Raw genomic sequence first — 55,798 nt, forward strand, 5'->3', positions numbered from 1 at the left:
CAACCGGCTGAAGGCGCCGCGTCCGAGCGTGTCGCTGTCCGGCCTCGCGTCGCTGCCATCGGCGCCCGATGGCACGACCAATGTCGCGCAGCCCTGGTCGTACTCCAACGAGCGCGACCTGTTCGGCACGCTGCGCGCCGAATGGGACCTGGGCGACAGCGTCACCGCATGGCTTGCCTACGGCCTGCGCCGCAGCGACGAGTCGAACTCGCTGGCCAACCCGACCGTCAGCGCGCTCGACGGCACGGCCAGCGCCTACCGCTTCGACAACGCCCGCGAAGACCAGGTCGACACCGGCGAACTCGGCCTGCGCGGCAAGCTGCGCACCGGCCCGGTCGGACACGACTGGGTGGCGTCGTATTCGGCGTTCCGCCTCGACAGCAGGAATGCCTACCGCTTCGACGACCTGCACCCGTTCGCGACCAACCTGTACGCCCCGGTCAGCCATCCCGAGCCGGCCTTCAGCGCCGGCGCCGGCTTCGGCGGCACGCTGGCCGCGCCGATCACCACCGGCCTGACGAACCTGCGCAGCATCGCGCTCGGCGACACCTTGTCGCTGCTCGACGACCAGCTGCTGGTCACGGTCGGCGCGCGCCACCAGACGATCGACACCAACAGCTACGACTACAACACCGGTGTCGAGAACGCGTCGTACGTGCGGTCGCGCCTGAGCCCGATGCTGGGTGTCGTGGCGAAGGCCGGACCGGGGCTGTCGTTCTACGGCAACTACGTCGAAGGCCTGTCGAAGGGCGACACCGCGCCGAGCTTCGACCCCGACCCCACGCAGCTGCCGCTGAACGCCGGCCAGTCGCTGGACCCGTACGTGTCCAGGCAGAAGGAGATCGGCGTGAAGTTCGACGGCGGCCGCCTCGGCGGCAGCCTCGCGCTGTTTTCGACCACCAAGCCGCGCTCGTTGAAGAATGCGGCCCGCGTCTTCACGTCCGAAGGCGAAGACCGCCACCGGGGTGCCGAGCTGAACGTGTTCGGCGAGGCCGCGCCCGGCGTCAAGCTGCTGGGTGGCGTGACCTGGCTCGATGCGAAGCAGCGGTCCACCGGCAACGACGCCACCGACGGCAAGCGCACGCTCGGCGTGCCGCGCGTGCAGGCCAACCTCGGCAGCGAATTCAACGTGCCGGGTGTCGACGGCCTGGCGCTGGACGGTCGCGTCGTCTACACCGGATCGAGTTACGCCGATTCGGCCAACACGCTGGAGCTGCCGGCGTGGACGCGCCTCGACGTCGGCGCCCGCTGGATCGTCGACCTGCAGCAGCGGCTCGTCACGCTGCGGCTGCGCGTCGACAACCTGACCGGCAAGGACTATTGGGCCTCGGCCGGCGGCTACCCGAACAGCGGCTACCTGGTCGTCGGTGCGCCGCGCACCGTCTCGTTCAGCGCCAGCGTCGACTTCTGACCATGCTGAGCGCCAGCGCCCTGAAGACCTGGTCGTGGTGGCACAAGTGGAGCAGCCTGGTCTGCACCGCATTCATGCTGCTGCTGTGCCTGACCGGCCTGCCATTGATCTTCCACCACGAGATCGACCACCTGACCGGCGGCGAGATCGAGGCGCCGCCCATGCCGCCCGACACGCCGCGCGCCAGCCTCGACACGGTGCTGGCCTCGGCACGTGCGCTCTACCCCGAGCGCATCGTGCAGTTCGCGTCGCAGCCGGAAGACGACGACCGCCTGTGGCACGTCACGCTGACGCCGACGCCCGCGCCGACGCAGGACTTCAAGTCGATCGCGGTCGACGCACGCACCGGCCGGGTGCTCGGCGAGGTGCCGGTCAACACGGGCTTCATGAGCGTGATGCTGCGCCTGCACGTCGACCTGTTCGCCGGGCTGCCGGGCAAGCTGTTCCTCGGCGCGATGGGCCTGCTGCTGCTGGTGGCCATCGTCTCGGGGCTGGTGCTGTACGCGCCGTTCATGCGCAAGCTGCGCTTTGGCGAGGTGCGGCGCGAGCGTTCGAAGCGCATCAAGTGGCTGGACCTGCACAACCTGCTCGGCATCGCCACGCTGACGTGGGCGCTGGTGGTGGGCGCGACCGGCATGATCAACACCTGGGCCGACCTGCTGATCAAGCTGTGGCAGTTCGACGCGCTGACCACGCTGCTCGCGCCGTACCAGGGCCAGCCGCTGGTCGAGGAGGGCGCCCGCGCGCCGACGCAGCGCATGCTCGAGGCCGCCAGGGCGAGGGCGCCGCACATGCGCGTCGGCTTCATCGCGTTCCCCGGCACCGGCTTCTCGAGCCCGCACCACCACACCTTCTTCATGCGCGGCACCGAGCCGCTGACGGCGCGCCTGCTGCAGCCGGTGATGGTCGATGCGCAGACGGCGCAGGTCACCGCGTCGCCGCCGGTGCCGTGGTACATCGCGACGTTGCTGCTGTCGCAGCCGCTGCACTTCGGCGACTACGGCGGCTGGCCGCTGAAGGTCGTCTGGGCGCTGCTCGACATCATCACGATCTTCGTGCTGGGCAGTGGGCTGTACCTCTGGTTCAAGCGCAGGCAGCCGAGGTCGCTGCTCGACGAAGCCGGCGTGCGGCTCGCGGAGCCGTCGCAGGACTTGCCGCAAACCTGACCGCAGGGCGCCCGGTTGGCGACCGGCGGCGGCGGTGCGCCCGGCTCGATCACCGGATCCGCCGGGTGCGGCGACGGCGGGTCGTCGATCTCCGGCAGCGACGGCGGCACCATCGGCGGCGGCGGTGGCGTGGCCGGCGGTTCCGGCACGGTGTGCAGCAGAAGCGGCCGAATGGAGGTCATGGCGAGGCCCGTGTGCGTTGACGACGCAGGCCCCGGGGCAATCGGCATACCTTGTGCCGATGCCCGCCCCTTCAGCACCTCATCGGGGCGCCCTCAAGGCAGCGTGAACAGGTTCAGGTTCACCGCATTCGCGATGGCCGCATTGCCGGCGGTGTTCGGGTGCAGGTGGTCGCCGGTGTCGTTCGCCGGCAGCATGCGCGCCGGGTTGGCCGGGTCGCGGGTCGCGAGGTCCTGGTCGATCACGCCGTCGCAGCCGCTGGCGCTGCTCTTGACGAAGTCGTTGTAGGCCTGCCGCGTGGTCTCCTGCGACGGCGTCCAGACGCTGTCGCTGTACGGCGTCAGCGTCGAGCACAGGAATTTCACCTGCCGCGCATGGGCCTTCGCGATCATCCGTTGCAGCGGGCCGAGCAGCTGCTCCAGCGTCGGCTGCGGGTTGCCGCGCAGGTCGTTGATCGGGTCGTCCGAATAGATCACCCACTTCACGCCGGCCTGGCCGAGCACGTCGCGGTCGAAGCGGTTCTCGGCGCTCGGGCCCGCGCCGTCGCGCAGGCTGCTGTTGCCGCTGATGCCCTGGTTCAGCACCCCGACGCCGATGCCGGCCGCGTTCAGCCGGTTGGCCAGCACGTTCGGCCAGCGCTGGTTGGCGTCGAAGTTCGTGCCGACGCCGTCGGTGATCGACGCGCCGAGCGTCGCCACGCTGCCGCGCAGGCTGCCGTTCGACACGTCGAGGTTGGTCAGCAGCCGGTAGCTGCCGCTGGTCGCGCTCGGGTTGATCGTCGCGTTGCCGCTGACGTTGCCCGCCGCCACGTAGTTCGTCTGCAGGCCGGTCTGGTGCTCGGTCGTCACCGTGGTCGCGTTCGGCAGGTAGAAGCTGATCGCGACGTCGGACAGCGCGGCGACGTTGAAGTCGACCGAGTCGCTGACCGCCTCGCCGCCGGCCGGGATCACGACCGTCGCCTGCCCGCCGAAGCTGACCGCGCGGTCGCTGGCCGCGACGACGGCCGACCCGCTCGCGCGCTGCGCGATGTGCACGTTGGCCACCGTGACCGGCTGGTTGCCGAACACGTTGGACAGGTGCACGCGCGCGGCCGCGCCGCCGACGCTGGTGTGCACGATCTGCCGCAGCGTCTGCTGGTTGAAGCTGGTGTTGCCACCCTGCGGCGATGCGCCCCAGGTGCCGACCCAGATGCCGGTCGGCGGCGGCGGTGTGTCGCCGGCCGGCAGCGGGGTCCAGCGCTGGTTCGCGGCCCCGAGGCAGTCCCACTGGTGGATGCGCGCGCCGGGCAGCGTGCTGACGCCGCTCACGTCGACGCAGCGGCCGCTGTGGCGGGCCGCGATGCGCAGCGCGCCGGCATCGTCCGACACGACGAAGCGCTGGTTCGCGCCGCCGCCATAGGCCCATTGCTGGATCAGTGCGCCGTTGTCGAGCGAGATGTCGCTGACGTCCAGGCCCTTGCCGCTGTTGACGTTGACGAAGCTGTAGGTGCCTTCGGCGGCCGGCTGCACCTCGAACTGCTGCCGGTCGCCGGCGCTGCAGGCCGCCTGGGCCGTCTTCGCGCCGTTGTCGAGCGCGCCGTTCTCGACGTCGATGCACAGCCCGGAATGCACCGCCTTCAGCGCATAGCGGCCGATCGCCAGCACGCCCCGGCCGCTGGTCGACACCGGGTACAGCAGGAACTGCTGCGCACCGCTGGCGCTGCAGCCGGCCTGGCGCAGGCCGGCGCCGTCGTTCAGCGAGCCGCCGTCGATCGCGACGCACTTGCCGCTGCCCGCGTTCACCAGCGCGAAGCGGTTGCCCTGGCTGCGCTGCAGCACGAAGCGCTGCGCGCTGGTGTCGTTGTTGGTCCACTGGTGGATCAGCGCGCCGTCGGCGGTCGAGCTCGCGGCCAGGTCCATCACGCGGCCGGTGCCCACCGCGACCAGCTTGTGGCTGCCGCCGGCCTGCACCGTCAGGTCGAAGGCCTGCGTGGCGGCGCCGCTGCAGGGGGTCTGCACGAAGGCGCCGCCGTCGCTGCCGGGCGGCACCGCATCGACGCATTTCGCGCTCTGCACGTTCTTCAGCACGTAGCGGCCGGCCGGAACGGCAGGCACCGCCAACGCGGCCGCCTGTTCATGGGACGCGGCGGCTTCGGCGCCCGCGGAAGGCGCTTCGCCGCCGCCGCAGGCGGCCAGCAGCAGCGGCAAGCAGGCGAGCGCGGCCCGGTTCAGCGTGTTCATCTCGTCCCCTCGTGTCGTGGTGTGAGGGCCGAACTCTATGGAAGCGTTTCCACTTCAGGCAAGCACACGACTCGATACAAGCACTGCGGCGAGGGCATTTGCGCGGCGACACCCAGCCATCGGCGCACCCGATGGGGTTGTCACGCGACGTCGGATGGACAGGCGTCAGGGCCGCTCGTCGGCGCCATCGGGGCGCCGCGCGAAGCGTTGCGGCTCGGGGCCGTGCACCGGCGCGTTGTCTTTCCAGGGCCATCCGCCGAAGCCGGTGCGCCGGTAGTCGGTGAAGGCCTGTTGCAACTCTTGCTGAGTGTTCATCACGAACGGGCCGTATTGCGCGACCGGCTCGCCGATCGGCCGGCCCTGCAGCACCAGGAACTCGGCGGTGTCGGCCCCGTTGACGAGCTCGACCGCGGCGCCGGCGCGCAGCTCGATCGCCGCATGGCGGTCGACCGCGACGCCGTCGACCGTCACCGCGCTGCCGACGAAGAAATACAGCTTGCGCCGCGTGCCGTCGCCCTGCGCGGCCGGCAAGGTCCAGCGCGCACGCGGTGCCATCCGCAGCGTCCAGATCGCGAGGTCCGCATCGGCCTGCGACGCCCATGAATCGGGCGGCGGCGCGAGCGGGGCCGCCACGTCGTCCATCCGGCCGGCGATGCAGACGACCTCGGTCTGCCGGCCGCCGTCGTCGGTGTGCACCCGGTGCGGGATCTGCTCCGACCAGAACATCGTGAAGTGGGGCGGCACCATCTTGCTGCGCGCCGGCAGGTTCAGCCAGATCTGGAACAGCTCGAGCCGGTTCGGCGCGTCGCGCTTCAGCAGCGGGAACATCTCGGCATGCACGATGCCGCGGCCGGCGGTCAGCCATTGCACATCGCCGCCGCCGAAGCGGGCGATCGCGCCGAGCGAATCGGAATGGTCGACCAGCCCGTGGCGCACGATCGTCACCGTCTCGAAGCCGCGGTGCGGGTGCGACGGGAAGCCCGGCACCGTCATGCCGTGGTACATGCGCCAGCCGTCGAGGCCGGCGAAGTCCTGGCCCATGTCGCGGCCGGTCAGCAGCGCGTCGGGGCCGAACTGCGCATTGCCGCGCGGGTAGGCGTCGTCGTGGTGGACGCAGAACAGGAACGGGTCGAGGGTTTCCCACGGAAAACCGAGGGCGCCGACATGGAGGATGGCTTCACCGGGCATGGCGCGCAGTGTCCCTCAATCCGTGCCGGCGCGTCGTTCAGGCCGTGCTGGTCGCCTGCCGCGTCAGCCGAACGCCGTTCTGCGCGATCGTCATCGTGCCGTCGGCATCGACAGCCACCGGCCGGCCGTCGGCCAGGCGGTATTCCGATTCGCCGGTCGGCTCCCAGTCGCCGCCGAGGCCGGGGGCCGCATCGAGCCGGGCCAGGTGCTCGAAGCCGTGCACCACGTAGTCGCGTCCGTCGTCGCCGTGCAGGCGCAGGGTTTCCAGTTGGTGAAGCCGCTTTTCCATCGAGGTCTCCTGGAAGGTGGATCGTCGGCCGATTGAACTGCAAGGCGGCGGCACAAGCCACCCGGGGCGGCAAGGCCGTGGGGCGGGAAGGGTTTCGACATGGCGCGCACGCAGCCGCAGTTCGAACCCGTGATCCGGCGATCGGTCGCAGCGGGCTTCGGCAGCCGGCGCGACTCCCTAAGATGCACGCATGTCCGACACCCGCGCCATTCCCCAGCCTGCCGGCGGCACCGCGCGCCGCACCGACTGGACGCCGTGGCTCGTCTATGCGGCCGGCTGCCTGCTGTCGTGGCTGCTGTACGTGCTGGCCGGCACCGAGTTCCAGCGCGGCCTGTGGCAGCTGTGGGAGGCGGTCTACCAGGCAACGTTGCAGCTGTGGCCGGCGATGCTGCTCGGCGCGGTCGTGCTGCCGTGGGTGCGCTGGCTGCAGGACCGCATGCCGCGCCCGGCCGCCGCGATGGCGCTGCATGCCGCCTGCGCACTGCTGTTCGGCGCGCTGTGGCAGGCGCTCGACTTCGCGACCTCGCTGCTGCTGTTCGGTGCCGACCATGCGTTCGCGGTGTTCGCGCAGACGCTGCTGTGGCGCGCGATCTGGGGCGCCGTCGTCTACGCCGCGATCGCGACCGGCTTCACCGCGCTGCTCGAAGCCCGCCGTGCGCGCCGCGCCGCGCTGGCGGCCGCGCAGGCCGAATCGGCGCTCGCGCAGGCCGAGCTGGCGGCGATCACCGGCAAGCTGAACCCGCACTTCCTGTTCAACACCCTGAACACGCTGATCGCGCTGACCCGCAAGGACCCGCAGGCCGCCGAAGCGGCGCTGATGCGCTTTGCCGGCATGCTGCGCTACGTGCTCGACACCAAGCGCAGCGCGGCCGACCGCGTCGCGCTGGCCGACGAGGTGGCCTTCGTGCGCGACTACCTGGCGCTGGAGAGCCTGCGCCTGGGCGGGCGGCTGCAGATCGACTGGCAGCTCGACCCCGCGACCTTGCAGGACGAGATCCCGCCGCTGAGCCTGCAGCCGCTGGTCGAGAACAGCGTGCTGCACGGCGTGGCGCCGCGGCTGCAGGGCGGCTGCATCCGCATCGTCAGCGAGCGCAACGGGCTGAACCGCGGGCTGGACCTGACGGTCGCCGACGACGGCCCGGGCTGCGATCCGGCGCGGGTGGCCGATCCGGCCGAGGGACAGGCGCCGCGCACCGGCATCGGCCTGAACGCGCTGAAGCGCCGCTTCGCGCTCGACTACGACGGACGCGCCCGCCTGCGCGTGCATACCGCGCCCGGCGCCGGCTTCCGGGTGGACTTGTGGATACCGCAATGAACGACATGACGACGACCCGCGTGCTGATCGCCGAAGACGAACCGCTCGCCGCCGAGGCGCTGGCCGACTGGGTCGCGCAGATGCCGCAGCTCACGCTGGTGGCCACCTGCGCCGACGGCGTGTCGGCGCTCGCGCAGATCCGCGCGCTGCGGCCGCAGCTGGTGCTGATGGACATCCACATGCCGGGCCTGAGCGGGCTGCAGGTGATGAAGGCGCTGGCCGGCGACGGGCCCCGGCCGGCCGTCATCTTCACGACGGCGTACGACGAGCATGCGCTGGCCGCCTTCGAGCTGCATGCGGTCGACTACCTGCTGAAGCCGTTCGCGCGCGAGCGGCTGGTCGAGGCGATCGAGCATGCGCTGGCCTCGGGCGCGGCGCAGGCGCAAGAGGTGCAAGAGGCGACCGCGCAGGCGGTGAGCGCGCTGGAGCAGGCGCCGACCGAGCCGCTGACGCGCGTGCTGGTGCGCGACCAGGGCAAGATTTTTCCGCTGCACGTCGACCAGATCGAGTACCTGCGCTCGGACACCAAATACACCGCGCTGGTCAGCCGCGGTCGCAGCTTCCTGGTGCGCCTGCCGATCGCCAGCTTCGAGCCGCGGCTCGATCCGGCGCGTTTCATCCGGCTGCACCGCGGCTGCATCGTCAACCTCGATTTTGTCGACGCGATGGCGCCCGACGAGAACTCACAGCTGGTGGTGCAGATGCGCGACGGCAGCCGCATCACGGCCAACCGCGACGTGTCGCGGCGGCTGCGGGAGCAGTCGCTGTGAGGGCGCTGCGGCGGGTGATGGCGCGCGCGCTGACGGGCGCGCTGTTGGGTGGGGTGCTGGCGCTCGCCGGCATGGGAGCGCAGGCACAGCCGGCCGCCGCGCCGGTCGGCCGCGTGGTCGCGCCGGGCGCCTTCGACCGGATCGAGATCGACGGCAGCGCGCGCATCCGGGTCACGCAGGGCGAACGCGAGCAGGTGTTCATCCCCGGCGACGAGTCGGCGCAGCGCGGCGTCGAGGTGGACCTGGTCGACCGACGGCTGCGCATCCGCGCCGGTGACGGCTGGAAGTTCTGGCGCGAGGACCGGCCGACGATCGACGTGCAGGTGCGGCAACTGACGCACGTGACGATGTCGGGCGCGGGCGAGGTGCAGGCGCCGGGACCGGTCCGCTGCGACCAGCTGGTGATCGGCATCTCGGGCTCGGGCAGCGTGCGCTTCGACGAGCTCGCCGCGCGGCAGTTGCGCTTCGACATCTCGGGTGCGGGCGACGGGCAATTGGCCGGACGCGTCGAGCAGTTCGAGCTGAACGTGTCGGGCCGCGGCAAGCTGATGGCCGACCAGTTGCGTGCGGCGCGCGCGAAGGTGGCGATCAGCGGCGTCGCGACGGCCGAGCTGTGGGTGATCGACGACCTGCAGCTCGCGATCTCGGGCGCCGGAAAGATCGACTTCTGGGGGCACCCGGTGGTGCGGCGCGCGGTGTCGGGGATGGGGAACATCACGGCGCGCGGGGACAAGCCTTGACGCGCCGGCCCTCCAAAGACAAAGCCCGCACGAACTGGTGTTCGTGCGGGCTTGCTGTTTGGTGGCGCTTCAGGGATTCGAACCCCGGACCTGCGGATTATGATTCCGTCGCTCTAACCGACTGAGCTAAAGCGCCTGAGCCTCACATTATAGCCAGGGTTTTGATCACTTCCGGTCGACTCGGCACACGTTGTCGTGGGACCCTTCACACTCTCGCCCTCACCCGACCGACCCGCCCCGAATGTTCAGCTTCTTCAAGAAAAAGCCGGCCCCGTCCGATGCCGCGCCGCCGCCCGCCGTCGTGCCGCCGGTTCCTGCATCGCCGATTGCCGCGCCGCCGGCGGCTGTCGCAACCGCCACGCCCGCCACGCCCGCTACGCCCATCACCCCGGCAGCCGAACCCGAGCGCCGCAGCTGGGTCGACAAGCTGCGCGGCGGCTTGCGCAAGACCGGCTCCAGCATCGCGCAGGTCTTCACCGGCACGCAGATCGACGACACGCTCTACGAAGAGCTCGAGTCGGCGCTGCTGATGGCCGACGCCGGCGTCAAGGCCACCGAGTTCCTGCTCGACGACCTGCGCCGCCGCGTGAAGGAGGCCAAGGCCGGCGATCCCGCGCAGGTCAAGACGCTGCTCGCCGCGGCGGTGGCCGACCTGCTGCGCCCGCTCGAGAAGCCGCTGCGCGTCGGCGAGCACGCACCGACCGTGATGATGGTCGTCGGCGTCAACGGCGCCGGCAAGACCACCAGCATCGGCAAGCTGACGCGCCACCTGGCCGACAGCGGGCAGAAAGTGCTGCTGGCCGCGGCCGACACCTTCCGCGCCGCCGCGCGCGAGCAGCTCGCGGTGTGGGCCGAACGCGCGGACGTGCCGGCGCAGCAGGCCGGCTCGGTCGAGATCGTCTCGCAGGCCGATGGCGATCCGGCCGCGGTCAGCTTCGACGCGGTGGTCGCCGGCAAGGCGCGCGGCTGCGACGTCGTCATCGCCGACACCGCCGGCCGCCTGCCGACGCAGCTGCACCTGATGGAGGAGCTGAAGAAGATCAGGCGCGTGATCGCGAAGGCGCAAGGCGGCGCGCCGCACGAGGTGCTGCTGGTGATCGACGGCAACACTGGCCAGAACGCGCTGGCCCAGGTCAAGTCCTTCGACGATGCGCTCGGCCTCACCGGCCTGATCGTCACCAAGCTCGACGGCACCGCGAAGGGCGGCATGCTGGCGGCGATCGCGCGCGAGCGGCCGATCCCGGTCTACTTCATCGGCGTCGGCGAGAAGCTCGAGGACCTGCAGACCTTCAACGCGCGCGAGTTCGCGCAGGCGCTGCTCACGTAGCCCGGATGCCAATCCGGGGTTGAACGGCGGATTGGCCTCGGGATCGCGTCAACGGATGCGCGGGGAGCTGCCGGAGCGGGGAATGCCCGCAGGCGGCGCGGCCGGCGCCAGCGGTGCCGGCGCCGAATCGATGTCGTCGAACCACGTCGACGGCGGCGGTTCGCGCATCTCGAGGCCGTCGTCTTCGTCGGCCTGGTGGCGGCCGACCGGCTGGTAGCCGGCGGTCGTCGACGGCGCGTGGGTCGACGGCGTGCTCTCGCTCGACTTGTTGCCGATGATCGCGTTGCGTGCGCCGGTGGCGCTCGGCAGCGCATCCTCGCGCCAGACGTGCAGCGGGATGCCGGCGGCCTCGAGCACGCGGTCCATCCGGTTGTGGCGCTGCGAGGTGCGCTCCTTCTCGTGCGCCTCGGGCGCGCGGATGTCGACCACCGCGATCACCTGCGAGCTGCTGTCGCAGACCACCAGGTCGGCGCACAGCAGTCCGACGCGGCGCAGCCACTCCGAATACGAATGCCGCGTCGGCACCTTGACGAAGCGCGCCAGCGGCACCTGCGCCAGGATGATGTGCTCCGGCAATCCGCCTCGCAGCGCGAGGTAGGCCTTGCGTTCGGCGGTGGTCAGGATGCGCGTGGCCTGCGGCTGCCACGACTGCAGCGTGTCCAGTGCCTCCAGCGAGCGCGGCTTGTTGCGCTTGGCGGCGGGCTTGGCGCTGCGCGTGCTCATCTTCCAGATCACCAGGCCGCCCACCAGCACCAGGGCGGCGATCAACAGCAATTCCATCTCGGGGTCCAGGTCCGTGTTGGGGGGCAGCGCGGACCTTATCGGGCCGCGCGCGCGGGGTCAATCATTGTGCCGCCTGCGGGCCGGTTGCAGCGAGTTACCTGCCCACCGGTTCGGGGTGGGATGTGACAAGTCGTCTCAAATGCGCGTCTCAGACGCGCGTTTCAGCGCAGGCCGCCCGGGCCGCCCAGGCCCTTCAGGCCGCCCATGCGCTTCATCATCTTCATCAGGCCGCCGCCCTTCATCTTCTTCATCATGCCCTGCATCTGCTCGAACTGGTTCAGCAGCCGGTTGACCTCCTGCACCTGCACGCCGGCACCGGCGGCGATGCGGCGCTTGCGGGTGGCCTTCAGCAGCTCGGGCTTGCGGCGCTCCAGCGGCGTCATCGAGTTGATGATGCCCTCCATCCGACGCACGTCGCGCTCGGCGCGGTCCATGTCGGCCTGGCCCAGGTTGCCGGCCTTCGCGGTCATCTGGGTCGGCAGCTTGTCCATCAGGCCCGACAGCCCGCCCATCTTCTTCATCTGGCTGATCTGCGACAGGAAGTCGTTCAGGTCGAAGTTGTCGCCGGACTTCAGCTTCTCGGCCAGCTTCTGCGCCGCCGCGACGTCGACGCCCTTCTGCACCTCCTCGACCAGCGCGACGATGTCGCCCATGCCCAGCACCCGGCCGGCATGGCGCTGCGCGTCGAACACCTCCAGCCCGTCGATCTTCTCGCTGACGCCGGCGAACTTGATCGGCGCGCCGGTCACCTGGCGCACCGACAGTGCCGCACCGCCGCGCGAATCGCCGTCGGTCTTGGTCAGCACGATGCCGGTCAGCGGCAGCGCTTCCTTGAAGGCCTTCGCGACGTTGACCGCATCCTGGCCCTGCATCGCATCGACGACGAACAGCGTCTCGACCGGCTTCAGCTCGGCATGCAGCGTGCGGATCTCGTTCATCAGCTGCTCGTCGATCGCCAGGCGCCCGGCGGTGTCGACCAGCAGCACGTCGAAGTAGTGGCGCTTCGCGTGGTCGAGCGCGGCGCGCGCGATGTCCAGCGGCTTGTCGTTCGCGCTCGACGGGAACCATTCGGCGCCGGCCTGCTTCGTCACCAGCTTCAGCTGCTCGATCGCGGCCGGCCGGTAGACGTCGGCCGAGACGGTCAGCACCTTCTTCTTGCGCTTCTCGATCAGGTGCTTGGCCAGCTTGGCGGTGGTGGTGGTCTTGCCGGCGCCCTGCAGGCCGGCCATCAGGATCACCGCCGGCGGCTGGGCCGCGAGGTTGATGTCGGAGACGCCGTCGCCCATCGTCGCCGCCAGCTCGCGGTTGACGATGCCGACCAGTGCCTGCCCGGGCGACAGCGAGCCCACCACCTCGGCGCCGAGCGCCTTCTCCTTCACGCGGGCGATGAAGTCGCGCACCACCGGCAATGCGACGTCGGCCTCGAGCAGCGCCATGCGCACCTCGCGCAGCATGTCCTGCACGTTGCTGTCGGTGATGCGGGCCTGGCCGCGCATCGTCTTGACGAGCCGGCTCAGGCGATCGGTGAGGGTGGAGGCCATGGGGCGAAGCGGGCGCGAAGGACGCGGCCCGCGAAAGTACACTGTGGACCATGAGTTTATCGCCCAGGGTTGCAACGCATTGAGCTCGCCGTCGACATGGATGCTGTGGGTGCCCAGTGCCGCCGCCCTGCTGGCCTACGCCGCGGCGGTGCTGCTGGGCGAGCGTCGCACCGAAGCCGCCGGCCCCGGCGCCGCGCCGCGCCGCGCGCTGATCGCCGGCTGGATCGCGCATGCGCTGGCCATCGTGGTCGACATGGCCGGCATCGGCAGCCCGATCTCCGGCGCGCGCTTCGGCTTCGCGCCGGCGCTGTCGGCCACGCTGTGGCTGGTGATCGCGGTCTATGCCGTCGAGAGCCGCTGGGTGCCGTTGCCCGGCGTGCGCCGCTGGCTCGGCCTGCTGGGCGCCGCCGCGGTGGTGCTGGCGGCGATCTTCCCCGGCGAGTTCCGCCCGAAGGCGGTGTCGGCCTGGGCGCCGTTGCACTGGGCGCTCGGCATCGCGTCGTACGGCCTGTTCGGTGCCGCGGTGCTGCACGCGGTGATGCTCGACACCGCCGAGCGCCGCATGCGTTCCAACCTGCGCGCCGCGTCGCGCACCGGCATGCCGCTGCTGCAGCTCGAGCGCCTGACCTTCCAGTTCGTCACCGCCGGTTTCGCGCTGCTGTCGGCCACGCTGCTGCTCGGCTGGTGGTTCACCAACCCGTGGCGCTGGGACCACAAGGCCACGCTGTCGGTGCTCGGCTGGATCGTGTTCGCCGGGCTGCTGATCGGCCGCCAGCTGCTCGGCTGGCGTGGCCGGCATGCGATCCGCTGGCTGTATGCCGGCGCGTTGCTGCTGCTGCTGGCCTATGTCGGGTCGCGCTTCGTGTTCGAGGTCGTGCTGCACCGCACGGTCGCCTGAGGTCCGCATGGGAAAGTTGATCGTCCTGCTCGTGGTGGTGTTCCTGATCGTCTGGCTGGCGCGCGGCGGACGCCCCGGCCGCTCGGCGCCCCCCTCGCCGACGCCTGCGAAACCCGCTGCGACGCCCGACACCATCGTCGCCTGCGCGCACTGCGGCCTGCACCTGCCGCAGGCCGATGCGCTGCCCGGCCGCGGCGGCGTGTTCTGCGGCGAAGCCCATCGTGCCGCGTTCGAGCGCGCACAGCCGCCGCAATGAGCAGCGCACCGCCGAAGCCCGAGCGCCGTCGCAGCGACCGCCGATCCAACGCGCGCGCGACCACCCGCCCCAGCCAGGAATCGTGGTTCGGCGCGCTCGGCGAGGACACGCAGGCGCGTGAAGGCTGGGCCGAGGACGAGTCGCGCTACGACGGCAACTGGCAGGCCGCGCAGGCGGCGCAGGCCGACAGCAATTTCCTGACGCGCCAGGCGCGGCGCCTGATCGGCTCCGGCCAGACCGCCTTCCAGCGCATCTACGGCGCCTTCATCAGCGCGCGCGCGGCGCTCGGCGTCGCGCTGGTCGCGACGATGGTGGTCGCCGCGTTGTTCGGCGTCAGGCCGCCGTGGCCGGTGGTCGCCGTCAGCATCGCCTACGCGGCGCTCTCGCTGTCGATGTGGGTGCTGCCGCGCTATCGCCGCTCGGCCGCCCCGCGCGAGCTCGCGCGGCTGCGCAGCCCGCAGTGGATCTCGACGATCGGCGTCGACATCGTCTGTTTCGGCGCGCTGCACTGGATGTCGCCGGCCTCCGGGCTGAACTACGTCGCGCTGCTGGTGCTGCCGGTGCTGATGGCCGGCGTGCTGACGCCGCGCCTGATGGCGCTGGCCACCGCGGCAGTCGTCACGCTGGCGCTGCTCGGGGTCGCGTGGCTGTCGGTGCTGGCCGGCGGGGCCGACGTCACCGCGCTGATGACGCAGGCGGGCCTCGCCGGCAGCGGCTTCTTCGTGATCACGCTGCTGGCCGGCGAGCTGGCCGGGCGCCTGGCGCGCGAAGAACTCACCGCGCGCGGCAGCCTCGAACTGGCCCGCCAGCAGGCGCAGCTGAACCGGCTCGTCATCGAGGAGATGCAGGAGGGCGTGCTGGTGGTCGACCGGCGCGGCCGCGTGCGCACCGCCAACCCGGCCGCGCGTGCGCTGCTGGCGCCGAGCGGCGTGTCGCGCGAGGCACCGTTCCAGCTGCAGGGCGTCGAGGCGTGGAACGCGCTCGTCAAATCGGTCGAGCGCGCCTTCGCCGAATCGACCTGGCCCGAAGGCGGGCGCGACGTGCTGCTCGATTTCGATTCCGCGCCACCGCGCACGCTTCGGGTGCGGGTGCGCTTCACCCGGCGCCAGGCGCCCGATCCGAGCGAGGAGCTGTGCGTGCTGTTCGTCGAGGACGTGCGCAGCATGCAGGCGCGCACCCGCCAGGAGAAGCTCGCCGCGATGGGCCGGGTGTCGGCCGGCATCGCGCACGAGATCCGCAACCCGCTGGCCGCGATCTCGCAGGCCAATGCGCTGCTGTCCGAAGACGTCACGACGCCGGGCCAGCGCCAGCTGACGCAGATGGTCACCGAGAACGTCGGCCGCCTGAAGCGCATCGTCGACGACGTGATGGAGGTCGCGCCGGGCGAGGTGCAGGACGGCGGCCCGATCGATGCGACCGCGCTGGTCGCCGCCGTCTGCAGCGAATGGGCGCGCACCGCCGGCATGCCGATCGGCGGCGACAGCCTGCTGCGGGTGCGGCTGCCCGAGGAGCCGCTCGGCGTCGTCTTCGACCCGGAGCACCTGCGCCGCGTGATGGTCAACCTGCTCGACAACGCCAAGCGCCACGCACAGCAGATGCCCGGCGGCGTGCGGCTGACGCTGTCGGCGCGCGACGAGGTGCACGTGGTGCTGAGCGTCACCAGCAACGGCGAGCCGATCCCGCCGGAGGTCGAGCGCTACCTGTTCGAGCCTTTCTTCTCCACACGCAGCCGCGGCACCGGCCTGGGCTTGTATATTTGCCGGGAACTGTGCGAGCGCTACGGCGCGCGCATCGATTACCGGCTGCGCGCCGCCAGCGAGCCGAACCGCAACGAATTCTTTGTCGCGATGCGGCGCAAACCGCTGGCGGGCATCGAAGCGCCCGAGACCCGACTGCACCTCACATCATGAGTTCGCCTTCCCACTTCAGCCTGCTGGTCGTCGACGACGAACCGGACCTGCGCACCTTGTACGAGCTGACGCTGCTGCGCGAGGGCTATGACGTCGAGACGGCAGGCACCGTCGACGACGCGCTGCTGCACCTGAAGGACCGCACGTACAGCGCCGTCATCACCGACATGCGGCTGCCCGACGGCACCGGGCTCGACCTGCTGCGCCGGCTCGAAGAGGGCAACCGGCGCGAGAAGGCGATCGTCATCACCGCCTACGGCTCGGCCGAGAACGCGGTCGAGGCGCTGAAGGCCGGCGCCTACGACTACCTGACCAAGCCGGTCGACCTGAAGCAGTTCCGCGCGGTCGTCGCGTCGGCGCTCGGCCGCAGCGCGGCCACGGTGCCGACGATGGTGCCGTCCAGCCTGCCGTCCGAGAACGGCGGGGCGGGCGCGTCTTCCGGCCCATCCGCCGCCCGGCCGGTCGCGCCGGCGCCGGCCGCGCCGCCGGTGCAGGCCGGCCCGGTCAGCCAGGCGCTGATGCGCATGGCCGGCCAGTCGCAGGCCATGCAGCAGGTGCGCCAGCTGATCGACAAGGTGGCGCGCAGCATGGCGCCGGTGCTGGTGAACGGCGAGTCCGGCACCGGCAAGGAACTGGTCGCGCGCGCCATCCACGAGATCAGCCCGCGCACTGGGCAGCCCTTCGTGCCGGTCAACTGCAGCGCCATTCCCGAGCAGTTGCTCGAGGCCGAGTTCTTCGGCTACCGCAAGGGCGCGTTCACCGGCGCCGCCGAAGACCGCGAAGGCTTCTTCCAGGCGGCCAACGGCGGCACGCTGTTCCTCGACGAGATCGGCGACCTGCCTCTCGCGATGCAGAGCAAGCTGCTGCGCGCGATCCAGGAGCGCTCGGTACGGCCGGTCGGCGCGGTCGTCGAGCAGGCGGTCAACGTGCGGCTGCTCAGCGCGACCCACAAGGACCTCGGCGCCGAAGTGCAGGCCGGCAAGTTCCGCCAGGACTTGTACTACCGCCTGAACGTGATCCAGATCCGCGTGCCGCCGCTGCGCGAGCGCCTCGAAGACCTGCCGTCGATCTGCGACCGCGTGCTCGACCGCATCGCGCGCGATGCCGGCGTGTCGCCCGCGCCGCGGCTCACGCGCGACGCGATGGTGCAGCTCAGTCGCTACAGCTTCCCCGGCAACGTGCGCGAACTCGAGAACCTGCTGCACCGCGCGGTCGCACTGACGGTGGGCGACGTGATCGACGTCGCCGACCTCGGCGTCTCCGAACTGGTGTTCAGCGACAGCGAGGCGTCGGAGTTCGACGCCTCGCCGGTGGTGTCGGCCAAGCCCGTTGCCGCTGCGGCTGTCGCCGAAGCCGCGCGCGCGCCGGCCGCGCCGGTGCAGGCGCCGCTGCCGAGCGATCTCGCGGCCTACCTCGACGACATTGAGCGCGACGTGCTCGAACGCGCGCTCGAGCGCTACCGCTACAACCGCACCGCGGCCGGTGCGAGCCTCGGGCTGTCGCTGCGCCAGATGCGCTACCGGATGGCTCGCCTCGGCGTCAACGTCGGCGGCACCGACGACCCGGTCGATGTCGAGCGCGGCGAACCCGGCTGAAGCGGCCGGCACGCCGGCGCAGGACGACCTGTCCCCGCTCGAGATCGGCGCCGACGGCTGGTGCGCGCAGGCCCGCCGCTGCGAATCGCCGAACTTCGGCCCGCGGCCGGCGGGGTGCGCGGTCGAGCTGGCCCTCATCCATTCGATCAGCCTGCCGCCCGGCGAATACGGCAGCGATGCGATCGAGCGCCTGTTCGCCAACCGGCTCGACTGGGACGCGCACCCCTATTTCCAGCAGATCCGCGGGCTGCAGGTCTCGTCGCACTTCGTCGTGCGGCGCAACGGCGAGCTGCTGCAGTTCGTCTCGTGCAACGAGCGCGCGTGGCATGCCGGCCGCTCGGCCTGGCGCGGGCGCGAGGGCTGCAACGACTTCTCGGTCGGTGTCGAACTCGAAGGACTCGAAGGCGAGCGATTCGAGGACGCGCAGTACGCGCGGCTGCTGCCGCTGCTGCGCGCGATCGCGCGGCGCTACCCGCTGCAGGGCGTGGCCGGGCACGAACATGTCGCGCCAGGCCGCAAGATCGATCCGGGCCCGGGCTTCGACTGGCCGCGCGTGACCGGCGGGCTGCGCTGGCACGGTCGGTATTTTCCCGAGGGACTGCGCGCGCCGCGCTGACCCGTCGCGCCGATGCACGCATCCGTGCGTCGCGACAAGCCAGTTCTCATCGGGCTCCCGGGCGCAAATCGCGCGGAGCGCAAGGCTGCTGGCGGATGCACCGATGCAGGCGCAGCGCTGGTGGGCGCCGAGGCCGGGCGATGCACTTTCGCGATGCGTGGCGGCGCCACGGCGGAGCACCCCCCTTGTTTGGCAGGACGCTACAGCTAGTGCTTGAAGGGTGGCGGACCCCCAGATATAGTGTCCTCGTGGTATCCTCTTGTCTCAGCAGCTTCAGACCCATGCCCGCCCTTGCCACCTGGAATCCAGGGGCCTGCGCAGCAGGCGGCATCGACGAAAACACGTCACGACGGAATCGTCAGGGCGCCACGTCATCAGGCATCCGGGTCGCGCATGTTGGCAAGCCGTTCCACAGCCTCAACCATCGCGCTCGTCCTTCGTTCTTCATCGTTCCTCTCATGCGTCACCGGCGGCTCAGCGCCGGGGGCGCGCCGCAGTCCATGGGCTGCGGGGTGGTCGGCGTGAACATCGGGCATTGAATCCATACCGCGTCGACAGACCACAAGAAGGGGTATCCATGCAAGCAGTCAGCAACGTCACTCCCAACGCCGCCTCCACGTCCACCAGCACGCCGCGCAGCGGCACCGGCCCGGCGGCTTCCGCGTCGGCCTACCAGGGCTACCAGATCATCCGCCGCAACGGCGCGGTCGTGTCCTTCGAACCCAACAAGATCGCCGTCGCGCTGATGAAGGCCTTCCTGGCCGTGCACGGCACGCAGGGCGCGGCCTCGGCCAGCGTGCGCGAGACCGTCGACGGCCTGACCGAATCGGTCATGCGCGCGCTGCTGCGCTCGCGCCCGGGCGGCGGCACCTTCCACATCGAAGACGTGCAGGACCATGTCGAGCTCGGCCTGATGCGCGGCGGCCACCACGAAGTGGCGCGTGCCTACGTGCTGTACCGCGAGCGCCGTTCGCAGGAGCGCTCGAAGCAGGGCACGGTGGCCGAGGCCGCTGCCGAGCCGGTGCTGACGGTGATCGACCGCGGCCAGCGCGTGCCGCTCGACTTCGCCCGCCTGCAGGTGCTGATCGAGTCGGCCTGTGCCGACCTGGGCGCCGACGTGAAGCCCGACCCGATCCTGGCCGAGACGCGCCGCAACCTCTATGACGGCGTGCCGATCGACGAAGTCCACAAGGCCGCGATCCTGGCCGCGCGCACGCTGATCGAGAAGGACCCCGGCTACACCCGCGCCACCGCGCGGCTGCTGCTGCACACGATCCGCAAGGAAATCCTCGGCGAGGAAGTGCTGCAGGGCGAGATGCCGGCGCGCTACGCCGACTACTTCCCGGGCTTCATCAAGAAGGGCGTGCAAGCGGAACGGCTGGACGAGAAGCTGCTGCAGTACGACCTGCCCCGCCTGGGCGCGGCGCTGAAGGCCGAACGCGACCTGCAGTTCGACTACCTCGGCCTGCAGACGCTGTACGACCGCTACTTCCTGCACATCAACGAGGTGCGCATCGAGATGCCGCAGGCCTTCTACATGCGCGTCGCGATGGGCCTGGCGCTCAACGAGATCGACCGCGAAGCGCGTGCGATCGAGTTCTACGAAGTGCTGTCCAGCTTCGACTTCATGAGCTCGACGCCGACGCTGTTCAACGCCGGCACCCAGCGCTCGCAGCTGTCGAGCTGCTACCTGACGACCGTCGCCGACGACCTCGACGGCATCTACGAGGCGCTGAAGGAGAACGCGCTGCTGTCGAAGTTCGCCGGCGGCCTGGGCAACGACTGGACCAACGTGCGCGCGCTCGGCTCGCACATCAAGGGCACCAACGGCAAGAGCCAGGGGGTCGTGCCGTTCCTGAAGGTCGTCAACGACACCGCGGTCGCGGTCAACCAGGGCGGCAAGCGCAAGGGCGCCGTCTGCGCCTACCTCGAGACCTGGCACCTGGACATCGAGGAGTTCCTGGAGCTGCGCAAGAACACCGGCGACGACCGCCGCCGCACGCACGACATGAACACCGCGAACTGGATTCCGGACCTGTTCATGCGCCGCGTGATGGAAGGCGCCGACTGGACGCTGTTCTCGCCGTCGACCTGTCCCGACCTGCACGACAAGTTCGGCAAGGCCTTCGAGGAAGCCTACACGCGCTACGAAGACAAGGCCGCGCGCGGCGAGATCAAGCTGTTCAAGAAGATCCCGGCCAAGGACCTGTGGCGCCGCATGCTCTCGATGCTGTTCGAGACCGGCCACCCGTGGATCACCTTCAAGGACGCCTGCAACGTGCGCTCGCCGCAGCAGCACGTCGGCGTCGTGCACTCGAGCAACCTGTGCACCGAGATCACGCTGAACACCAGCGAGACCGAGATCGCCGTGTGCAACCTGGGTTCGGTGAACCTGGTGCACCACCTGAAGCAGGTCGACGGCGTGGTGCAGATCGACCACGCGAAGCTGAAGAAGACCGTCGCCACCGCGATGCGCATGCTCGACAACGTGATCGACATCAACTACTACGCGGTCAAGAAGGCGCGCGATTCCAACCTGCGCCACCGCCCGGTGGGCCTGGGGATCATGGGCTTCCAGGACGCGCTGTACGAACTGCGCACGCCGTATGCGTCCGACGACGCGGTGTCGTTTGCCGACCGCTCGATGGAAGCCGTCTGCTACTACGCCTACTGGGCCTCGACCGAGCTCGCCGCCGAGCGCGGCCGCTATTCGAGCTACCGCGGTTCGCTGTGGGACAAGGGGATCCTGCCGATCGACTCGCTCGACCTGCTGGCCGAAGCTCGCGGCGGGTACGTCGATGTCGACCGCAGCACGACGCTCGACTGGTCGGCGCTGCGCGGCCGCATCGCCGAGCACGGCATGCGCAACTCCAACTGCGTGGCGATCGCGCCGACCGCGACCATCTCGAACATCATCGGCGTCAGCGCGTCGATCGAGCCGTCGTTCGGCAACCTGTCGGTGAAGTCCAACCTGTCGGGCGAGTTCACGATCGTCAACGAGTACCTGGTGCGCGACCTGAAGAAGCTCGGCCTGTGGGACGACGTGATGGTGATGGACCTGAAGCACTTCGACGGCTCGCTGCGCCGCATCGACCGCGTGCCGGCCGACCTGAAGGCGCTGTACGCGACGGCCTTCGAGGTCGAGACGCAGTGGCTGGTCGAGGCCGCCGCGCGCCGCCAGAAGTGGATCGACCAGGCGCAGTCGCTGAACATCTACATGGCCGGCGCGTCGGGCAAGAAGCTCGACGAGACCTACAAGCTCGCATGGACGCGCGGCCTGAAGACCACCTACTACCTGCGCACCGTCGGTGCCACGCACGCCGAGAAATCGACGGTGAAGTCGGGCCAGCTGAACTCGGTGTCGAGCGGCGATGGCGGGTCGTCGGTGATGGCGGCGCCGGTGGCTGCCACCGTGTCCGCGGCCATGACCGCGGCGGCTGTCGCGCCGGTGATCTCGGCATCGCAAGAGCCTGCGACCGACATCAAGTTCTGCGCGATCGACGACCCGACCTGCGAAGCCTGCCAGTGATGCGTTGAGCATCGAACGCGTGCTCCGATGAGCACGCGTTTTTTTCGATGCAACACAGCAACAGCGAAGTGCTCGCGATGTCAATAAGTGCTTGGTGTTTCAACACAACACTCTCATAATTCAACGCGTCAAGGAAGTCCACCATGTTGGTTTGGGAAGAAGACCTTAAACCCTCGATCTCTCACAAAGCGAGTCCCGCGCAGAGCCTGCCCTCTCAAGCGCGTGCGGTCGCTCCGTCTCCGGACTTCGATGCTGCCATCGCAGCACCTGCCTCCCTCTTGAACGACACCTCCTCCAGCATTTCCAGCACGACAACCCCCGCTGCCGCGCAACGCGTGAAGGCTGCCGACAAGCGCATCATCAACGGCCGCACCGACGTCAACCAGCTGGTGCCGTTCAAGTACAAGTGGGCGTGGGAGAAGTACCTCGCGACCTGCGCGAACCACTGGATGCCGCAGGAAGTGAACATGTCGCGCGACATCGCGACCTGGAAGGATCCGAACGGCCTGAGCGAAGACGAGCGCCGCATCATCAAGCGCAACCTCGGCTTCTTCGTCACCGCCGATTCGCTGGCCGCCAACAACATCGTGCTGGGCACCTACCGCCACATCACGGCGCCCGAATGCCGCCAGTTCCTGCTGCGCCAGGCCTTCGAGGAAGCGATCCACACGCACGCCTATCAGTACATCGTCGAGTCGCTCGGGCTCGACGAGAGCGAGATCTTCAACGCCTACAACGAGGTGAAGTCGATCCGCGACAAGGACGAGTTCCTGATCCCGTTCATCAACGCGATCATGGATCCGAACTTCAACACCGGGACGCCGCAGAACGACCAGACGCTGCTGAAGTCGCTGATCGTGTTCGCGTGCCTGATGGAAGGCATGTTCTTCTACGTCGGCTTCACGCAGATCCTCGCGCTCGGCCGCCAGAACAAGATGACCGGCGCGGCAGAGCAGTACCAATACATCCTGCGCGACGAGTCGATGCACTGCAACTTCGGCATCGACCTGATCAACCAGATCAAGCTCGAGAATCCGCACCTCTGGACCGCCGAGTTCAAGGCCGAGATCAAGGCCTTGTTCATGACGGCCGTCGAGCTCGAGTACCGCTATGCCGAGGACACCATGCCGCGTGGCGTGCTGGGCCTCAATGCATCGATGTTCAAGGGTTACCTGCGCTACATCGCCAACCGGCGTGCAACGCAGATTGGTTTGGAAGAGCTCTTCCCGAACGAGGAAAACCCGTTCCCGTGGATGAGCGAAATGATCGACCTGAAAAAGGAGCGCAATTTCTTCGAGACGCGCGTCATCGAGTACCAATCCGGTGGCGCCCTCTCGTGGGACTGACGCTTCGCTGACTGCATACACGAGATCAGCAACAGGTCATGGACGAGATCAAGATTCGCAGGCCGTCAAGAGATCACCGTCAAGCATGCGGTGGCCAACGGTCTGCAACCCCATTCACCGTACCGGGGCGTCCCTCCTGGGCGACTTCGGACAGTGAATAACTGCCTCGCATCGGCATCCCGCCGGCGCAGGGCAGTGCTCTTTCAACTTGATCAAGGAGAAATGTAATGGCAACTGCAAAGAAGGCTCCGGCCAAGAAGGCGGCAGCGAAGAAGGCTCCGGCAAAGAAGGTCGCGGCGAAGAAGGCCCCGGCGAAGAAGGCCGCAGCGAAGAAGGCTCCGGCCAAGAAGGTCGCTGCCAAGAAGGTCGTCGCCAAGAAGGCGCCGGCGAAGAAGGCGGCAGCCAAGAAGGCGCCGGCGAAGAAGGTTGCAGCGAAGAAGGTCGCGGCGAAGAAGGCTCCGGCGAAGAAGGCCGCTGCCAAGAAGGCCCCGGCGAAGAAGGCTGCTGCCAAGAAGGCGCCTGCCAAGAAGGCCGCTGCGAAGAAGGCGCCTGCGAAGAAGGCTGCGCCTGCGAAGAAGGCTGCGAAGCCGGCTGCGAAGCCCGCTGCCAAGAAGGCTGCGAAGAAGCCTGCAGCGAAGAAGGCGGCACCCGCGGCGCCTGCTGCGCCTGCTGCTGCGAAGCCTGCGGCTGCTCCTGCAGCCAAGACCGCACTCAGCCCCGCGGCTGCGTGGCCTTTCCCGACGGGCAACAAGCCCTGAGGCCGGAAGGCATTCAGACAAAACCCGGCCTCGGCCGGGTTTTTTTTATCCAGCTACATCGGCTGCGTGTCGGCGAATCCGTTCGGGGGCAGTGCGGGGCCGCCATCGCCGGCTGAGCGGCCGGTGGCCATCGGCAGGTCGACGTCGAGTTGCGACTGCATCACCGCCTGCAGGTCGCTGCGCTTTTGCTGCAGCACCGCCATCTGCTTGTGCAACTGCTCGATCTGCTTGCGCGCCTGCTGAGCATGCAGGCCGGCGACATGCCGCGCCTTCTCCATCTTGTCGACCCGCTGCTGCAGGATCTTCAGGCGGCGGCCGTACCACCAATGGCAGGCACCCCACGTCACCGCGCACAACGCGAGTGTCGTGAAGGCCAATATGAGTGACTGGAAAGCCTGCATCGTGTTCCCTTTGCCGGCTCTCTCAGGACGAGGAGCCAATCCACCCAACGAAGGTATCAACATTTGTCTGACGCAGGGCGTGAAGATATCCCGGAAACCCCGATGGGTCACCCCCTCACTTCGGGAACTCCCGCTTCACACGCCGAGTGCCGTGCGATCGATCACATGGTTCTGGCCGCCGCGGCTGGCGATCTTCAGGGCGCCGATGCGGTTGCCCAGTTCGACACAGCGCTCGAGCGACCAGCCGCGCTCCAGCCCGTACAGCAGCGCGGCGCGGAATGCATCGCCACAGCCGGTCGGGTCGAGCACCTCGCTCGCCGGTACGCCGGGCACCAGCGTGCGCACGCCTTGCTGCCACAGCTCGCAGCCTTCGGCACCCAGCGTCACGACGACGCCTTTCAGGTGCGATCGCGACATCGCCTCGATGCTCAGCCCGGTGCGCTCCGCGAGCATCCGCGCCTCGTAGTCGTTGACGGTGACCCAGCTCGCCTGCGCGATGAAGCGGTTCAGCTCGGCGCCATCGAACATCGGCAGGCCCTGGCCCGGGTCGAAGATGAACGGGATCTGCGCATCGGCCAACTGCTGCGCATGCTGCAGCATCGCGTCGCGGCCGTCGGGTGCGACGATCGCGATGCGCACGCCGCGGTCGGTCGGCACCGTGGTCGTGTGCGCCGCCTGCATCGCGCCGGGGTGGAAGGCGGTGATCTGGTTGTTGTCGGTGTCGGTGATGATGATGGCCTGCGCGGTGTAGCTGTCAGGCACGTTGCGCACGAACTCGGTGCTCGCGCCCCACGACGCGATGCGCGCGCGGTACTCCTCGTCGTCGGCACCGACCGTCGCCATCACCAGCGGCTCGCCGCCCAGCTTGGCAAGCGTGTACGCGATGTTGCCGGCGCAGCCGCCGAACTCGCGGCGCAGCGTCGGCACGAGAAAGGACACGTTCAGGATGTGCACCTGTTCCGGCAGGATCTGCTGCGCGAAGCGACCGGGAAACATCGTGATGGTGTCGAAGGCGAGGGATCCGCAGATGAGGGCTGACATGGAAGCTCCAGGAAAGAAGGGACGCCGCAGACGCGGCGCGAGCGCTCGGGCTCAGGGGTAGAAGATCTCGACGGTGTAGCCGCTGACGCGGCGCCCGTCGGTGGCCAGCAGCAGCTGCAGGCTGCTCTCGGCACCGGCCGCGACGACCGGTGTCGCCACATGGAAGTCCGATGGGGCGAGCGCGCGCCGCGCGACCAGCTGGCCGCTCGGGTCGCTCAGGCTCAGGTCGATCGACGGCATCGCGAGCGCCAGCGCGCTGCGGTTGCGCAGCACGATCGACAGCTTGTAGGCCGCGCCGCCATTGGCCGGCGCCAGCGCGCTGCTCTCGACGACGAGGTCGTCGATGCGGCGCGGCGCGCCGATCTCGCACTGCCATTGCTTGCAGGCCATCGCGAGCCACGGCTTCGTCTCGGGCCATTGCGCGGCGACGGTGTCGCGGAAATGCAGGGCCGCCTGGCCGGCCAGGCCGGCCAGCAGCGCGAGCGCCGACAGCGACAGCAGGCCACGCACCCACGGGCTGCGCCAGCGTTCGCGCTGGCGGGCCTCGCGCACGAAGCCGGGGGCTGCGGGTTTCGGCGGCGTCCGGACAGCCGGCTTCGACGGCTTGGTCGACTTCGCGGCCGGCTTGGCGGCCGGCTTCGATTTGCGCGGCGGTGCCGGCGGCGGCGCACCGCCGTGGACCTCGCTCTCCAGCAGGTCCATGTTGAACTGCGCGTCCGAGAAGTCGACCCGGTCGCGCTGCGCCACGCCTTGCGCCGGCGTCTGCGCGACGTCGGGCTGCTCGGGGTGGAAGAAGCGCGAGTGGATGCGGTCGTCTTCGCTCAGCTGGAAGATGTCGTCATCATCTGGCGGCTCGGGCAGCGGCTGGAACGACGGCGTGGCCGGCACCGGCACGGCAGCGATCGGGGCCGGCGCCGGTGGCGTCGGCGGGCGCCACTCGGGCGGCGCATCGCGCTCCAGGTCGAACAGGCCTTCGAGCGCATTGAAGACCTCGTCGCAACGCCCGCAGCGGACCCAGCCTTCGGAGACCTTGAGCTGGTCCTGGACGACCCGGAAGACGGTACCGCAGGCAGTGCAACGAGTGGCCAGGCTCATGGCGAAATCATGCCATGGCCTTCTTCCGCGCCGTCATCAGGATCCAGCCTTCTTCCTGGTCGCTGACCTCCAGCGTGCACCAGGGCGCGTAGGCCGCCTTCAGCTCGTCGGCCTGGCGTTCGAGGATGCCGGCCAGCACCAGGTCGCCGCCGGCCGCCACGTGGCCGCACAGCAGCGGTGCCAGCAGCTTCAGCGGGGACGCCAGGATGTTCGCCAGCACCAGCGGGTATTCGCCGCGGGCCGCGTCGGGCAGGCCGGCGTCGAGCGCGACGCCGTTGGCATCGGCATTCGCGCGCGTCGATTCGACGGCAGCCGGGTCGATGTCGACCGCGTCGATGCCGCGGCCGCCGTGCAGCGCGGCGCCGATCGCGAGGATGCCGGAGCCGCAGCCGTAGTCGAGCACGCGCTGCCAGCCGGCCGCGCGCGCCGGCGCCTGCGTCGCGATCCAGCGCAGGCACATGCGCGTCGTCGGGTGCGTGCCGGTGCCGAACGCGAGGCCCGGGTCGAGCCGGATCACGGTGCGCGCCTGGGCCGGCGGCTCGTGCCAGGTCGGCACGATCCAGAAGGTGTCGGTGACTGGCACCGGCGCGAACTGCGATTGCGTCAGCCGCACCCAGTCCTGCTCCTCGACCTTCTGCAGCGCCTGCAACTGCACGCCGGTCGCCCACGCCTGCGCGAGCAGCAGCGCGCCCGCTTCGTCGGCGGTGTCTTCCTCGGCGAACAGCGCCTTCACGACCGAGCGCTGCCAGCCGCCGCGCGGTGCCGGCATGCCCGGCTCGCCGAACAGCGCGTGCTCGGCGTCGGTGTCGGCATCGGCGTCCTCGACCGAGACCGACAAGGCCTGCAGCTCGTCCATCAGCGCATCGGACACCGGCTCGACCAGGTCTTCAGGCACCAGCAGCAACAGCTCGTACATCGGGATGCCTCAGCGCTTGTGCTGGCTCATCCAGCCTTCGAGGTAATGGATGCTGGTCCCGCCCTCGACGAACTTGGCGTCGGCCATCAGCTCGCGGTGCAGCGGGATGTTGGTCAGGATGCCTTCGACCACCGTCTCCGACAGCGCGATGCGCATGCGCGCCAGCGCCTGCTCGCGGGTGTCGCCGTGCGTGATGATCTTGCCGATCATCGAGTCGTAGTTCGGCGGCACGAAGTAGTTTGTGTACGCATGCGAATCGACGCGCACGCCCGGCCCGCCCGGCGCATGCCAGGTGGTGATGCGGCCCGGCGACGGCGTGAACTTGTACGGGTCCTCGGCGTTGACGCGGCATTCGATCGCATGCCCGCGCATCTGGATCTGGCGCTGCTGGAACGGCAGCTTCTCGCCGGCGGCCACGCGGATCTGCATCTGCACGATGTCGATGCCGGTCACCAGCTCCGTCACCGGATGCTCCACCTGCACGCGGGTGTTCATCTCGATGAAATAGAACTCGCCGTTCTCGTACAGGAACTCGAAGGTGCCGGCGCCGCGGTAGCCGATGCGCTTGCAGGCGGCGGCGCAGCGGTCGCCGATCTTCTCGATCACGCGGCGCGGGATGCCCGGCGCCGGCGCTTCCTCGATGATCTTCTGGTGGCGGCGCTGCATCGAGCAGTCGCGCTCGCCCAGCCAGACCGCGTTCTTGTGCTCGTCGGCCAGCACCTGGATCTCGATGTGGCGCGGGTTCTCGAGGAACTTCTCCATGTAGACCGCCGGGTTGCCGAAGGCCGCACCGGCCTCGGCGCGCGTGGTCTGCACCGCGTGGATCAGCGCCGCCTCGGTGTGCACGACACGCATGCCGCGCCCGCCACCGCCGCCGGCCGCCTTGATGATCACCGGGTAGCCGACCGCGCGGCCGGCCTTGATGATCTCCTTCGGATCGTCGGGCAGCGCGCCTTCGGAGCCCGGCACGCAGGGCACGCCGGCCTTGATCATGGCCTGCTTGGCCGAGACCTTGTCGCCCATCGTGCGGATCGCGTCCGGCGTCGGGCCGATGAAGACGAAGCCGCTCTGCTCGACGCGCTCGGCGAAATCGGCGTTCTCGGACAGGAAGCCGTAGCCCGGGTGGATGGCCTCGGCGTCGGTCACCTCGGCGGTCGAGATGATGGCCGGCATGTTGAGGTAGCTCTGCGCCGACTGGGCCGGGCCGATGCACACCGCTTCGTCGGCCAGCTTGACGTACTTGGCGTCGCGGTCGGCTTCGGAATAGACGACGACCGACTTGATGCCCATCTCGCGACACGCGCGCTGGACCCGCAGGGCGATCTCGCCCCGGTTCGCGATCAGGATCTTCTTGAACATGCGGAGCGCCTTATTCGATGATGAACAAGGGCTGGCCGAACTCGACCGGCTGGCCGTTGGCGCACAGGATCTTCGTGACGGTGCCGGACTTGTCGGCCTCGATCTCGTTCATGATCTTCATCGCCTCGATGATGCAGATCGGCTCGCCTTCCTTGATGGTGCTGCCCACTTCGACGAAGGGCTTGGCGCCCGGGCTGGCGGCGCCGTAGAAGGTGCCGACCATCGGCGACTTGACGGTGTGGCCGGCCGGCGCGGCGGGAGCCTCGGCCGGGGCGGCGGCTGCCGCAGCGGCGACCGGTGCAGCGGCCACCGGGGCCAGCACGGGCGCCGCGTAGGCCACCGGGCCTGCCGCGACGAGGTTCGGGTCGGCCTTGACGATCCGGACCTTGCCGTCCGCTTCGGTGATCTCCAGCTCGGAGATGTTCGATTCGGAGACGAGATCGATCAGGGTCTTCAGTTTGCGCAGGTCCATGGGTTCTCCAACTTCTGTCGTCTTTGTTGTCGGGCTTGTTGCCGGTCTCGGGCGTCGCCGGCCCGGGTCGGGCCGTCGGCGCCGTGGGGTCAGGCCGTCCGCTGGGGAGGGCGCTTCACGTCACGTTGCAGCACGTGGCGCAGGGCGCAGGCATAGCCGTCCGCGCCCAGGCCGACGATCACGCCGTCGGCCAGGTCCGAGAAATAGGAATGGTGGCGGAAGGCTTCGCGCCGGTGCACGTTCGACAGGTGCACCTCGATGAACGGGATCGCGACGCCGGCCAGCGCATCGCGCAGCGCGACGCTGGTGTGCGTGAACGCGCCCGGGTTGATCAGGATGAACTGCGTGCCGTCGAGCCGCGCGGCGTGCACGCGGTCGATCAGCGCGCCTTCATGGTTGCTCTGGAAGCTCACCAGCGTCGAACCGGCCTTCGACGCGATCTCGGCGAGATCGGTATCGATCTGCGCCAAAGTCGTCGCGCCATAGACCTCCGGCTCGCGGGTGCCGAGCAGGTTCAGGTTCGGGCCGTGCAGGACCAGGATGTGCATGAAACGCGGATGGGGTGCCTGCGGCAGGCGGCCCGGAATTTTGCAAAGGCTGAACTTTACGCGCTTTAGGGTCCGAAGACTGCAATATAGAAAAATCTCGGCCGGATGGCCTGAATCGAGGCGTCAAGCGAGCCGTTGCACCCAGGCGGCCAGGTCCTGCTCCGCGATGCTGCCCAGTTTGCGCGCGATGACGCGCCCATCGCGGTCGAAGACCGCGCTGAACGGCAGGCCGCCGCGGTCATTGCCGAGCGAGCGGGCCAGGTCGACGCCGGTCAGCCCGGCCAGCCCGATCGGGAACGTGACCGGCAGCTTCTGCAGGAACTCGCGCACCGGGGTCGGGCTGTCGACCGCGAGGCCGACCACGCGCCAGCCGGCCGGCTGGTGGGTGCGCTGGAAGGCGTCGAGCAGCGGCATCTCCTTCACGCAGGGTGCGCACCAGGTGGCCCAGAAGTTCAGCAGCAGCGGCTGGCCGCGCAGGCTGGCCAGCGGCAGCGAGCCGCCTTCGGGTCGGTCGAACTGCAGGGCCCACAGCGCCCGTTCGGCGTCGGGCAGCCGTTCGCGCCACCAGCCGACGCCGGCGCCTGCGGCGAGCGCGACGCCGCCGACACCGATCGTCAGCGCATGGCGGCGGTTCATGACGGCGCTCCGTCGGACTGCGCGAGCAGCCGGCGCAGCCCGGCCAGGTCGCCGCGTTCGCTGCGGCCGCGGCTGTCCGGCTTCAGCGCGCCGCGCAGGTCGTCGCGGTCCAGGATGGTCAGGTGCACGGTCACTTCCTCGCCGAGTGCAGCGCTGGGGCTGCTGACGGTCAACACGTCGATCGGCTCGCCGCGCGGCCCGTCGAGGCTGCCAACGTCATACGAGACACGGCGGTCGATCAGCGCCAATTCGGCCTCTTTCGAGTCGTCGCAGAACAGCTCCAGCCGCACGCTGTTCAAGCGCGTCGCGGTGCCGCGCCAGACGGCGCCATACAGGTGGGGACGGAACGCTTCGAGCCGCTCCATCCACAACAGCGCGACCTCGCGCAGCGCGCGCAACTCGCCCGGCTGGGTGTCGGCGCAGAAGAGCACGATGTAGGCCCGCACCTCGTCCTCGACCCGGTCGTTGTCGGGCAGGTCGACCTGGCGCGTGCTGCGCTTGCCGAGGTCGCGCGCTGCGCGGCGTTTGGCCGGCCCGTACTCCATGCCTTCCTCGACGATCAGCCGTGCAGCCGCGCTCGCCAGTTCGTCGGTCAGAGAGGTCGTCATCCGAAGATTCTAGGCGCGGCGGGTGTGCGGGCTCGGGGCACCGGGGTGCTCGGGGACTGGACTGTCCCCCGCCCTTGGTCCGCCTGTCGGCGACCCAAGGGCTCCTCCTTTACGTCCTGTCCCCGAGCACCCCGGCGCCCCGAGCCAAAACGTTTCCGCTGGCGTGGAGGTGTGTGTACGGAGATCTTCGCGCGAGGCAACCCGGGCGAGGGATGGCGGGTGCTTCGGGGAGGGACGTAAAGGAGGAGCCGGTGGACTGCCGCGAGGCAGTCTGCCGGCGGGGGACAGTCCCGCCCCGGAGTGCCCGCCGTCCCTCGCCAGCCATCAAAAAGAATCAAGGCAGGTCGACCGCACCCATCCGGGCAGTGACCGTCCCGGCCCGTCCGACGACGTAAGGCGACCCCGGCCGCTTCTCGAATCGTTTCGGCGCCGGCAGCATCACCGCCAGCCGCGCCGCCTGCATTGGCGCAAGCTTCGCGGCGTCGACGCGGAAGTAGTGCCGCGCCGCCGCCTGCGCGCCGAACACGCCCTCCCCCCATTCGACGTTGTTCAGGTAGATCTCGAGGATGCGCTGCTTCGACAGCAGGCCTTCCAGCATGAAGGTGATGACGAACTCCTGCGCCTTGCGGGGCAGGCTGCGCTCGCTGCCGAGGAACAGGTTCTTCGCCAACTGCTGCGTGATCGTCGAGCCGCCGATGATCTTCGGCTCGGCCCGGCGGGGCGGCGCGCCATGGGCCTTCGGCGGGCGCTGCTCCAGCCGGTCGTTGATCCGGTCGGCCCGCGCCTCGGCGCGCTGGTTCTTCTCCCAGGCCTTCTCGACCGCGTCCCATTCGACCCCGCTGTGCTCGATGAAGCTCGCATCCTCCGACGCGATCACCGCCCGCTTCAGCGTGTCGGCGATGTGGTCGTACGGTTGCCACTCCTGGCTCCACGGGACCTGGTGCTGCTCGGTCAGCAGCCGCCACGCTTCGGAGCGCTGGAAGGTCGTCGATTGCGGGTCGACGACCGCCATCAGCGCGACCCGCGCCAGGAAGTACAGCTGCAGCGCGAGCGCCGACAGCACCAACAGCGCGATCAGCCGCGCGACCTGGCGGAGCGCGGTCTTCATCGGCCGGCGCCGGACAGCAGGGCCTGCAACTCGGCCAGCACCGGCGCGGTGTCGGGGCGCACGCCGCGCCAGACGAAGAAGGCTTCGCCGGCCTGCTCGACCAGCATGCCCAGGCCGTCGCGGCCGACCGCGCCATGCTGCGCGGCCCAGGCGACGAAGTGCTGCGCGGCCGGGCCGTACATCATGTCGAGCGCCAGGCTGCCGGCCCGCAGCACGCGCGGCGACACCGGGATGCCGGCGCCCTGCAGGCTGCTCGCGCTGGCGTTGACGACGATGTCGAAGGCCTCGCCGCAATCGGCCAGGCCGGTGGCTTGCAATTCGGCACCGGCCGCGCGGGCCGGCGCCGCATGACGCGCCACCAGCGCCTGCGCCTTGTCGACGCTGCGGTTCGCCAGCACCAGCTGCGCCGGCCGCGCCGCCAGCAGCGGGCCGAGCGCACCGGCCGCGCCGCCGCCGGCGCCGATCACCAGCACGCGCTGCCCGGCCAGCGCATGGCCGGCATTGCGTTCGATGTCGCGCACCAGGCCGCAGCCGTCGGCGTTGTCGGCCAGCCAGCCTTCGGCGTCGAAGCGCAGGATGTTGGCGGCCCCAGCCAGCGTCGCGCGGTCGGTGCGGCGCGCCGCCAGCGCGAACGCATCGAACTTGAACGGCACCGTGATGTTGCAGCCGCGGCCGCCGTCAGCGGCAAAGCGGCGCACGGTGTCGGCGAACCCGTCCAGCGGGCACAGCAGCCGGTCGTAGTGCAGCGCCTGGCCGGTCTGCGCGGCGAAGCGGGCGTGGATGAACGGCGACTGGCTGTGCTCGACCGGGTTGCCGGCGACGACGTAGCGATCCATCGCGGTCCTTCAGCGCTGCTCGGGCGCGCTCAGCGTGGTCTCCAGGCCTTCTTCCCGCGTGAAGCGGAAGCGCGAGGTGATCACCAGCTGGTCGGCGCGCTTGCGCATCTCGGTGTTGAACTGGCCGAACGGCGCGGCCGCCCGCACGATCGCCTGCGCGCGCTTGTCGAGCAGCGGCGACTTCGACGGCCGCACGATCTCGGTCTCGAGCACGCGGCCGGCGGCGTCGATCGTGATCACCATCATCAGCTCGCCGTAGATCTTCTTGCCCTGCGACTCCGGGAAGTTGCGGGTGCCGCGGTCTTCGATCTTGCGGCGCAGCGAGTCGTAGTAGATCGCGTACAGCTCTTCGCGCGTGGCCGGGCTGATGTAGCGCTTCTTGGGCCGCGAGTTCTCTTCGTTGATGCGCTTCTCGATCTCGGCCAGCAGTTGCATCAGCTGGCGGCGGCGCTCTTCCTGCGCGCGCGCGGCCGGGTCGCCGCGGTCGCGCTTCGGGTCGGGCGCCGGCAGGTAGGCCAGCTCGCGGCGCACCTGCGCCAGCAGTTGCTGCTGGGTTTCCTGCAACTGCTCGATCTGCTTGTGCGCCTCGTCGGCCGAGTCGCCCAGTTCCATCATCGGCGAGGCCGGCAGCGGCGAGGTGGCGCGGCCGCGGTCGGCATCGCCGCCGCCGGCCAGGTTGCGCTGCGCGATGGCCTGCGCCTTGGTCGGCGCCTCGGCCGAGCTGCCGTTGACGAGGATGACCTCCAGCGGCGTGTCCTGGAACACGCGGTTGAAGCCTTCGGGGTCGACGAAGCGCACCACCAGCAACAGGGCATGCACGCCGATCGACACCGCGAGCGCGATCTGCAGGGTGGAGAACTTCTTCAGCATCGATCCCTCAAGCGGCGGGAGTGGTGGCGGCAGCGTCCGCCGGGGCATCGGCATCGTCGGCCTGCACGTCGATCGCCAAGGTCAGCGGGCCGGCAGTGACTTCTTCGTTCTCGGCTTCGGCGTCTTCGACGACCGCGTCATCGGCCGTGGTGTCCGGATCGTCGATGCGCGACAGCACGCTCGCATGCACGTCCAGCGTCAGCAGGTCGGTGCCGGTGATGCGCACCTTCACGCGCGCACCGCGCGGCAGCCGCTCGGCACCGACGGCGCGGAACACCAGCGGCAGCGTGTCGGCGCGCACCAGGCCTTCCTTCATCACCGCGGCGTCGAGTTCGTCGATGCCGTTCTGCTCGAGGTACTTCAGCGTCCAGTAGCGCTCGATGCCCGACTGGAAGCCGTTGTAGGCGCTGTACGCGGCATCGAAGCTGGAGATGACCGAGAACAGCGCGGCATCCTTCGGCTTGAACGGCGCGGCCAGCGCCGCGGTGCGGCCATGGCGCGCGCAGGCGACGATCTGCCACTGGTTCAGCAGGTCGACATAGCGGCGCAGCGGCGACGTGGCCCAGGTGTACTGCGCGACGCCCATGCCGGCGTGCGGCGCGGCCCGCGTGCCCATGCGCACCTTGACGCCCGGCGCCATGCTGGCCTGGCTGCGGTAGATGCCCGGCACGCCCAGGTCGTTGAGCCAGCCGCCCCAGGTGCTGTTGGCCAGGATCATCGCCTCGGCGACGATCAGGTCGAGCGGCGAGCCGCGCTGGCGGGTGCCGATGCTGACGCGCTCGTGGCCCTGCGGTTCGGCGCCGTCGTTGCCGTCGAGCTTGAAGTTGTAGTCGGCCCGGTTGAAGAGCTCCGGCTTGCCGCGCACCTGCTCGCGGCCGGCCTTCAGGTGGCGGGCCAGGCGGAAGCAGAACGCCAGTTCGGGTGCGAACTCATAGCCGGCCGGTGCGTCGCCGAGCAGCGTGGCTTCGGTGATCACCGCGTCGAGCTGGTCGTGGCGCAGGTTGGCCGCGATCGGCACGCGCTCGAGCTTCGTCTCGCTGCCGGTCACCTTCAGCGTGGCTTCGTCGAAGCTGACGTACAGCGACACCGCCGGGCAGTCGCGCCCGGCCTGCAGCGTGTAGGCCTGCACCACGTCGTCGGGCAGCATCGTCAGCTTGTAGCCCGGCATGTAGACGGTCGACAGCCGGTCGCGCGCGACCTTGTCGACCGGGCTGTCGGGCGCGATCGCGAGGCTCGGGGCCGCGATGTGCACGCCGAACACCACGGTGCCGCTGCCCAGGCCTTGCACCGACAGCGCGTCGTCGATCTCGGTGGTCTGCGAATCGTCGATCGAGAACGCCTGCACGGCCGCGAGCGGCAACTCGTCCTTGATGGCCGGGGCCGACAGCGGCGGGAAGCCGGTGCCCTTCGGGAAGTTCTCGAACAGGAAGCGCCGCCAGTGGAACTGGTACGGCGAGTCGATCGCGCCGGCCGCCGTCAGCAGGTCGAGCGGCGCCTTCTGCGCGCGGCGCGAGGCTTCGACGACGGCCTTGTACTCGGCGGCGTTCTTGTCGGGGCGGAACAGGATCTTGTACAGCTGCTCGCGCACCGGCGCCGGGCACTGGCCGGCCACCAGTTCGGCGGCCCAGGCGTCGATCTGCGCGGCCAGCTGCTTCTTGCGCTCGATGCCGAGCAATGCGGCCTTCACGATCTCTTCCGGCGCCTTCTTGAACTGGCCCTTGCCGAGGCGGCGGAAGTAATGCGGCGCCTCGAACAACCGGAACAGCGCAGCGGCCTGTTTCTCGACGCCGGCCTTGCTGTCGAAGTAGTCGCGCGCCAGGTCGGCGAAGCCGAACTCGCCTTCGGGCGCGAACTCCCAGGCCAGGTCGAGGTCGATCTCGCGGGCGAGCCGCTGGCCTTCGGCGATCAGCTCGGCCGGCAGCGGCTTCTCGAACTTCAGCAGCACGTTGGCCGCCTTCACCTTCACGCGCTTGCCCGAGTCGAGCTCGATCTGCATCGAGCTGTCGGCTTCGGTCATCACGCGGCCGGCGAGGAACTTGCCGGCGTCTTCGAACAATGCATACATGGGTGGGGATTGTCGCGGAAAGCTCGGTCGTTCCCGGTCACGGAGAAGGCGCGAGCTGGAGGAAGTGCATCAGGTGCGGCAGGTGTTCGTCGAAGCCGCTCAACGCGTGGTCGCTGCCCTCGACGATGCGCAGGTGGGCGCCGCGGTAGCGCTCGCTCATCTCGCGCCAGTCGAGCACCTCGTCGCCGGTGGCGATCACCGCGAAATAGCGCGACGGCCTGGCCAGCGCGCCCGGCGTCATCGCGCGCAGCTGGTCGACGTAGGCCGGCAGGAAGAAGAAGCGCTCCTCGCTGTGCCAGGCCTTGGTTTCGCCAAGGTGACCGGCCAGGTCGCGGGCCGGGTCGACGGCCGGGTTCAGCAGCACGGCCGGGCAGCCGAGCTGCTCAGCCAGCACCGTCGCGTAGAAGCCGCCGAGCGAGCTGCCGATGATCGCCGTTCGCCCGCGCGGCCACCACGCCAGCTCGGCCCGCAACCCGTCGATCGCCTCTTGCGGCGATGGCGGCAGCTGCGGGCACCACCAGCGCACGCGCGGTGCGTGGCGCCGCACCCAGGCCTCGACCTGGCGCGCCTTGGTCGAGCGCGGCGACGAACGAAAACCGTGCAGGTAAAGGAGGTGGGTGATCATGAAGCGTGAGGAATGCACATCCGGTGCAGCGCTGGCGGGCGGCGTGTGTCCGATCGATGGAAGGCACGGAACCTGCAAAGCGCGACGGAGTCTAGCTCGGCGTTTCACGGGGTGGACGCCCGGTGCCAGGGCTCTACACTTTGTTTCTGCACGGCCTCCATCCGACAACCCGTATCGGTCCGATCGCTTCCACAAGTCGCTCCCTCGTTCCTCCCACCAGGACATCACCAGGACACCGTTGACGTGAATGACTCCCTGAATCTCCCGAGATCCGTGGCACCCGCCGGCCTGTCGCTGGTGCTGGCCGGCCTGCTGCAAGGCTGCGTGACGACCGTGACGCCTGCCGTCCCGCCGGTCGTCGTCATTGCCCCGAACGGGGCCGCATCGGCGCCGGTCAGCGCCGCAGCGTCGGCGGCCGCCGCGTCGGCCGCAGCGGCTGCTTCCGCACCGGGCGCCACCGTGGTGCGGCTGGACCCGACGGCGCCGAAGCCGTTCGACGAGGTCATCAAGGGCGCGACCCGCCAGGACGGCTTCGTGCCGGTGTGGCGCAAGGACGAGAAGACCTGGCTCGAGATCCCGGTCGAGCGCCTGGACCAGCCGTTCATGCTGTCGATCAACATCTCGAACTCGATCGGCGAGCGCGGGTTGTATGCCAGCCAGATGGGGCCGCAATGGCTGGCCAGCTTCCGCAAGATCGGCAGCAACCTGATCCAGCTGGTGGCGCTGAACAGCAACTACGTCGCGACGACGCCGGCGATGCGCGCCAGCGTCGAGCAGGCGTTCTCGAACAGCCTGCTGGGCGCGGCCGCCATCGTCAGCGCGCCGCACTCGCAGCGCAAGTCGGTGCTGGTCGACGCCAACTTCCTGCTGTCGGACATGCCGGGCTATTCCACCGCGATCGAGACGGCGTTCCGCCTGCCGTACGCGCTGGACCGCGGCAACTCGTATTTCGAACAGATCCGGGTGACGGACGACCTGACGACGCTGAACGCGCGCATGCACTACGCGACCGCGCGCATGCCGGCGCCGCCGCTGACGCCGAGCCCGGTGCCGACGCCGCCGCCGCCGCAGACCACGCCGGACCCGCGCAGCATGTTCGTCGGCTACGTCTACAACTTCGCGAAGCTCGGCGAGCCGATGGCGCCGCGCAAGACCGACCCGCGGCTCGGCCATTTCTTCGACGTGGTCACCGACCTGACCAGCGACACCAAGGCCAACCCGCGGCTGCACTACGTGACGCGCTGGCGGCTGGAGAAGCAGGATCCGCAGGCCGCGTTGTCCGAACCGAAGCAGCCGATCGTCTACTGGCTCGACAAGAACATCCCGGTGCAGTACCGCGGGGCGGTCGAGGCCGGCGTGCTGGAGTGGAACAAGGCCTTCGAGCGCATCGGCTTCAAGAACGCGATCGTCGCGAAGCAGCAGCCCGACGATGCCGACTGGGACAACATGGACGCGCGCCATGCGTCGATCCGCTGGTTCACCGGCGCCGACGTCGGCTTCGCGATCGGCCCGAGTCATTCCGACCCGCGCACCGGCGAGATCATCGATGCCGACATCGGCATGAGCGACGTGTTCGGCCGCGGCGCGCGGCGCTTCCTGGTCGAGGACGTCGGCCGCGCGGCGCCTGTCTCTTCGTCCGGATTCGCATCGCCGGCCTTCGCCGCCTGGAGCAAGTTCGGCGGGGCCGACTATTGCAACTACGCGCAGGAGGCCGCCGCCGAGATGGACTTCGCGATGGACCTGCTGGAGGCACGCGGCGAGATCGCGCCGGACGGCCCGGAGGCCGATGCCTTCGTGCAGTCGCGCATCAAGGACGTCGTGATGCACGAGGTCGGCCACACGCTGGGGCTGAAGCACAACTTCAAGGCCTCGACGGTGGTCAGCCGCACGCAGCTGCAGGACAAGGGCTTCACCGAGAGCAAGGGCATCTCGGGCTCGGTGATGGACTACAACGCGTACAACCTGGCGCTGGCGGGCGAGCGCCAGGCGAGCCTGAACAACACGGCGCTCGGGCCGTACGACTACTGGGCGATCGAGTACGCCTACAAGCCGATCGCGCCGGCCGACGAGACGGCGGAGCTGTCGCGCATCGCGTCGCGCAGCACCGATCCGCTGCTCGCGTATTCGGACGACGCCGAAGCCGGCGGCCAGCGCGGCAACGACGGCATCGACCCGCTGGTCAATCGCTTTGACCTGGGCGACGACCCGCTCGCGTACTACGAGAAGCGGCTGCAGTTGTCGCGCGAGCTGTGGCAGCGGGTGCAGGACCGCACGCCGCAGCCGGGCGACGAGGCCATTCGCCAGCGCCGCGTGCTGCTGAGCGGCTTCCAGCAGCTGAACCGCGCGGCCGACCTGGTCGGCAAGTACGTCGGCGGCATGAACACCGTGCGCGACCTGCCGGGCTCGACCAACCGGCCGGCCTATGCGCCGGTGGCGCCGGCCAAGCAGCGCGATGCGCTGCAGTTCCTGGCCAAGGGGCTGTTCAATGCGGACAGCTTCCGCTTCAAGCCGCAGTTCCTGTCGAGCCTGTCGCCCGACTACAACGAATGGGAGCGTGGCGGCCCGGTGAGCATCCCGGCGGCGGTGCTGCAGGTGCAGGTCACCGCGCTCGACCGGCTGATGAGTGCGGGCACCGCGTCGCGGCTGCTCGACCTGCCGCTGTACGTCGGCGAGACGAACAAGCGCAGCATCATCTCGCTGGCCGAGGTGTACGGCACGCTGCAGGGCTCGGTGTGGAGCGAGCTGAAGACCGGCAGCGACATCGACCGGCTGCGCCGCAACCTGCAGCGCGAGCACCTGCGTCGCGTGCAGGCCTTGCTGATCCGCGGTGCCGGCACGCTGCCGCCGGATGCGCTGAGCCTGGTGCGGATGGAGGCGGTGGAGCTGCAAGGGCAGCTGCGCGGAGCGGTCAATGGGCCGAGGCTGTCGGTCGAGAGCCGGGCGCATCTGCAGGACAGTCTGTCGACGCTGAACGAGGCCCTGAAGGCGTCGATGCTGCGGAGCTGACGTTTCGTGCTTCGGTGTTTTGCGGAAGGCACGTGCGGGGAGGCTGTGGCGCGCCGTCGGGGGCGGTCCTCGGCCCCCTTGGGGGCCGAAGACTGCCCTCCGCTGACTGGCTTCATGGCCCGTCGCCGAAACTCCCTCCGCTCACTTCGTTCGCTGTGGTCAGACAGTCGGCGACAGTCAGATCACGAAGCGTGCTGCGCACGCGGGCCATGAAGCCAGCCAGCTCCGGCGCCCCCTCCTCATTGGCGCGCCACAGCCTCCCCGCACGCGCCTTCTGCCACCGCTCTGCCTTGGGGAGGTGACAAGCGAACAAGTGAAGGTTGATCCCCGGGTTCGGACCCGGGGCGCCATGCGTGTTTTGTGCGCATCGAGCCACCGCTTCGGCAAAGGCGCGGGCGGGGGGTGTGGGGAGCGCCAATCAGGACGGGGCGCCGGAGCTGTGCAGTTKGATGGCCCCGCGCGCAGCGCGWTCGTCAACTGACTGTCGCCGACTGTTTGACCACAACGAACGAAGTGAGTGGAGGGAGTTTCGGCGACGGGCCATCCAACTGCGCAGCGGAGGGCAGTCAGCATCCCGCCAGGGATGATGACCGCCCCGTCCGGCGCGCCCCACACCCCCCGCCCGCGCCTTTGCTCGCGCCAACCACCCAACCCAGCCCTACGAACGGCCGAACACGCGCTTCAACCCCAGCCACTGCTGCTGCCAGAACCCCTGCCCATACTCGCGCCCCCCCGATTCGGGCAACTGGTCGCGGATCCCCGTCGGGTCGTAGCGGTCCTCGAAGTTGCCGGTGCGGAACAGCACATCCCACACCGGAAACAGCACCGCGAAGTTGTGCCCGCCGAGCGTGCCCTGCCCCGCCGTCTCGTGCCCGAGGCCGATGCTGTGGTGCAGTCGGTGGAAGCGCGGGCTGACGAACACGCGCTCGAACACCATGCCGAAGCCGGTCCGCAGGTTCGCGTGCGACAGGCTTTCGAGCAGCTGCGTGCAGGCCACCACCGCGATGAACTGCCCCGGCGGGATGCCGATCAGCCGCGCGACGATCACGATCACGCTGTCGCGGATCAGGTCGTCGATCAGGTGGTTGCGGTTGTCGCTCCACATCGTCATCTGCCGCTGGCTGTGGTGCAGCGAATGCAGGCCCCACCACCAGCGGAACTGGTGCTGGCCACGGTGGATCCAGTAGTCGACGAAGTCGAACACCAGCAGGTAGGCGACGAAGCTGAACCAGGCGCTGTCGGTGACACCCGGCCACCACGGCGCGAACCATTCGTCGAACTGCCAGGTCGGCAGACCCGCCAACCGCGCCGCACCGAAGGCCTCGTCGAACAGCGGATCGACCGCGAAGAACAGCCCGACGCGGAACAGCCCCAGCCGGTGGATCAGCGTGTACAGCACGTCGGTGCGCACCGCGCGCCGGTCCGTCACCGGCTCGACCGGGCGCCAGCGCTCCAGCGTGCCGATCACCACCAGCAGCACGACGATCTGCAGCAGGCCGACCAGCAGCCAGCCGGTCGCGTCGAACGCATCCTCGACGACGTTGCCGAACCCGAGCCGGAACGCGAGCGGCTGCACGACGCCCTCGAACAAGGCCTGCTGCACGCGGCCGAAGGCGTCGGTGAAGGCGAGCAGCAGCGAATCGATCATCTTGGCGTTGTCGAAAGAATGCGCCTCAGCGGAGCGCGGCGTCCCGGAAAGACGGGTCGTCGCGCAGCGTCGCGAAGCAGAAGCCGCGCTGCTTGAGCCCCTGGATCAGCGGCTCGAGCACCGCCGGCGCCCACGGATCCTGGCGCGACCAGATGCCCAGGTGAGCCAGCATCACGTCGCCCGGACGGATGTGATCCAGCGCGCGCTGCAAAAGTTGCGCGTTCGGGTAGCGGTCGCTCGGCAGTTCGTCGCCGAGGAAGCCGGCCGCGCTCCACGGCACATGCGTCCAGCCGCAGGCCTTCGCGGCGGCCAGCAGCGCAGGCGAGGTCTTGCCGCCCGGCGCGCGGAACAGGTGCGGCATCGCCTGGCCGGTCATCGCATGGAAGCGGTCGGCGGGACGCTGCAGTTCGGCGCAGTACTGCGCGGCGGTCCAGGTCTGCAGGCGACCGGCGTCGGGGCCCGCGCTCGGGCGGACCTTGAAGCGCGTGCCCTTCGGGTCGGCCGGGTCCTTCACGTCGGCCACCCAGTAGACGTGGTCGAAGGTGTGCGAACCGAACAGGTGCCCTTCGGCGGCCCGCGCCTTCCACCACGGCGCCCACTGGTCGTCGAGGCTCGCGCCGCCGGTCAGCGTCTTCTCGTTCGCGAGGAAGAACGTGACCTTCACCTGTTCGCGGTTCAGCACCTCGGCCACCAGCGGGGCCACGCCCATGTGGCCGGTGTCCAGCGTCAGGTAGACCGGCTTGCCGCAGCTGGCAGCCTGGGCCGGGCCGGCGAGCAGCGCCGCGACGACAAAGGCGCTAGCGGCGCGACGCATGGTCGAGCGTCCACACGCCGTGCGGCGAGCGGCCCACCGCCACCTGGCGGATCACCTGCTTCTTCTCGATGTCGATCAGCGTGAGCTTGCGCGCCCAGCGCGAGCTGACCAGCAGCGTCTTGCCGTCGGCCAGCACGTCGATGCAGTCCGGCCCGCCCGGGGCCGGGTAGGTGTCGACGACGCTCAGCGTGCGGGTGTCGATCATGCTGATGGTGTTGGCCACGCGGTTGCTGACGAACACATGCTGGCCGTCGCCGCGGCTGCGGAACGCGTGCGCGCCGGCGCCGGTCGGGATGCGCTTGACGAGCTTGGGCTGCGGCTGGCTCACGTCGTAGACCTCGACGAACTCGTCGCCGGTCAGGCCGACCAGCAGCAGCTTGTCGTCGGGCGTCAGGTACACATCGGCCGGCAGCTTGCCGACCGTGATCTTCCAGCGCGGCTTCTGGGTCGCGATGTCGATCGCCATCAGCTCGTCGCTGTCCTGCATCGACGAATAGATCACCGTGCTCTTGCTGTCGATCGACAGGTGGCTGGGCGTGCGCGACGCGGCCACGCGGCCGGCGAGCTTCATCGGGTTGGCAGCGTCGGCCGGCTCCCAGCGGTAGATGTCGATGTGGTTCAGCCGGTTCGCGGCGGTGACGAACCACTTCATGTCGGGCGAGAAGCGCAGGTGGTACGGGTCGGAGATCTTCGTGATCGTGCGCTGCACCTCGGCGGTGACCGGATCGACCATCGTCAGCGAATCGCTGAGCGCGTTGGCGACGATCAACGACTTTTCGTCGGGCGTCAGGTAAAGGTGGTGCGGTTCCTTGCCGGTCGGGATCCGGCGGACCTCGGCGAATGTCGTCGGGTCGACCACGCTGATCGACGCATCGAGCGAGTTCAGCACGAAGATCGGCGGCTTGGCGGCGGCGCCCGCGGCCTGCGCCGCCTGCAGGGCGGTGGCCAGACACAAGGCCGACAGGACGAGCGACGGGAGGCGGGGCAACGCAGACAGCAGTTTCAAGACCAGATACCGGCAAGAGAAACCGGCATTTTAGGCGGGCGCAGCGTGCGCCCACCTTCAAATTGGCCTGCGAGCGTCTTTCTGTTCTGCGTTTCGTCAAGCCAGGCTCAGTCGTCATCCCCTCCGAGGATGCCGCCGAGCAGGCCGCCGCCGGCGAAACCGCCGAGCACCGAGCCTTCTTCACGGCGTCCGCCGTTCTGCGGTGCGGCCGCAAACACGCGCGACGCGAGGCGCGAGAACGGCAGGCTCTGCAGCCACACCGTGCCCGGGCCGGTGACCTTCGCGAAGAACAGGCCTTCGCCGCCGAACAGCGCGGTCTTGATCTTGCCGACGTACTGGATCTCGAAGTTCACGTTGGGCGTCAGCGCGACGATGCAGCCGGTGTCGATCAGCAGGGTCTGGCCGGGCTGCAGCTCGCGCTTCATCACGGTGCCGCCGGCATGCACGAAGGCGAGGCCGTCGCCCTCGAGCTTCTGCATCACGAAGCCCTCGCCGCCGAAGAAGCCGACCGACAGCTTCTGCTGGAAGAAGATGCCCAGCGACACGCCCTTGGCGGCGCACAGGAAGGCATCCTTCTGGCAGATCAGCGTGCCGCCGAGCTGGCGCAGGTCCATCGGCAGGATCTTGCCGGGGTACGGCGCCGCGAACGCGACCTTGCGCTTGCCCTGGCCCTGGTTGGTGTAGACGGTGGTGAACAGCGACTCGCCGGTGATCAGCCGCTTGCCGGCGCCGAGCAGCTTGCCGAAGATGCCGCCCTGGCTGGCCGAACCGTCGCCGAAGACGGTGTCCATGCCGATGCCGGCATCCATGTACATCATGCTGCCGGCCTCGCCGACCGCCGCCTCGCCCGGGTCGAGCTCGACCTCGACGAACTGCATCTCCGAGCCCTTGATCTCGTAGTCCACCACGTCCATTGCCACGTTCATGCTCCTGGTTGAGAACGGGCGGATTCTGACATCGTCGGGGACAGGGCCCACGGCATCGCGTGCCGCCACGAAGGCGGCATACGGTCGCAACGGGCTCACGTCGTCAGCCTGGAGCGCTCCTTCGCGACGCGCACCGCGCGCCGCAGGAAGAAGCCGGTCACGTCGAAGCCCGTGCCGCCCTTCGAGAACTCCTGCTCCGGTCCCTCGCACAGCCGCACCGATCGCCACGCGACACCGTGGCGCGGCGGATAGGCCGGCAGCAGGTTCGCTCCGAAGCCGACGTACTCGGCCACCAGCGTGCCGCGGCGCCGATCGAACAGCTGCAGCTGCACCCGCGCGACCCAGTGGCTGCGGTCTTCCGCGGTCGAGACGTCCTGCACCGTCAGCAGGTAGCGCGCGGTGCTCTCGCGCACCGGCCCTTCGACCCACTGCAGCAGGTCGTAGTGCGCCAGGCGCGCGAGGAACTCCTCGGCTTTTTCCGGCTGCAGCAACGTGCGCCCGGTGGATTCCCACCACAGCCGGTGCGCCGTCACCGTGATCGAGCCGCGCAAGGTCATGCGCCGGTCCTGCTCGACGAAATCGAATTGCGACGACGCGAGCACCTGGGGCACCGCCGGCGGATCGAACCACTCGACCGGCGGCAGGTCGTCGGCCGACGGCCGGCGCAGCGGATCGATGCCGAGCAGCACGCCCTGGTTCGGGAGCACGCGGTCGGCGTCGCTGGCGACCGTCAGCCGGCGGTCGCTGTCGCAGCGGCGCACCAGGTAGGCCAGCGCGTCGATCACCATCGCATCGTTGGTGGCTTGCAACCGGGCTTGGGCAGCCCGGTGCCGCACGGCGTCGATGGCGAGCCAGCCGAGCCCGTGAGCCGCCGCCAGCGCCACCATTGCCAGCACGAACCCGATGCGTCGGCGGCGCGTCCCGCGCGGCATTCGGCTCAGCACGCCGAGCGCGAACGACGCGCCCACGAGCAGGGCGATCGCCCCGAGCGCCAGCAGCACGGGCGCGTTGGTCCAGGTCTCGAGGACCGTGAAGGTGCCTGCGACGGCGTCGGGCACGGTATCGGAAGCGAATGAGGTATCGGTGGGGGACGGCATGCGCCCATCCTTTGCAAGAAAAGGGGTTCGTCGGAACTGATCGGAGAGATCGAAGACGTCGGACCAGAAAGCCCCCGGGTGTCAAAGGCCGGCCGCGTCGAATACCTGCAGTGTGTTCCACCGCCCTATTCACCTATGCTGACGCATGCGGTGAATGCATACTTTTGAGGGCTTGCCGATACAGTCGGGCCCAAATCCGCGGCTCCGCCTCCGCATCAACCCTGGTTTTCACGCCCCATGGACCTCGAAAAAGATCTGAGAACGATTGCCCGACAAGAAGATTGTTTTCGACTGAAACACTTCAATGCCGACACCGCGTGGGCCTTGGGCGTGCGACTGAAGGAAATGGCCGAAGCGCGCGGTGTCGCGATCACGATCGAGGTGCGGCTGGCGAAGGAAACGGTGTTCTTTTTCGCGATGCCGGGCACCTCGCCGTCGAATGCCGACTGGGCGCGCCGCAAGCGCAACACGGTCGAGCTGCTGCACCACAGTTCGTACCGCGTGGGCCTCGACCACGCGCTCAACGGCGGCACGCTCGAGTCGAAGATGGGCCTGCCGATGCGCGACTACGCGGACCACGGCGGCAGCTTCCCGATCGCCGTGGAAGGCAGCGGCTGCATCGGCGTGGTGACGGTCTCGGGCCTGCCGCAACGCGAGGATCACGCGCTGGCGGTCGAGGCGCTCGCGGCGCTGTGCGGTGCCTCGCTGGAAGGGCTGCGCCTGGATTGAGGGCGGCGCTCAGCGTTCCGATTCAAAGTGGAACAGCTGCACCAGCCGGCCCGACTCCGGGCGGTCGCCGAACAGCTCGGTGATCGCGTGGAAGAAATCGCTGCGGAAGACGATCAGCCGGTTGAAGCGCATCGGCACCTCGAACAGGAACTCCCAGGTCGCGTCGCGCTGCCGCTGCCATTCGGCGAACGGCAGCCGCCGGTTGATCGGCAGGTGGCGCTTCTGGAAATCGAGGAACGACGCATGCCCCATGCCGGCCAGCGCGGCATCGTCCGGCCGGCGGTCCCAGCCGGTGGCGCGGTGCCGGTAGAAGCGCGTGCCGCCGCGGCAGTCTTCCGGCCGGCTCAGGTACAGCACGCCGCCGAAGATGTGCGGCAGCGTCGGGTTGTCGACATGCACGTCGGCCCGCGCATCGTCGGCAGCCAGGCTGACACGCAGCGCGCCGTTGTCCGGCGAATCCCACTTGATCGCGCGGCCCAGCATGTCGGCGATGCGCTGCATCGTCGTGCCGGCCGGCAGCGGCGGCGTCTGCACGCCGGGGAAGTTGCCGTTCGGCGAGCGCTGCGCCTGCGTCGCGCACAGCCGCAGCGCCTCGGCGCGGAAGGCCTGGGGATCGGGCAGGAAATCGTCGACGACGAGCAGGTCGCGCTCGGTGCACGCCCACTCCAGCGCGGCCGCGTCGAGGGCGGCCGACGCATTCAGCAGCAGCGCCGGCGAGGCCTGCGGCGACGGTGACGTGACGCGCGCGAAGCCCATGTTCAGCCGGTCGGCCAGGCGCGGCGCCAGCGCCAGCGCCTGCTGCGCATGCGGCATCGCCTCCGGCATCGCCCAGCGCAGGTAGCGCAGCCGGGCCAGCGCCTCGTGCCAGTGGGCCTGGTCGGGCTGCAGGGCCACCGCCGCGGCATAGCGGCGCTCGGCCTCGTCGAAGCGCTGCAGCTGCACGCACAGCCCGCCGAGCATCGCGAGGCTCGGCGCATCGTCCGGCCGCAGCTCGCAGGCGACCTGCATCTCGGCCAGCGCTTCGGGCGCCTGGCCGAGCTGCAGCAACGCGGTCGCCAGGTTGAGCCGGTAGTCGGGCGCCTCGGGCCGGCGTGCAATCGCACGCCGCACGAAGGCGATGCCGAGCGCCGGCTGGCGCAGCCCGAGGTAGGCCACGCCGAGCAGGTGCAAGGCCTCGGGGTTGTCGGGCTGGGCGGACAACGCGGCCTGGTACAGCGAGAAGGCCTCGGTCAGCCGCCCCTGGGCGTGCAAGGCGCGGCCCTGCGCCAGCGCAGCGTCGGCATCGACCGGATGCGCGGCGGCCGGCGCTGCCCTGACAGGCCGGTGGGAAGTCTTGTTCATGGAATCGGAAGCGGGAACCGATGCGGCAAGGCATCGAAGGCCGCCATCAGACAGCGCTTGCCGAACATGCGCTCGCGCAGGGTCTTTCACACGGCGACATCCCCCGACATGGAGGCGTGCGCAACGCCGTTGGCTTGATCTATATTGCAACGCCCAGGTCCCCGAGAGCCGACCGATGAACAAGCGCGAGATGCTGCACGCGATGGCCGCGGGCCTGGGATCGCTGCTGTGCGCCGTGCGGGCCCGTGCTGCCGTGCCGGAGGCGGCCGCGATCGATGCGGTGGTGCGGCACTACGCGGTGCTCGTCCAGGCCTGCTACAGCGACAGCCTGGCCGCCGCGCTCGCGATGCAGCAGGCCGTCACCGCCCTTCTTGCACAGCCCTCGGCCGACCGCCAGAAGGCCGCGCGCACCGCCTGGCTCGACGCCCGCGAGTGGTACGGCCAGACCGAGGCCTTCCGCTTCTATGCCGGCCCGGTCGACGACGGCAAGGGACCGGAGCAGCGCATGAACACCTGGCCGGTCGACGAGTCGTACATCGACTACGTGCGCGACCGCCCCGGCAGCGGCCTCGTCAACAACCCGAAGGCCGTGCTGACGAAGGCGGCGCTGGCCGCGGCCAACATCCGCGGCGGGCTCGAGAACGTCTCGACCGGCTGGCATGCGATCGAGTTCCTGCTGTGGGGCCAGGACCTCAGCGAGACCGGCCCGGGCGAGCGGCCGTTCGAGGATTTCGTCGACGGCAAGGGCGTGCACGCCGATCGGCGCCGCCAGTACCTCGCGGCCGTCACCGAGCTGCTGCTCGACGACCTGCGTTACCTGATCGCCGCGTGGGCGCCCGGCGCGAAGGCGAACTACCGCGCGAAGTTCGAGCGCGGCGGCCTCGAATCGGTGCGCCGCATCGTGATCGGCATCGGCGCGCTGTCGCGGGCCGAACTGGCCGGCGAGCGCATGGAGGTCGCGCTGAACACGCAGGACCAGGAGGACGAGCAGTCCTGCTTCTCCGACAACACCCACCGCGACATCGTCAACAACGCGCTCGGCATCGAGAACGTCTGGCTGGGCCGCTTCAAGCGGCGCGACGGCAGCCTGCTGCAAGGCCCGTCGCTGCGCGAGCTGGTGGCGGCCCAGGATGCGGCGCAGGCCGAGCGCACCACGCGGCAGATCGCGACGTCGATTGCCGCCGCGCAGGCGATCCAGCCGCCGTTCGACCGCGAGATCCGCGGCAGCCGCAGCGCACCGGGGCCGATGCGCGTGCGCGCGACCATCGACAGCGTGCTCGCCCAGTCGCGCGAGCTCGGCGCCGCCGCCAATGCGATCGGCATCACGCGCTTGAACATGGTGAAGCCGTGAAGCCACTGCGACCAGGCCTGCTCGCGCTGCTGGTCGGTGCGAATGTCGTGCTGCTGCAGGCTGCATCCGCCGACGACGCGCTGGCGCCCGACGAGCAGACCGGCGGCGCGACCACGGTGGCCGCGACCGGCCGCAATGCGTTCTCGTTCGCCGCCGCGACCCTGAACGACGACGAGCGCACCCGCTTCGCGGTCGGCAATTCGTTCTTCCGGCGCAACTGGGTCGAGGCGCCGTCGTCGACCGCGGCGCGCGACGGGCTCGGGCCGCACTTCATCGCGCGCTCGTGCGGCGGCTGCCATGTGCAGAGCGGCCGCGGCGCGCCGCCCGACTACACGAAGCCGCTCGACGCGCGCGGCGAGCCGCCGGTCGCGCTGCTGCTGCGCCTGTCGATCCCCGGCGAGGGCCCGCACGGCGGCCCGCGGCCCGACCCGATCTACGGCGACCAGCTGCGCACGCTGGCGGTGCCGGGCGTGCGCGTCGAGGGCCGCGTCGCGCTGCAGGTGCGCACGCTGCGCGGGACCTTCGCCGACGGCACGCGCTACACGCTGCGCCAGCCGCGCTTCGGCATCGCCGGCCTGGCGTACGGGCCGGCCTCGAACGACCTGCAGGTCAGCCCGCGGCTCGCGAGCCAGCTGATCGGCATGGGGCTGCTCGAAGCGATTCCGGAGCCGGAGATCCTCGGCAACGCGGCGCGGCAGGCCGCCGCGCCCGGTCCGGTGAAGGGGCAGCCGAACCGGGTGTGGGACGCGTTCGAGCAGCGCATGATGCTCGGCCGCTTCGGCTGGAAGGCGAACGTCGCGACGCTGGCGCACCAGACCGCGGCCGCCTTCGTCGGCGACATCGGCATCACGTCGAGCCGCTTCCCGGAAGAGTCCTGCACCTTCACGCAGGACGACTGCCGCGCCGCGCCGCGCGGCGCCAAGGGCGAGGCGCCCGAGATCGACGACCGCACGCTCGGCGACGTGGTGTTCTACCAGGCGAGCCTCGCGCCGCCGGCGCGCCGCCAACCGGGCGATGCGCAGGTGGTGCGCGGCCGTGCGCTGTTCGAGCAGGCGCAGTGCGCGGCCTGCCACCGGCCGAGCTACGTGACCGGCGACAGCCCGCTGCCGGCCTTCGCGAGCCCGGCGCTGAAAGGCCAGACGATCTGGCCGTACACCGACCTGCTGCTGCACGACATGGGCGACGGCCTGGCCGACGGGCGCCCCGATTTCGGCGCCAGCGGCCGCCACTGGCGCACGCCGCCGCTGTGGGGCGTCGGGCTGATCCGCGACGTCAACGACCACCAGCAGTTGCTGCACGACGGCCGCGCGCGCGGCGTGCTCGAAGCGGTGCTGTGGCATGGCGGCGAGGCCGACGCGAGCCGCCGGCAGGTGCTGAAGATGACGGCGGCCGAGCGCGCGGCGCTGGTGCGCTTCGTGGAATCGCTGTGAACGGCGGCGAGCGCTGGACGCGGCGGCGCTGGCTGCAGGCGTCGGGCGCCGCGGCGTTCGCGGGCGCGGCCGGCACGGTCGCTGCGGCGCCCTCCTCCCACCCCGGCACCGCGCTGGCCGCCGCGTGGCAAGGCCGCGACGGCGCCTGCGTCGGCGTGCTGCACCTGCAGGGCCGGCAGCTGCGCGTGCACCGGTCGATCGCCGTGCCGACGCGCGCACACGGGCTGCTGCAGGAACCCGGCGGCACGCTGCTCGCGGTGGCACGCCGACCCGGCGACTGGCTGATGCGCTGGGACCGCGACGGCCGCGTGATCGCGCTCGCGTGGATCGAACCGAATCGCGCGTACAACGGCCACGTGATCGCCGATGCGTCGGGCGACACGCTGTACACCAGCGAGACCGACCTCGACAGCGGCGCCGGCCTGGTCGGCGTGCGCGATGCGCGCACGCTCGACAAGCGCGCCGAATGGCCGACGCACGGCCGCGACCCGCACATGCTGCTGTGGGACGCGCACGCCGCGCCGTTCACGCGGCTGGTGGTCGCGAACGGCGGCATCGAGATCCGGCCCGAGACCGGCCGCATGAAGCTCGATCTCGACCGCATGGATTCGTCGCTGGTGCGGCTCGATGCGGTGCAGGGCGAACTGCAGGGCCGCTGGCAGCTCGACGATGCGCGCCTGAGCCTGCGCCACCTCGCGTGGCATGGGCACGGCAGCGACGCGGTGCTCGGCATCGCGATGCAGGCCGAGCACGGCGATGCCGCGCTGCGCGCCGCCGCGCCGGTGCTGGCGCGCTTCGACGGCCACGCGCTGCAGACCGCTGCATCGCCCGCACTGGCCGGCTACGGCGGCGACATCACCGCGGACGACGAAGGCTTCGTGATCGGCTGCCCCCGCGCGCAAGGCCTTGCACGCTGGCAAGCCGATGGCCGTTGGCAAGGCCTGATGCCGCTGCAGGAGGCATGCGCTGTTGCACTTGATGCATCTCGTGCGTTGTGGGCCGGGGGACGATCGGAAGCGCAGCGATCGCGCACAAAGATATCTGACGCAAAAAATGACGATCGGTCGCATGTTGGTCTTCCAACTGGTCTGCAACTGGACAACCATTGGTTGGTGCTTCGAGACGTTGCGGCGAAAGAGGGGTAACGCCCCGTAAACCTTCGTCCGCAATTGCGGCTCCTTCGCTATCGTTTGCGGACAACACGACAGGGGGATCCAACCCATGAACCGAGTGCTCTCATGGCCTTTGCTGCCGATCCTCGCGCAGCATCTCGAGCAAGTCGCCCGCAGCCGCCACGTCGCGGTGATATCCGACAAGCAGGCCGTTCGCATCACCCTTTCCTTCGGCAGCGTCGAGATGCTGATCGCGCCGAACCAGCAGCCGATGCTGCCCGGCACCGAGGTCTATGTGTGGTTCAAGGGCGGCGGCTTCCTGTGCGGCCCGAAGCGCGAGATCGACCTGGCCGAGCGCGAATCGCGCCATGCGCTACGCCGCGTGAAGGCCGCGCGGGCCGCGCTGGCCGCGAGCCGCGCCGAGCGCGCGGCGCGGCTGGCCGCCGACATCGACATCCTGCTGCCCGAGCTCGATGCGGCGATTCCCGACAACGGCGACAGCGACCTGGCGCCGTTCGATTCGTCACCGCTGCCACTCGACACCGCGCCCGGCGGCCTCGACGAGCACCAGGCGAAGCCGGCCGACGCCGGCCGCGCCGAAGCGGCCGGAGAAGCGAGACGTCACTGAGGCTTCAGCTTGTGGTTGTGCGTCTGCAGGTACAGCGCCGCATTGCCATAGGCCGCCGGGAAGTGCCCCCACTGCTGCTGCAGTGCCGCGATCTCCGGTGCCACCGGCTGCTGCTGCAGCAGGTTGGTCGACGGCTTGTCCGACAGGATGTCGAACAGCGCCGGCGGTTGCCGGTCGACCAGCAGGTGCGTGCCGACCAGCACGCCCTGCTGGCGCGGCCCGGTGAACTGGAACTCGAACGCGACGCGGCTCGCATCGAACTGCGGATCGAGCAGGTCGCGGCCGAGCGTGGTGTTGCGGTAGCCGATGCCGGCCAGCGACGCGAGCGTCGGCAGCACGTCGACCTGCTGCGCCCAGTGGTCGATGCGGCGCGCTGCCACATGGCCGGGCGAGTAGACGAGAAACGGCGTGTGGCCCTGCGTGATCGCGAGGTCGTGCCATGACTTCGGCAGGTGCGGGCCGGTCACGCCGATGATGCCGTGGTCGCCGATGAACGCGAAGAGCGTGTTCTTGAAGTACGCCTCCTTCTTCGCCTGTTCCATGAAGCGGCCGATGCACCAGTCGAGGTAGGCGAACGCGCGGTACTCGTCGACCGAGATGAAGCCGTTGTCCTCCAGCTGCGCATCGGTCGGCGTCGGCGGCTGGAACGCCGCCTTGTCTTCATCGGGGATCGTGTACGGCCGGTGGTTGCCGCTGGTCTGGATCAGCGCGAAGAACGGCTTCTGCTGGGCGCGGAACATCTCGTTCGCCTCCAGGAAGAGGTTCTTGTCGGAGACGCCCCACACGTCGACCACCGGCGACTTCAGCCGCGTCTGCTCGACGATGTCGACGTCGTCGATGCTGGCCGTCAGCACGCCGCGCACGTTGGCCCACGAGGTGCTGCCGCCGATGAAGTAGAACTTCTTGTAGCCGGCGAACTCGTTGATGATCGACTGCTGGTTGCTGGCCGCCGGGTTGCGCGACGCGGTCGATTCGACCGACACGTCGGGCATGCCGGTGACGGTGGTGAACACGCCGCGCGCGGTGTGGCCGTGCGCGCTCATCATGCGGGTGAACAGCAGGCCGTCCTTCGCCAGCGCGTCGTAGTTCGGCGTCGCGCCCAGCGGGCTGCCGATCGCGCCGACCTTGTGCGCCGCGAAGCTCTCCAGCAGCACCAGCACCACGTTCATCGGCGGCTGGCCGGCCCGCTCGGGCCTGGGCGGCACCGTGCGCAGGAACGAGATCGGCTCGCCCGGCTTCAGTGCCGGCAGCCCGACGAACGCGCGGATCGCATCGGCGTCGGGGCGCATCTCGGCGTCTCCCAGGCTCTGCGCACGGAAGGTCCAGGTGTCGTACAGGTTGTGCAGCGGGTTCAGCGACAGCGCTTGCGCGAACGCGTTCTGCAGCTCGATCGAATCGCTCCAGCGCAGCGGGTACTGCGAGAACTTGCCGTGGATGCCGAACACCGCGAGCAGCACGACGGCAGTCTCGGCGACTCCCACCTGCCAGCGTTTGCGGGGTGCCTGCGGCTGCGGCATCGCGATGCGGCGCCACAGCCAGCCGAAGATGACGTGGCACAGCACCAGCCACGCAACGACTGCGAGCGCGATGCGGCCGACCGGGTAGGTCTGCATGACCATGCCGGTCGCCTCGCCGACATCGCGTGCCAGCGAGATCACGACGGCCGTCAGCCGCTGCGCGAGGTACGCGAAGTGACCGGCATCGAGCACCACGCCGAGCGCCCAGACCAGCGCCACGAGCATCCAGTACGTCCACCAGAAGGCCCGGGCGCGCGGCGGGCGCAGCCAGCGGCCGACCCACGGCAGCGTGGCCAGCAGCCATGCAAGCAGCACGCTGTCGAGCGCGACGCGCAAGTCGAAGCGCGCGCCCAGCCACAGCGCGGCGGCCCAGTCGCCCATCGACATCGCCGCGTCGGGCGGCACGAACCAGAGGCCGAAGACGGCGCGGCTCACGGTGCCGACGACGACGAGCACGGCGGCCATCGCGAGCGCGAGGCGAAGATGCGGGCGCAACAAGGACATGGTGGATTTCGATCAGGAAGTCGGCGCGCCCGCGGCACGGCCACGCCGCCGCGCGGACACGACAGCAAAAGCGAGCGCCACGCAGCGTGCCAGTGCCCACAGCCACAGCAGCGGGTCCAGCAGCGCGTCGAACAGGTTGCCGGTCGGCAGGCGCGTCACCGCATGGAAGGTCAACGCCAGCAGCACGGCCCAGCCGGCCGCGGCCTGCCGGCCCCGCACGATCACCGCGAGCGCCAGCACCGACAGCACGACGCCGGCCACCGGCGCGCGCGGCGCCTCGAAGCCGCCGGGGTAGAGGCCGAGCGACAGCGCGCCGACGGCATCGGCGTACAACACCAGCCCGCCGGCCACCAGCGCCGCCGCCAGCGCGAGCGGCAGCGTCTGCTGGTCCGGGCGGAGGGCGAAGCGCTTCCAGACCGAGACGCCGCACAGCGCCGCGAACAGCGCGCTCGGTTGCTGGAATGCGAGGCCCAGCCACCAGGCCGCAGACGCGGGTCCGGGCAGCCACATCGCGACGAACGCGAGCAGCACGGCCGCGCCGCGCGCCTTCATGCCGCGCACCGGCAGCAGCGACAGCAGGATGGCTGCCGCGACCACGCCCCAGGCCAGTCGCGCCCACACCATCTGATCGCCGAGCTCAGGCAGCGTCATGGCGCGCTGGCCCCGATCATCCTGAGCCTGTCGAAGGACAAGCTCAGCCCGAACGGGTTCTGTGCATCCGCCGGATCACGCCAAGGACCTCGCTTCACTTCGCGCCCTCCCCGTCCTCGATGTCATAGACCTGGTGGCCGATCGCCTGCCGCTGCGCGGTGTAGGTGACGTGCAGCTGCCGGCCGAGCTGCTGCACGCTCGGGTACGAGAACTCGTCGCCGGCCTGGCCGCGCTGCACATCGAGCGCCGGCGTCCAGGCCACCGCGTCGGCCGAGGTCGACAGCCGCAGCCACTGGCGCGGCGACCCGCCGGGCAGCATGTCGTTGTGCAGCAGCACGTAGCCGCCGTTGGCCAGCCGCAGCGCGGCGACCGAGTCGTCGCGGTTCGGGGTGTCGAGCGGCGGCAGGTCTTCCCAGTGCCGCCCGGCGTCGTGGCTCACCGCCTGCTGCACGCGGTGCGACGGGCCGATGTCGCGCATCAGCGCGCGCAGCTCGGTGCCCGACACCGGCAGCAGCGCCGGCTGCAGCGCGGTCGTCGAACGGCCGATGCGGCTCAGCCAGCGCGGCGTGCCGTCGGCGTCGAACGCGATGACCATCGGGTACTTGTTGCGCAGCTCGAAGTAGGCCGGCAGCAGCCAGCCGCCGTCGTCGAGCCCGACCGGGTTCGTGCGCACCAGCACGCTGGTGTCGGCCAGCGGCGTCAGCGGCAGCAGGCGGCGCACCGAGAAGCTGTGCGCGGCGTCGGTCGATTCGAGCTGCACGATGCGCGCCGCGGCCCAGCCGCCCAGCCCGGTCGCGACCATGAAGACCTGCACGCGGCCGTCCGGCGCGACCCAGGCCGACGGGTTGCCGATGCGGCGCACGCCGAAGCCGAGTTCGCGGCCCAGCCCGGCGCGGTCGACCACCTTCTGCGCGGCGCTCCAGCGGCCGTCGGCCCAGCGGGCAAGGTAGAGGCTGACATCGGGCGCGCTCTCGCGCGACCCGGCCCACCAGAACGCGAGCAGCTCGCCGTTCGGCAGCACCGTCAGCGCGCTCGCATGGGCGGCCGGCACGCCCTCGGGCATCGGGATGCGTTGCGACGAACGCGGGGTGAGCTGCGGTGGCTTCGCGGGGCCGTTCACCGGCTTCGCGGCCTTCACCGCGAGCCGCGGTTCGCGCGCCGTCGCACCGATGGCCGAGGCACGCTGCCATTCGGCGGCCGCACCCAGCATCACGCACGCCAGTGCCAGCACCAACATCCTCGACGACCGCTGCGCCACCATCATGCCCCGCCTTTCATCCTGCGCCCGTGCCCTTGATCGAAAGGCGCAGATTGTGACAGCCGAGGGACCGCCGAGCGCGTTCCCGCCCGAACATGCAGAATGCGGCACGCGAAGGAGGCAGCATGTTCCCTCAGTCCCCCGCCAGCCGACGGGCCGCCGACCTGGCGTCGCCGCAGCACCTGCAGGCGATCGCGCAATCGCACGCGCGCTGCGCCGCCCTCGGGCTCGACGAGGCCGCGGTGCCCGAGCTGAACCGCGCCTCGGCGGCGCGCCTGCACGAAGCACGCGAGCGCCACCGCCGCCTGCACGAGCAGGCGACGCCGGTGATGGAGCTGCTGTTCGACCAGATCGCGTCGTCGC

General features: G+C 69.9%; 50 protein-coding genes and 1 tRNA gene (2 of these 51 cut by a window edge). 22 read left to right on the forward strand and 29 right to left on the reverse strand.

Annotated features, from left to right (window positions below; translation table 11 throughout):
- Window positions 1–1,411, forward strand: the 3' portion of a protein-coding gene (locus tag ASC98_RS04635; RefSeq protein ID WP_056806155.1) for a TonB-dependent siderophore receptor. 806 nt of this gene lie to the left of the window's left edge; 1,411 of the gene's 2,217 nt are visible here — the last part of the coding sequence; its start codon lies off the left edge, out of view; the stop codon is at window positions 1,409–1,411.
- A gap of 2 nt (window positions 1,412–1,413) precedes the next feature.
- Window positions 1,414–2,577, forward strand: a complete 1,164-nt coding sequence (locus ASC98_RS04640; protein WP_056806158.1) for a PepSY domain-containing protein — start codon at window positions 1,414–1,416, stop codon at window positions 2,575–2,577.
- A gap of 275 nt (window positions 2,578–2,852) precedes the next feature.
- Here ASC98_RS04640 and ASC98_RS04645 read toward each other — a convergent pair whose 3' ends face one another.
- The 3 genes from ASC98_RS04645 to ASC98_RS04655 all read right to left on the reverse strand — a co-directional run bounded on the left by ASC98_RS04645 (window position 2,853) and on the right by ASC98_RS04655 (window position 6,453).
- Window positions 2,853–4,976 carry an RICIN domain-containing protein gene (locus tag ASC98_RS04645; RefSeq protein WP_056806161.1) on the reverse strand — a complete coding sequence of 708 codons (2,124 nt, stop codon included), beginning with the start codon at window positions 4,974–4,976 and terminating at the stop codon, window positions 2,853–2,855.
- 165 nt (window positions 4,977–5,141) lie between these two features.
- Entirely contained in the window at window positions 5,142–6,164 is a 1,023-nt protein-coding gene (locus ASC98_RS04650; RefSeq protein ID WP_157598241.1) for a pirin family protein, read from the reverse strand.
- Between the two features lie 37 nt (window positions 6,165–6,201).
- Window positions 6,202–6,453: a hypothetical protein gene (locus tag ASC98_RS04655; RefSeq protein ID WP_056806167.1), complete on the reverse strand. Its 252-nt coding sequence runs from the start codon at window positions 6,451–6,453 to the stop codon at window positions 6,202–6,204.
- A 190-nt stretch (window positions 6,454–6,643) separates the two neighbouring features.
- On the opposite strand from ASC98_RS04655, the gene ASC98_RS04660 reads away from it, so the two are divergent.
- The 3 genes from ASC98_RS04660 to ASC98_RS04670 are packed head-to-tail and all read left to right on the forward strand — an operon-like array spanning window position 6,644 to window position 9,278.
- On the forward strand, window positions 6,644–7,768 hold the full coding sequence (locus ASC98_RS04660) for a sensor histidine kinase (RefSeq protein WP_056806170.1): 1,125 nt from the start codon (window positions 6,644–6,646) through the stop codon (window positions 7,766–7,768).
- A gap of 5 nt (window positions 7,769–7,773) precedes the next feature.
- Window positions 7,774–8,538, forward strand: a complete 765-nt coding sequence (locus ASC98_RS04665; protein WP_056806365.1) for a LytTR family DNA-binding domain-containing protein — start codon at window positions 7,774–7,776, stop codon at window positions 8,536–8,538.
- Complete coding sequence (locus ASC98_RS04670) at window positions 8,535–9,278, forward strand: head GIN domain-containing protein (protein WP_157598240.1); 744 nt, start codon at window positions 8,535–8,537, stop codon at window positions 9,276–9,278. The genes ASC98_RS04665 and ASC98_RS04670 overlap by 4 nt, the downstream gene beginning before the upstream one ends.
- A gap of 59 nt (window positions 9,279–9,337) precedes the next feature.
- On the opposite strand, the gene ASC98_RS04675 is transcribed toward ASC98_RS04670, so the two are convergent.
- Window positions 9,338–9,414: transfer RNA gene (locus ASC98_RS04675), tRNA-Met, on the reverse strand.
- 105 nt (window positions 9,415–9,519) lie between these two features.
- On the opposite strand from ASC98_RS04675, the gene ftsY reads away from it, so the two are divergent.
- Entirely contained in the window at window positions 9,520–10,605 is a 1,086-nt protein-coding gene (gene ftsY / locus ASC98_RS04680; protein ID WP_056806175.1) for a signal recognition particle-docking protein FtsY, read from the forward strand.
- Between the two features lie 48 nt (window positions 10,606–10,653).
- Here ftsY and ASC98_RS04685 read toward each other — a convergent pair whose 3' ends face one another.
- Together ASC98_RS04685 and ffh are read right to left on the reverse strand one after the other, a co-directional pair.
- Window positions 10,654–11,385, reverse strand: a complete 732-nt coding sequence (locus tag ASC98_RS04685; protein WP_056806178.1) for a DUF2726 domain-containing protein — start codon at window positions 11,383–11,385, stop codon at window positions 10,654–10,656.
- Between the two features lie 164 nt (window positions 11,386–11,549).
- A complete protein-coding gene (gene ffh / locus ASC98_RS04690; protein ID WP_056806181.1) occupies window positions 11,550–12,929 on the reverse strand; it encodes a signal recognition particle protein in 1,380 nt (459 codons plus the stop codon).
- 100 nt (window positions 12,930–13,029) lie between these two features.
- Here ffh and ASC98_RS04695 point away from each other — a divergent pair, with 100 nt between their 5' ends.
- The 9 genes from ASC98_RS04695 to ASC98_RS04730 all read left to right on the forward strand — a co-directional run bounded on the left by ASC98_RS04695 (window position 13,030) and on the right by ASC98_RS04730 (window position 23,837).
- Window positions 13,030–13,827, forward strand: a complete 798-nt coding sequence (locus tag ASC98_RS04695) for an inner membrane protein YpjD (protein WP_056819680.1) — start codon at window positions 13,030–13,032, stop codon at window positions 13,825–13,827.
- A 7-nt stretch (window positions 13,828–13,834) separates the two neighbouring features.
- Window positions 13,835–14,083, forward strand: a complete 249-nt coding sequence (locus tag ASC98_RS04700; protein WP_056806187.1) for a PP0621 family protein — start codon at window positions 13,835–13,837, stop codon at window positions 14,081–14,083.
- Window positions 14,080–15,993 (forward strand): ATP-binding protein, encoded by a 1,914-nt coding sequence (locus ASC98_RS04705; protein ID WP_056806190.1) that lies wholly within the window; start codon window positions 14,080–14,082, stop codon window positions 15,991–15,993. The genes ASC98_RS04700 and ASC98_RS04705 overlap by 4 nt, the downstream gene beginning before the upstream one ends.
- Window positions 15,990–17,588 carry a sigma-54 dependent transcriptional regulator gene (locus ASC98_RS04710; protein ID WP_056806195.1) on the forward strand — a complete coding sequence of 533 codons (1,599 nt, stop codon included), beginning with the start codon at window positions 15,990–15,992 and terminating at the stop codon, window positions 17,586–17,588. The genes ASC98_RS04705 and ASC98_RS04710 overlap by 4 nt, the downstream gene beginning before the upstream one ends.
- A complete protein-coding gene (gene ampD, locus ASC98_RS04715; RefSeq protein ID WP_082542245.1) occupies window positions 17,563–18,204 on the forward strand; it encodes a 1,6-anhydro-N-acetylmuramyl-L-alanine amidase AmpD in 642 nt (213 codons plus the stop codon). Before ASC98_RS04710 ends, ampD begins: the two co-directional genes overlap by 26 nt.
- Before the next feature lie 281 nt (window positions 18,205–18,485).
- Window positions 18,486–18,743 (forward strand): hypothetical protein, encoded by a 258-nt coding sequence (locus tag ASC98_RS30065; RefSeq protein ID WP_157598238.1) that lies wholly within the window; start codon window positions 18,486–18,488, stop codon window positions 18,741–18,743.
- Window positions 18,744–18,781: 38 nt separating this feature from the next.
- The gene (locus tag ASC98_RS04720) at window positions 18,782–21,733 is read left to right on the forward strand and encodes a ribonucleoside-diphosphate reductase subunit alpha (RefSeq protein ID WP_056806198.1); all 2,952 of its coding nucleotides are present in this window, start codon (window positions 18,782–18,784) and stop codon (window positions 21,731–21,733) included.
- A 143-nt stretch (window positions 21,734–21,876) separates the two neighbouring features.
- The gene (locus ASC98_RS04725) at window positions 21,877–23,079 is read left to right on the forward strand and encodes a ribonucleotide-diphosphate reductase subunit beta (protein ID WP_056806201.1); all 1,203 of its coding nucleotides are present in this window, start codon (window positions 21,877–21,879) and stop codon (window positions 23,077–23,079) included.
- A gap of 227 nt (window positions 23,080–23,306) precedes the next feature.
- Window positions 23,307–23,837, forward strand: a complete 531-nt coding sequence (locus ASC98_RS04730) for a histone H1-like DNA-binding protein (protein ID WP_056806204.1) — start codon at window positions 23,307–23,309, stop codon at window positions 23,835–23,837.
- Between the two features lie 53 nt (window positions 23,838–23,890).
- Here ASC98_RS04730 and ASC98_RS04735 read toward each other — a convergent pair whose 3' ends face one another.
- From ASC98_RS04735 to ASC98_RS04800, 14 genes are all read right to left on the reverse strand, one after another.
- Window positions 23,891–24,238, reverse strand: a complete 348-nt coding sequence (locus ASC98_RS04735) for a hypothetical protein (RefSeq protein WP_157598236.1) — start codon at window positions 24,236–24,238, stop codon at window positions 23,891–23,893.
- 135 nt (window positions 24,239–24,373) lie between these two features.
- Complete coding sequence (locus tag ASC98_RS04740; protein WP_056806210.1) at window positions 24,374–25,279, reverse strand: carbohydrate kinase family protein; 906 nt, start codon at window positions 25,277–25,279, stop codon at window positions 24,374–24,376.
- Between the two features lie 51 nt (window positions 25,280–25,330).
- Window positions 25,331–26,374, reverse strand: coding sequence for a zinc-ribbon and DUF3426 domain-containing protein (locus tag ASC98_RS04745; protein WP_056806214.1), 1,044 nt, complete (start codon window positions 26,372–26,374; stop codon window positions 25,331–25,333).
- 7 nt (window positions 26,375–26,381) lie between these two features.
- A complete protein-coding gene (gene prmA / locus ASC98_RS04750) occupies window positions 26,382–27,290 on the reverse strand; it encodes a 50S ribosomal protein L11 methyltransferase (RefSeq protein WP_056806217.1) in 909 nt (302 codons plus the stop codon).
- Window positions 27,291–27,299: 9 nt separating this feature from the next.
- The gene (gene accC, locus ASC98_RS04755) at window positions 27,300–28,649 is read right to left on the reverse strand and encodes an acetyl-CoA carboxylase biotin carboxylase subunit (protein WP_056806226.1); all 1,350 of its coding nucleotides are present in this window, start codon (window positions 28,647–28,649) and stop codon (window positions 27,300–27,302) included.
- Window positions 28,650–28,659: 10 nt separating this feature from the next.
- Entirely contained in the window at window positions 28,660–29,121 is a 462-nt protein-coding gene (accB, locus tag ASC98_RS04760; RefSeq protein WP_056806237.1) for an acetyl-CoA carboxylase biotin carboxyl carrier protein, read from the reverse strand.
- Between the two features lie 89 nt (window positions 29,122–29,210).
- Window positions 29,211–29,669 carry a type II 3-dehydroquinate dehydratase gene (gene aroQ / locus ASC98_RS04765; RefSeq protein ID WP_056806240.1) on the reverse strand — a complete coding sequence of 153 codons (459 nt, stop codon included), beginning with the start codon at window positions 29,667–29,669 and terminating at the stop codon, window positions 29,211–29,213.
- A gap of 123 nt (window positions 29,670–29,792) precedes the next feature.
- On the reverse strand, window positions 29,793–30,305 hold the full coding sequence (locus ASC98_RS04770; protein ID WP_056806242.1) for a TlpA disulfide reductase family protein: 513 nt from the start codon (window positions 30,303–30,305) through the stop codon (window positions 29,793–29,795).
- A complete protein-coding gene (locus ASC98_RS04775) occupies window positions 30,302–30,913 on the reverse strand; it encodes a hypothetical protein (protein WP_056806245.1) in 612 nt (203 codons plus the stop codon). The genes ASC98_RS04770 and ASC98_RS04775 overlap by 4 nt, the downstream gene beginning before the upstream one ends.
- Window positions 30,914–31,247: 334 nt before the next feature.
- Window positions 31,248–32,021: a transglycosylase domain-containing protein gene (locus ASC98_RS04780; RefSeq protein WP_056806248.1), complete on the reverse strand. Its 774-nt coding sequence runs from the start codon at window positions 32,019–32,021 to the stop codon at window positions 31,248–31,250.
- On the reverse strand, window positions 32,018–32,857 hold the full coding sequence (aroE, locus tag ASC98_RS04785; RefSeq protein WP_056806250.1) for a shikimate dehydrogenase: 840 nt from the start codon (window positions 32,855–32,857) through the stop codon (window positions 32,018–32,020). Before aroE ends, ASC98_RS04780 begins: the two co-directional genes overlap by 4 nt.
- Window positions 32,858–32,866: 9 nt before the next feature.
- Window positions 32,867–33,727, reverse strand: coding sequence for an energy transducer TonB (locus ASC98_RS04790; RefSeq protein WP_082542244.1), 861 nt, complete (start codon window positions 33,725–33,727; stop codon window positions 32,867–32,869).
- 7 nt (window positions 33,728–33,734) lie between these two features.
- Window positions 33,735–35,792 carry a ribonuclease catalytic domain-containing protein gene (locus tag ASC98_RS04795; protein WP_056806252.1) on the reverse strand — a complete coding sequence of 686 codons (2,058 nt, stop codon included), beginning with the start codon at window positions 35,790–35,792 and terminating at the stop codon, window positions 33,735–33,737.
- A gap of 37 nt (window positions 35,793–35,829) precedes the next feature.
- On the reverse strand, window positions 35,830–36,417 hold the full coding sequence (locus tag ASC98_RS04800; RefSeq protein WP_056806256.1) for a YqiA/YcfP family alpha/beta fold hydrolase: 588 nt from the start codon (window positions 36,415–36,417) through the stop codon (window positions 35,830–35,832).
- Between the two features lie 273 nt (window positions 36,418–36,690).
- Between ASC98_RS04800 and ASC98_RS04805 the strand changes: the two genes are divergently transcribed.
- Window positions 36,691–39,423: a zinc-dependent metalloprotease gene (locus tag ASC98_RS04805; RefSeq protein WP_056819682.1), complete on the forward strand. Its 2,733-nt coding sequence runs from the start codon at window positions 36,691–36,693 to the stop codon at window positions 39,421–39,423.
- Between the two features lie 658 nt (window positions 39,424–40,081).
- Here ASC98_RS04805 and ASC98_RS04810 read toward each other — a convergent pair.
- The 5 genes from ASC98_RS04810 to ASC98_RS04830 all read right to left on the reverse strand — a co-directional run bounded on the left by ASC98_RS04810 (window position 40,082) and on the right by ASC98_RS04830 (window position 44,914).
- On the reverse strand, window positions 40,082–41,071 hold the full coding sequence (locus tag ASC98_RS04810; protein ID WP_056806267.1) for a sterol desaturase family protein: 990 nt from the start codon (window positions 41,069–41,071) through the stop codon (window positions 40,082–40,084).
- Between the two features lie 25 nt (window positions 41,072–41,096).
- Window positions 41,097–41,885, reverse strand: a complete 789-nt coding sequence (locus ASC98_RS04815; RefSeq protein ID WP_056806271.1) for a polysaccharide deacetylase family protein — start codon at window positions 41,883–41,885, stop codon at window positions 41,097–41,099.
- Window positions 41,869–42,849, reverse strand: coding sequence for a YncE family protein (locus ASC98_RS04820; protein WP_369820411.1), 981 nt, complete (start codon window positions 42,847–42,849; stop codon window positions 41,869–41,871). Before ASC98_RS04820 ends, ASC98_RS04815 begins: the two co-directional genes overlap by 17 nt.
- 149 nt (window positions 42,850–42,998) lie before the next feature.
- A complete protein-coding gene (locus tag ASC98_RS04825) occupies window positions 42,999–43,811 on the reverse strand; it encodes a TIGR00266 family protein (protein ID WP_056806376.1) in 813 nt (270 codons plus the stop codon).
- A 101-nt stretch (window positions 43,812–43,912) separates the two neighbouring features.
- A complete protein-coding gene (locus ASC98_RS04830; RefSeq protein WP_157597635.1) occupies window positions 43,913–44,914 on the reverse strand; it encodes a hypothetical protein in 1,002 nt (333 codons plus the stop codon).
- Window positions 44,915–45,151: 237 nt separating this feature from the next.
- Here ASC98_RS04830 and ASC98_RS04835 point away from each other — a divergent pair, with 237 nt between their 5' ends.
- Entirely contained in the window at window positions 45,152–45,643 is a 492-nt protein-coding gene (locus tag ASC98_RS04835; protein ID WP_056806279.1) for a heme-degrading domain-containing protein, read from the forward strand.
- 9 nt (window positions 45,644–45,652) lie between these two features.
- Here the strand turns inward: ASC98_RS04835 and ASC98_RS04840 are convergent, their stop codons facing one another.
- Window positions 45,653–46,984: a DUF6445 family protein gene (locus tag ASC98_RS04840; RefSeq protein WP_056806281.1), complete on the reverse strand. Its 1,332-nt coding sequence runs from the start codon at window positions 46,982–46,984 to the stop codon at window positions 45,653–45,655.
- 175 nt (window positions 46,985–47,159) lie between these two features.
- Between ASC98_RS04840 and ASC98_RS04845 the strand changes: the two genes are divergently transcribed.
- The 4 genes from ASC98_RS04845 (at window position 47,160) to ASC98_RS04860 (ending at window position 51,505) form a co-directional block, all read left to right on the forward strand.
- Window positions 47,160–48,335, forward strand: a complete 1,176-nt coding sequence (locus ASC98_RS04845) for an imelysin family protein (RefSeq protein ID WP_056819685.1) — start codon at window positions 47,160–47,162, stop codon at window positions 48,333–48,335.
- 5 nt (window positions 48,336–48,340) lie between these two features.
- Window positions 48,341–49,765 (forward strand): di-heme oxidoredictase family protein, encoded by a 1,425-nt coding sequence (locus tag ASC98_RS04850; RefSeq protein WP_157597665.1) that lies wholly within the window; start codon window positions 48,341–48,343, stop codon window positions 49,763–49,765.
- A complete protein-coding gene (locus tag ASC98_RS04855; protein WP_056806290.1) occupies window positions 49,762–50,910 on the forward strand; it encodes a DUF1513 domain-containing protein in 1,149 nt (382 codons plus the stop codon). Before ASC98_RS04850 ends, ASC98_RS04855 begins: the two co-directional genes overlap by 4 nt.
- Window positions 50,911–50,986: 76 nt before the next feature.
- Window positions 50,987–51,505 (forward strand): hypothetical protein, encoded by a 519-nt coding sequence (locus ASC98_RS04860; RefSeq protein ID WP_157597634.1) that lies wholly within the window; start codon window positions 50,987–50,989, stop codon window positions 51,503–51,505.
- Here the strand turns inward: ASC98_RS04860 and ASC98_RS04865 are convergent.
- The 3 genes from ASC98_RS04865 to ASC98_RS04875 all read right to left on the reverse strand — a co-directional run bounded on the left by ASC98_RS04865 (window position 51,499) and on the right by ASC98_RS04875 (window position 55,414).
- The gene (locus ASC98_RS04865) at window positions 51,499–53,526 is read right to left on the reverse strand and encodes an LTA synthase family protein (protein ID WP_082541548.1); all 2,028 of its coding nucleotides are present in this window, start codon (window positions 53,524–53,526) and stop codon (window positions 51,499–51,501) included. The two genes, ASC98_RS04860 and ASC98_RS04865, sit on opposite strands and share 7 nt — an antisense overlap.
- Window positions 53,527–53,538: 12 nt before the next feature.
- Window positions 53,539–54,177 carry a hypothetical protein gene (locus ASC98_RS04870; RefSeq protein WP_056806298.1) on the reverse strand — a complete coding sequence of 213 codons (639 nt, stop codon included), beginning with the start codon at window positions 54,175–54,177 and terminating at the stop codon, window positions 53,539–53,541.
- A gap of 94 nt (window positions 54,178–54,271) precedes the next feature.
- Entirely contained in the window at window positions 54,272–55,414 is a 1,143-nt protein-coding gene (locus ASC98_RS04875) for an exo-alpha-sialidase (RefSeq protein WP_235581170.1), read from the reverse strand.
- A 146-nt stretch (window positions 55,415–55,560) separates the two neighbouring features.
- On the opposite strand from ASC98_RS04875, the gene ASC98_RS31505 reads away from it, so the two are divergent.
- A protein-coding gene (locus ASC98_RS31505; protein ID WP_235581171.1) for a helix-turn-helix domain-containing protein crosses the window boundary here: on the forward strand, window positions 55,561–55,798 show its 5' end (the start). Its footprint extends 920 nt past the window's final position; 238 of the gene's 1,158 nt are visible here — the first part of the coding sequence; it begins with the start codon at window positions 55,561–55,563; its stop codon lies off the right edge, out of view.

It is taken from the genome of Rhizobacter sp. Root1238, assembly GCF_001425825.1.
Taxonomy (GTDB): Bacteria; Pseudomonadota; Gammaproteobacteria; order Burkholderiales; family Burkholderiaceae_C; genus Rhizobacter.

What these genes read in the sequence shown, in the direction of transcription:
- ASC98_RS04790 (WP_082542244.1), bottom strand. Translation starts at nt 33,727, where the DNA reads ATGCTGAAGAAGTTCTCCACCCTGCAGATCGCGCTCGCGGTGTCGATC.
- ASC98_RS04740 (WP_056806210.1), bottom strand. Translation starts at nt 25,279, where the DNA reads ATGTCAGCCCTCATCTGCGGATCCCTCGCCTTCGACACCATCACGATG.
- ffh (WP_056806181.1), bottom strand. Translation starts at nt 12,929, where the DNA reads ATGGCCTCCACCCTCACCGATCGCCTGAGCCGGCTCGTCAAGACGATG.
- ASC98_RS04730 (WP_056806204.1), top strand. Translation starts at nt 23,307, where the DNA reads ATGGCAACTGCAAAGAAGGCTCCGGCCAAGAAGGCGGCAGCGAAGAAG.
- aroQ (WP_056806240.1), bottom strand. Translation starts at nt 29,669, where the DNA reads ATGCACATCCTGGTCCTGCACGGCCCGAACCTGAACCTGCTCGGCACC.
- ASC98_RS04645 (WP_056806161.1), bottom strand. Translation starts at nt 4,976, where the DNA reads ATGAACACGCTGAACCGGGCCGCGCTCGCCTGCTTGCCGCTGCTGCTG.
- aroE (WP_056806250.1), bottom strand. Translation starts at nt 32,857, where the DNA reads ATGGATCGCTACGTCGTCGCCGGCAACCCGGTCGAGCACAGCCAGTCG.
- ASC98_RS04865 (WP_082541548.1), bottom strand. Translation starts at nt 53,526, where the DNA reads ATGTCCTTGTTGCGCCCGCATCTTCGCCTCGCGCTCGCGATGGCCGCC.
- accB (WP_056806237.1), bottom strand. Translation starts at nt 29,121, where the DNA reads ATGGACCTGCGCAAACTGAAGACCCTGATCGATCTCGTCTCCGAATCG.
- ASC98_RS04780 (WP_056806248.1), bottom strand. Translation starts at nt 32,021, where the DNA reads ATGAAGACCGCGCTCCGCCAGGTCGCGCGGCTGATCGCGCTGTTGGTG.
- ASC98_RS04815 (WP_056806271.1), bottom strand. Translation starts at nt 41,885, where the DNA reads ATGCGTCGCGCCGCTAGCGCCTTTGTCGTCGCGGCGCTGCTCGCCGGC.
- ASC98_RS04725 (WP_056806201.1), top strand. Translation starts at nt 21,877, where the DNA reads ATGTTGGTTTGGGAAGAAGACCTTAAACCCTCGATCTCTCACAAAGCG.
- ASC98_RS04640 (WP_056806158.1), top strand. Translation starts at nt 1,414, where the DNA reads ATGCTGAGCGCCAGCGCCCTGAAGACCTGGTCGTGGTGGCACAAGTGG.
- ASC98_RS04660 (WP_056806170.1), top strand. Translation starts at nt 6,644, where the DNA reads ATGTCCGACACCCGCGCCATTCCCCAGCCTGCCGGCGGCACCGCGCGC.
- ASC98_RS04695 (WP_056819680.1), top strand. Translation starts at nt 13,030, where the DNA reads ATGCTGTGGGTGCCCAGTGCCGCCGCCCTGCTGGCCTACGCCGCGGCG.
- ftsY (WP_056806175.1), top strand. Translation starts at nt 9,520, where the DNA reads ATGTTCAGCTTCTTCAAGAAAAAGCCGGCCCCGTCCGATGCCGCGCCG.
- ASC98_RS04875 (WP_235581170.1), bottom strand. Translation starts at nt 55,414, where the DNA reads ATGTTGGTGCTGGCACTGGCGTGCGTGATGCTGGGTGCGGCCGCCGAA.
- ASC98_RS04720 (WP_056806198.1), top strand. Translation starts at nt 18,782, where the DNA reads ATGCAAGCAGTCAGCAACGTCACTCCCAACGCCGCCTCCACGTCCACC.
- ASC98_RS04650 (WP_157598241.1), bottom strand. Translation starts at nt 6,164, where the DNA reads ATGCCCGGTGAAGCCATCCTCCATGTCGGCGCCCTCGGTTTTCCGTGG.
- ASC98_RS04810 (WP_056806267.1), bottom strand. Translation starts at nt 41,071, where the DNA reads ATGATCGATTCGCTGCTGCTCGCCTTCACCGACGCCTTCGGCCGCGTG.
- ASC98_RS04710 (WP_056806195.1), top strand. Translation starts at nt 15,990, where the DNA reads ATGAGTTCGCCTTCCCACTTCAGCCTGCTGGTCGTCGACGACGAACCG.
- ASC98_RS04775 (WP_056806245.1), bottom strand. Translation starts at nt 30,913, where the DNA reads ATGACGACCTCTCTGACCGACGAACTGGCGAGCGCGGCTGCACGGCTG.
- ASC98_RS04860 (WP_157597634.1), top strand. Translation starts at nt 50,987, where the DNA reads ATGAACCGAGTGCTCTCATGGCCTTTGCTGCCGATCCTCGCGCAGCAT.
- ASC98_RS04870 (WP_056806298.1), bottom strand. Translation starts at nt 54,177, where the DNA reads ATGACGCTGCCTGAGCTCGGCGATCAGATGGTGTGGGCGCGACTGGCC.
- ASC98_RS04845 (WP_056819685.1), top strand. Translation starts at nt 47,160, where the DNA reads ATGAACAAGCGCGAGATGCTGCACGCGATGGCCGCGGGCCTGGGATCG.
- ASC98_RS04800 (WP_056806256.1), bottom strand. Translation starts at nt 36,417, where the DNA reads ATGATCACCCACCTCCTTTACCTGCACGGTTTTCGTTCGTCGCCGCGC.
- ASC98_RS04685 (WP_056806178.1), bottom strand. Translation starts at nt 11,385, where the DNA reads ATGGAATTGCTGTTGATCGCCGCCCTGGTGCTGGTGGGCGGCCTGGTG.
- ASC98_RS30065 (WP_157598238.1), top strand. Translation starts at nt 18,486, where the DNA reads ATGCCCGCCCTTGCCACCTGGAATCCAGGGGCCTGCGCAGCAGGCGGC.
- ASC98_RS04700 (WP_056806187.1), top strand. Translation starts at nt 13,835, where the DNA reads ATGGGAAAGTTGATCGTCCTGCTCGTGGTGGTGTTCCTGATCGTCTGG.
- ASC98_RS04770 (WP_056806242.1), bottom strand. Translation starts at nt 30,305, where the DNA reads ATGAACCGCCGCCATGCGCTGACGATCGGTGTCGGCGGCGTCGCGCTC.
- ASC98_RS04795 (WP_056806252.1), bottom strand. Translation starts at nt 35,792, where the DNA reads ATGTATGCATTGTTCGAAGACGCCGGCAAGTTCCTCGCCGGCCGCGTG.
- ASC98_RS04840 (WP_056806281.1), bottom strand. Translation starts at nt 46,984, where the DNA reads ATGAACAAGACTTCCCACCGGCCTGTCAGGGCAGCGCCGGCCGCCGCG.
- ampD (WP_082542245.1), top strand. Translation starts at nt 17,563, where the DNA reads ATGTCGAGCGCGGCGAACCCGGCTGAAGCGGCCGGCACGCCGGCGCAG.
- ASC98_RS04655 (WP_056806167.1), bottom strand. Translation starts at nt 6,453, where the DNA reads ATGGAAAAGCGGCTTCACCAACTGGAAACCCTGCGCCTGCACGGCGAC.
- ASC98_RS04665 (WP_056806365.1), top strand. Translation starts at nt 7,774, where the DNA reads ATGACGACGACCCGCGTGCTGATCGCCGAAGACGAACCGCTCGCCGCC.
- accC (WP_056806226.1), bottom strand. Translation starts at nt 28,649, where the DNA reads ATGTTCAAGAAGATCCTGATCGCGAACCGGGGCGAGATCGCCCTGCGG.
- ASC98_RS04735 (WP_157598236.1), bottom strand. Translation starts at nt 24,238, where the DNA reads ATGCAGGCTTTCCAGTCACTCATATTGGCCTTCACGACACTCGCGTTG.
- prmA (WP_056806217.1), bottom strand. Translation starts at nt 27,290, where the DNA reads ATGTACGAGCTGTTGCTGCTGGTGCCTGAAGACCTGGTCGAGCCGGTG.
- ASC98_RS04745 (WP_056806214.1), bottom strand. Translation starts at nt 26,374, where the DNA reads ATGAGCCTGGCCACTCGTTGCACTGCCTGCGGTACCGTCTTCCGGGTC.
- ASC98_RS04705 (WP_056806190.1), top strand. Translation starts at nt 14,080, where the DNA reads ATGAGCAGCGCACCGCCGAAGCCCGAGCGCCGTCGCAGCGACCGCCGA.
- ASC98_RS04830 (WP_157597635.1), bottom strand. Translation starts at nt 44,914, where the DNA reads ATGCCGTCCCCCACCGATACCTCATTCGCTTCCGATACCGTGCCCGAC.
- ASC98_RS04835 (WP_056806279.1), top strand. Translation starts at nt 45,152, where the DNA reads ATGGACCTCGAAAAAGATCTGAGAACGATTGCCCGACAAGAAGATTGT.